At 64.7% G+C, this 57671-nt stretch carries 52 protein-coding genes (2 of these 52 running past the window's edge); 27 read left to right on the forward strand and 25 right to left on the reverse strand.

The annotated features are described in order from the left end of the window. A protein-coding gene (locus tag H292_RS0118880; RefSeq protein WP_020112413.1) for an EAL domain-containing protein crosses the window boundary here: on the forward strand, window positions 1-39 show its 3' end. The gene continues 1236 nt to the left of window position 1, outside the view; the window shows 39 of its 1275 coding nt (coding positions 1237-1275); its start codon lies off the left edge, out of view; it ends in the stop codon at window positions 37-39. Window positions 40-49: 10 nt separating this feature from the next. On the opposite strand, the gene H292_RS27260 is transcribed toward H292_RS0118880, so the two are convergent. After that, window positions 50-856 (reverse strand): GAF and ANTAR domain-containing protein, encoded by an 807-nt coding sequence (locus tag H292_RS27260; protein ID WP_020112414.1) that lies wholly within the window; start codon window positions 854-856, stop codon window positions 50-52. A gap of 20 nt (window positions 857-876) precedes the next feature. Beyond that, entirely contained in the window at window positions 877-1920 is a 1044-nt protein-coding gene (locus H292_RS0118890; RefSeq protein WP_026348104.1) for a zinc-binding metallopeptidase family protein, read from the reverse strand. Window positions 1921-2208: 288 nt separating this feature from the next. Between H292_RS0118890 and nhaA the strand changes: the two genes are divergently transcribed. Continuing rightward, entirely contained in the window at window positions 2209-4104 is a 1896-nt protein-coding gene (gene nhaA, locus H292_RS0118895) for a Na+/H+ antiporter NhaA (protein WP_020112415.1), read from the forward strand. Between the two features lie 11 nt (window positions 4105-4115). Here the strand turns inward: nhaA and H292_RS0118900 are convergent, their stop codons facing one another. Together H292_RS0118900 and H292_RS0118905 are read right to left on the reverse strand one after the other, a co-directional pair. Next, window positions 4116-5195 (reverse strand): DNA polymerase domain-containing protein, encoded by a 1080-nt coding sequence (locus tag H292_RS0118900; protein ID WP_020112416.1) that lies wholly within the window; start codon window positions 5193-5195, stop codon window positions 4116-4118. Window position 5196: 1 nt separating this feature from the next. Further along, entirely contained in the window at window positions 5197-6240 is a 1044-nt protein-coding gene (locus H292_RS0118905; RefSeq protein ID WP_020112417.1) for an ATP-dependent DNA ligase, read from the reverse strand. Between the two features lie 185 nt (window positions 6241-6425). On the opposite strand from H292_RS0118905, the gene lppU reads away from it, so the two are divergent. The 3 genes from lppU to ilvD all read left to right on the forward strand — a co-directional run bounded on the left by lppU (window position 6426) and on the right by ilvD (window position 10514). After that, a complete protein-coding gene (gene lppU / locus H292_RS0118910) occupies window positions 6426-7043 on the forward strand; it encodes an LppU family putative lipoprotein (protein ID WP_019666913.1) in 618 nt (205 codons plus the stop codon). A 48-nt stretch (window positions 7044-7091) separates the two neighbouring features. Further along, window positions 7092-8546 (forward strand): MFS transporter, encoded by a 1455-nt coding sequence (locus H292_RS0118915; protein ID WP_020112418.1) that lies wholly within the window; start codon window positions 7092-7094, stop codon window positions 8544-8546. 261 nt (window positions 8547-8807) lie between these two features. After that, a complete protein-coding gene (ilvD, locus tag H292_RS0118920) occupies window positions 8808-10514 on the forward strand; it encodes a dihydroxy-acid dehydratase (protein WP_019666915.1) in 1707 nt (568 codons plus the stop codon). Window positions 10515-10605: 91 nt separating this feature from the next. Here ilvD and H292_RS0118925 read toward each other — a convergent pair whose 3' ends face one another. The 3 genes from H292_RS0118925 to H292_RS0118935 all read right to left on the reverse strand — a co-directional run bounded on the left by H292_RS0118925 (window position 10606) and on the right by H292_RS0118935 (window position 14392). Then, a complete protein-coding gene (locus tag H292_RS0118925) occupies window positions 10606-12684 on the reverse strand; it encodes an MFS transporter (RefSeq protein ID WP_027498926.1) in 2079 nt (692 codons plus the stop codon). Between the two features lie 213 nt (window positions 12685-12897). Beyond that, on the reverse strand, window positions 12898-13554 hold the full coding sequence (locus H292_RS0118930) for a S1 family peptidase (protein ID WP_019666917.1): 657 nt from the start codon (window positions 13552-13554) through the stop codon (window positions 12898-12900). 88 nt (window positions 13555-13642) lie between these two features. Continuing rightward, entirely contained in the window at window positions 13643-14392 is a 750-nt protein-coding gene (locus tag H292_RS0118935; protein WP_020112420.1) for a DUF6319 family protein, read from the reverse strand. A 72-nt stretch (window positions 14393-14464) separates the two neighbouring features. Here H292_RS0118935 and H292_RS0118940 point away from each other — a divergent pair, with 72 nt between their 5' ends. The 4 genes from H292_RS0118940 to H292_RS0118955 all read left to right on the forward strand — a co-directional run bounded on the left by H292_RS0118940 (window position 14465) and on the right by H292_RS0118955 (window position 20587). Next, window positions 14465-15607, forward strand: coding sequence for an SGNH/GDSL hydrolase family protein (locus tag H292_RS0118940; protein ID WP_020112421.1), 1143 nt, complete (start codon window positions 14465-14467; stop codon window positions 15605-15607). A 189-nt stretch (window positions 15608-15796) separates the two neighbouring features. Continuing rightward, a complete protein-coding gene (locus H292_RS0118945; protein ID WP_020112422.1) occupies window positions 15797-18121 on the forward strand; it encodes a glycerol-3-phosphate 1-O-acyltransferase in 2325 nt (774 codons plus the stop codon). Beyond that, window positions 18121-19551, forward strand: coding sequence for an HAD-IB family hydrolase (locus H292_RS0118950; protein ID WP_020112423.1), 1431 nt, complete (start codon window positions 18121-18123; stop codon window positions 19549-19551). The genes H292_RS0118945 and H292_RS0118950 overlap by 1 nt, the downstream gene beginning before the upstream one ends. Beyond that, window positions 19544-20587, forward strand: a complete 1044-nt coding sequence (locus H292_RS0118955; RefSeq protein WP_019666922.1) for an adenylate/guanylate cyclase domain-containing protein — start codon at window positions 19544-19546, stop codon at window positions 20585-20587. Before H292_RS0118950 ends, H292_RS0118955 begins: the two co-directional genes overlap by 8 nt. Before the next feature lie 2 nt (window positions 20588-20589). Here the strand turns inward: H292_RS0118955 and H292_RS0118960 are convergent, their stop codons facing one another. Genes H292_RS0118960 through H292_RS0118995 form a run of 8 tightly spaced genes read right to left on the reverse strand, consistent with a single transcriptional unit; the run spans window position 20590 to window position 27916 of the window. Continuing rightward, the gene (locus H292_RS0118960) at window positions 20590-21654 is read right to left on the reverse strand and encodes an MSMEG_0565 family glycosyltransferase (RefSeq protein WP_020112424.1); all 1065 of its coding nucleotides are present in this window, start codon (window positions 21652-21654) and stop codon (window positions 20590-20592) included. Continuing rightward, window positions 21651-22505, reverse strand: a complete 855-nt coding sequence (locus H292_RS0118965; protein ID WP_027498927.1) for a carbon-nitrogen hydrolase family protein — start codon at window positions 22503-22505, stop codon at window positions 21651-21653. Before H292_RS0118965 ends, H292_RS0118960 begins: the two co-directional genes overlap by 4 nt. 4 nt (window positions 22506-22509) lie before the next feature. Then, window positions 22510-23766 (reverse strand): MSMEG_0569 family flavin-dependent oxidoreductase, encoded by a 1257-nt coding sequence (locus H292_RS0118970; protein WP_020112426.1) that lies wholly within the window; start codon window positions 23764-23766, stop codon window positions 22510-22512. Beyond that, window positions 23763-24053, reverse strand: coding sequence for an MSMEG_0570 family nitrogen starvation response protein (locus tag H292_RS0118975; RefSeq protein WP_019666928.1), 291 nt, complete (start codon window positions 24051-24053; stop codon window positions 23763-23765). The genes H292_RS0118970 and H292_RS0118975 overlap by 4 nt, the downstream gene beginning before the upstream one ends. Continuing rightward, window positions 24046-24927, reverse strand: a complete 882-nt coding sequence (locus tag H292_RS0118980) for a carbon-nitrogen hydrolase family protein (protein ID WP_019666929.1) — start codon at window positions 24925-24927, stop codon at window positions 24046-24048. Before H292_RS0118980 ends, H292_RS0118975 begins: the two co-directional genes overlap by 8 nt. Then, the gene (locus tag H292_RS0118985; RefSeq protein WP_027498928.1) at window positions 24924-26327 is read right to left on the reverse strand and encodes an MSMEG_0567/sll0787 family protein; all 1404 of its coding nucleotides are present in this window, start codon (window positions 26325-26327) and stop codon (window positions 24924-24926) included. Before H292_RS0118985 ends, H292_RS0118980 begins: the two co-directional genes overlap by 4 nt. After that, window positions 26327-27382: an MSMEG_0568 family radical SAM protein gene (locus H292_RS0118990; RefSeq protein WP_020112428.1), complete on the reverse strand. Its 1056-nt coding sequence runs from the start codon at window positions 27380-27382 to the stop codon at window positions 26327-26329. Before H292_RS0118990 ends, H292_RS0118985 begins: the two co-directional genes overlap by 1 nt. 9 nt (window positions 27383-27391) lie before the next feature. Further along, a complete protein-coding gene (locus H292_RS0118995) occupies window positions 27392-27916 on the reverse strand; it encodes an MSMEG_0572/Sll0783 family nitrogen starvation response protein (RefSeq protein WP_026348108.1) in 525 nt (174 codons plus the stop codon). A 261-nt stretch (window positions 27917-28177) separates the two neighbouring features. Between H292_RS0118995 and H292_RS0119000 the strand changes: the two genes are divergently transcribed. Then, a complete protein-coding gene (locus H292_RS0119000; RefSeq protein ID WP_019666933.1) occupies window positions 28178-28558 on the forward strand; it encodes a hypothetical protein in 381 nt (126 codons plus the stop codon). Beyond that, complete coding sequence (locus tag H292_RS0119005; protein ID WP_019666934.1) at window positions 28551-28985, forward strand: hypothetical protein; 435 nt, start codon at window positions 28551-28553, stop codon at window positions 28983-28985. The genes H292_RS0119000 and H292_RS0119005 overlap by 8 nt, the downstream gene beginning before the upstream one ends. Before the next feature lie 11 nt (window positions 28986-28996). On the opposite strand, the gene H292_RS0119010 is transcribed toward H292_RS0119005, so the two are convergent. Continuing rightward, complete coding sequence (locus tag H292_RS0119010) at window positions 28997-29425, reverse strand: type II toxin-antitoxin system Rv0910 family toxin (RefSeq protein ID WP_026348109.1); 429 nt, start codon at window positions 29423-29425, stop codon at window positions 28997-28999. Window positions 29426-29474: 49 nt separating this feature from the next. On the opposite strand from H292_RS0119010, the gene H292_RS0119015 reads away from it, so the two are divergent. The 3 genes from H292_RS0119015 to H292_RS0119025 all read left to right on the forward strand — a co-directional run bounded on the left by H292_RS0119015 (window position 29475) and on the right by H292_RS0119025 (window position 34274). Next, window positions 29475-31769: an ATP-dependent DNA ligase gene (locus H292_RS0119015; protein ID WP_020112430.1), complete on the forward strand. Its 2295-nt coding sequence runs from the start codon at window positions 29475-29477 to the stop codon at window positions 31767-31769. Between the two features lie 170 nt (window positions 31770-31939). Continuing rightward, window positions 31940-33154, forward strand: a complete 1215-nt coding sequence (locus H292_RS0119020; protein WP_020112431.1) for a lipase family protein — start codon at window positions 31940-31942, stop codon at window positions 33152-33154. 124 nt (window positions 33155-33278) lie between these two features. Continuing rightward, the gene (locus H292_RS0119025; RefSeq protein WP_020112432.1) at window positions 33279-34274 is read left to right on the forward strand and encodes an iron-siderophore ABC transporter substrate-binding protein; all 996 of its coding nucleotides are present in this window, start codon (window positions 33279-33281) and stop codon (window positions 34272-34274) included. Here the strand turns inward: H292_RS0119025 and H292_RS0119030 are convergent, their stop codons facing one another. The 5 genes from H292_RS0119030 to H292_RS0119050 all read right to left on the reverse strand — a co-directional run bounded on the left by H292_RS0119030 (window position 34275) and on the right by H292_RS0119050 (window position 41143). Further along, window positions 34275-36143 carry an ABC transporter ATP-binding protein gene (locus H292_RS0119030; RefSeq protein ID WP_020112433.1) on the reverse strand — a complete coding sequence of 623 codons (1869 nt, stop codon included), beginning with the start codon at window positions 36141-36143 and terminating at the stop codon, window positions 34275-34277. A gap of 51 nt (window positions 36144-36194) precedes the next feature. Further along, on the reverse strand, window positions 36195-38528 hold the full coding sequence (gene lon / locus H292_RS0119035; RefSeq protein WP_020112434.1) for an endopeptidase La: 2334 nt from the start codon (window positions 38526-38528) through the stop codon (window positions 36195-36197). Between the two features lie 91 nt (window positions 38529-38619). Continuing rightward, window positions 38620-39393: a putative protein N(5)-glutamine methyltransferase gene (locus H292_RS0119040; RefSeq protein WP_019666941.1), complete on the reverse strand. Its 774-nt coding sequence runs from the start codon at window positions 39391-39393 to the stop codon at window positions 38620-38622. 11 nt (window positions 39394-39404) lie between these two features. Further along, entirely contained in the window at window positions 39405-40262 is an 858-nt protein-coding gene (locus H292_RS0119045; RefSeq protein WP_019666942.1) for a hypothetical protein, read from the reverse strand. A 527-nt stretch (window positions 40263-40789) separates the two neighbouring features. Next, a complete protein-coding gene (locus H292_RS0119050; RefSeq protein WP_019666943.1) occupies window positions 40790-41143 on the reverse strand; it encodes a hypothetical protein in 354 nt (117 codons plus the stop codon). Window positions 41144-41280: 137 nt separating this feature from the next. Here H292_RS0119050 and H292_RS0119055 point away from each other — a divergent pair, with 137 nt between their 5' ends. Beyond that, window positions 41281-43323: an HNH endonuclease signature motif containing protein gene (locus H292_RS0119055; RefSeq protein ID WP_020112435.1), complete on the forward strand. Its 2043-nt coding sequence runs from the start codon at window positions 41281-41283 to the stop codon at window positions 43321-43323. Window positions 43324-43363: 40 nt separating this feature from the next. On the opposite strand, the gene H292_RS0119060 is transcribed toward H292_RS0119055, so the two are convergent. Next, window positions 43364-43564 (reverse strand): hypothetical protein, encoded by a 201-nt coding sequence (locus tag H292_RS0119060; protein ID WP_020112436.1) that lies wholly within the window; start codon window positions 43562-43564, stop codon window positions 43364-43366. Between the two features lie 34 nt (window positions 43565-43598). Here H292_RS0119060 and H292_RS0119065 point away from each other — a divergent pair, with 34 nt between their 5' ends. Next, window positions 43599-44501 (forward strand): oxidoreductase, encoded by a 903-nt coding sequence (locus H292_RS0119065; RefSeq protein ID WP_019666946.1) that lies wholly within the window; start codon window positions 43599-43601, stop codon window positions 44499-44501. 16 nt (window positions 44502-44517) lie between these two features. Here H292_RS0119065 and H292_RS0119070 read toward each other — a convergent pair whose 3' ends face one another. Together H292_RS0119070 and H292_RS0119075 are read right to left on the reverse strand one after the other, a co-directional pair. Further along, entirely contained in the window at window positions 44518-45588 is a 1071-nt protein-coding gene (locus H292_RS0119070) for a glycerophosphodiester phosphodiesterase family protein (protein WP_020112437.1), read from the reverse strand. A 40-nt stretch (window positions 45589-45628) separates the two neighbouring features. Continuing rightward, window positions 45629-46150 carry a TetR/AcrR family transcriptional regulator gene (locus H292_RS0119075; protein WP_020112438.1) on the reverse strand — a complete coding sequence of 174 codons (522 nt, stop codon included), beginning with the start codon at window positions 46148-46150 and terminating at the stop codon, window positions 45629-45631. 48 nt (window positions 46151-46198) lie between these two features. On the opposite strand from H292_RS0119075, the gene zapE reads away from it, so the two are divergent. From zapE to H292_RS0119095, 4 genes are all read left to right on the forward strand, one after another. Continuing rightward, window positions 46199-47131 (forward strand): cell division protein ZapE, encoded by a 933-nt coding sequence (gene zapE, locus H292_RS0119080; RefSeq protein ID WP_019666949.1) that lies wholly within the window; start codon window positions 46199-46201, stop codon window positions 47129-47131. Between the two features lie 218 nt (window positions 47132-47349). Continuing rightward, entirely contained in the window at window positions 47350-48441 is a 1092-nt protein-coding gene (locus H292_RS0119085; protein ID WP_019666950.1) for an LLM class flavin-dependent oxidoreductase, read from the forward strand. Window positions 48442-48496: 55 nt separating this feature from the next. After that, window positions 48497-48880 (forward strand): MarR family winged helix-turn-helix transcriptional regulator, encoded by a 384-nt coding sequence (locus H292_RS0119090; protein ID WP_371828043.1) that lies wholly within the window; start codon window positions 48497-48499, stop codon window positions 48878-48880. A 13-nt stretch (window positions 48881-48893) separates the two neighbouring features. Further along, window positions 48894-49856 carry a pirin family protein gene (locus H292_RS0119095; protein WP_020112439.1) on the forward strand — a complete coding sequence of 321 codons (963 nt, stop codon included), beginning with the start codon at window positions 48894-48896 and terminating at the stop codon, window positions 49854-49856. Window positions 49857-49888: 32 nt separating this feature from the next. Here the strand turns inward: H292_RS0119095 and H292_RS0119100 are convergent, their stop codons facing one another. Continuing rightward, a complete protein-coding gene (locus H292_RS0119100; RefSeq protein ID WP_020112440.1) occupies window positions 49889-50422 on the reverse strand; it encodes a ribonuclease H family protein in 534 nt (177 codons plus the stop codon). 257 nt (window positions 50423-50679) lie between these two features. Here H292_RS0119100 and H292_RS0119105 point away from each other — a divergent pair, with 257 nt between their 5' ends. The 7 genes from H292_RS0119105 to H292_RS0119135 form a co-directional block, all read left to right on the forward strand. After that, window positions 50680-51717: an acrylyl-CoA reductase family protein gene (locus H292_RS0119105; protein WP_020112441.1), complete on the forward strand. Its 1038-nt coding sequence runs from the start codon at window positions 50680-50682 to the stop codon at window positions 51715-51717. 60 nt (window positions 51718-51777) lie between these two features. Beyond that, complete coding sequence (locus tag H292_RS0119110; RefSeq protein ID WP_371828037.1) at window positions 51778-52734, forward strand: DNA-3-methyladenine glycosylase family protein; 957 nt, start codon at window positions 51778-51780, stop codon at window positions 52732-52734. Window positions 52735-52893: 159 nt separating this feature from the next. After that, on the forward strand, window positions 52894-54501 hold the full coding sequence (locus H292_RS0119115) for an ABC transporter substrate-binding protein (RefSeq protein ID WP_020112443.1): 1608 nt from the start codon (window positions 52894-52896) through the stop codon (window positions 54499-54501). A 72-nt stretch (window positions 54502-54573) separates the two neighbouring features. After that, window positions 54574-55515, forward strand: coding sequence for an aldo/keto reductase (locus H292_RS0119120; protein WP_020112444.1), 942 nt, complete (start codon window positions 54574-54576; stop codon window positions 55513-55515). A 125-nt stretch (window positions 55516-55640) separates the two neighbouring features. Next, a complete protein-coding gene (locus H292_RS27265) occupies window positions 55641-56975 on the forward strand; it encodes a multidrug effflux MFS transporter (RefSeq protein ID WP_020112445.1) in 1335 nt (444 codons plus the stop codon). Between the two features lie 7 nt (window positions 56976-56982). Continuing rightward, window positions 56983-57453 (forward strand): DUF309 domain-containing protein, encoded by a 471-nt coding sequence (locus H292_RS0119130; protein WP_020112446.1) that lies wholly within the window; start codon window positions 56983-56985, stop codon window positions 57451-57453. 95 nt (window positions 57454-57548) lie between these two features. Then, window positions 57549-57671: the 5' end (the start) of a hypothetical protein gene (locus H292_RS0119135; protein WP_020112447.1), read on the forward strand. The gene runs 531 nt beyond the window's last position; the window shows 123 of its 654 coding nt (coding positions 1-123); the start codon lies at window positions 57549-57551; the stop codon falls past the right edge of the window.

A 57671-nucleotide genomic window follows, 5' to 3' on the forward strand; every position in this document is an offset into this window, starting at 1 on the left:
CTGCTGCTGCGGCTTCCGGTGGAACGTACCGGGCTCTGACCGATACCGATCAGCCTTCGGCCTTCTTTTTCGCTCCTGGCTCCACGGCCCTCTTCCTGGTCGTTCCTGCAGGCTCCACTCCTGCGTAGCTCTCGGCGTCGGCGACGACCTTGCCTGCCAGTTCGGCCAGACGCGTGTTGGTCTCCTGCGAGAGCCTGGAGAGCAGCGCGAACGCCTCCTGAGCACCCAACTTGTAGCGCTCCATCAGCATGCCCTTGGCCTGGCCGATGATGTCGCGTGAGGTCAGCGCGGCACGAATCTGCTGTTCCTCCTTGGCGCTGGAGAACGCGATGGCAGCGTGCGCGGCGAACAGCGAGCCGATCGACTCGGCGTCCTCCCCGAACGCGTCGTGACGGGTGGAGTGCAGGTTGAGCGCACCGAAGTTGTAGCCCTCGACGTACAGCTGGAAGCAGATCATGCTGCGCACTCCCAGCGCCGACGCGGCGGCAGCGAACCGTGGCCAGCGTCGGTCGGAATCCATGTCGTCGATCCGGATGGTCCGCTGCTCGACGGCCGACTCCAGGCACGGCCCTTCACCGATCTGCTGCTGAATTGCGTCGCACTGACCGGCGAGGTCACCGGTCAGTGCGGCGCTGTGGACGAATTTGCCGCGGAGCACCGTCGTGATGCTCGCTGCTTCGGCGGCCGGGACGTTCATGACGGCCGATTCGGTGATGGCCGCCAGTGTCCGGTCGGGGTCTCCGTGCTCGCGGCGAAGTTCCCTGGCCACCGCCGCCAGGCGCTGACTCAGATCGAAGTCGGCTCCGGTCGTCGTGGTGACGTCCGCGCCGAGAACCTGCTCACTGATGAGAACCACCTCCGCCGAGATTTTACGACTCAGAGTTCGCTGGGCGCGATGAGCTGGTGCACGTATCGCATTTTGTCCAGCACTGTGGGCGGCAACACGAACGGGTACAGATCCTGGTGGCCCATCGAGCGGTTGATCTGGTTGAGCGCCCAGGACAGCGGTAGCCACCACTCCACGATCTGGTCGAAACCGACGTCGCCCGGTAGTGGGCTGTCCAGCGTCGATCCGGCCGGGGCCATACCGAAGGCTGCCGCGGTGTCGAGCGTGTCACGAATGTGCAGGTAGTGGGCGAACGTCTCGGCCCAGTCCTCCGCCGGGTGCATCGTCGCGTAGGACGAGACGTAATCGTCCTCCCAGTTCTCCGGCGCACCCTCGTTGTAGTGCCGGTCCAGGGCGGCCTGATAGTCGGTGTCCGGGTCGCCGAACAGTTCCTCGAACCGCGGTCGGTGTTCGCCCGTTCCGACGAGGACCATCTGGAAGTAATGGCCGATCTCGTGCCGGAAGTGTCCGACGAGAGTGCGGTACGGCTCGGACATCGACACTCGGAGCTGTTCGCGGTGGACGTCGTCGCCCTCGGCCAGGTCGAGCGTCACCAGTCCGTTGGCGTGGCCGGTCATCACCTGCGTGTTGGCGCTCGACAGCAGGTCGAAGGCGAGACCGGTCTCCGGGTCCTTGTCACGCCCGTCGATCGGGAGACCCAGCTCGGTGAGCTCGAGGATGACCCGACGCTTGTTCGTCTCCGCGTCGGCGTAGGCGACCATCGCGTCGACGTCGTCGTCCGCGGGGCGCGTCCTGGTGAGTCGGCACGAGAAGCAGAGTTCCTCGCCGGTCGAGGTGTCGACGAGCCAGTTGCACCTGGCCGTGCTCAGGTTGGCGCACACCTTCCAGGTGACATCGACATCGCTGCCGGGTGTGGTGATGTCGATCTCGGCGGCGCCGTCACCGTCCGTGTCCGGGAGCGGCAGCAGGGCGCGGGTGGGAAGGTGGAATCCCAGCGCACTGTGGCAGCTGAGGCACAGCGAATTCTCGAACGAGAGTTTCTGACCGCATTTGCGGCAGATCAAAGCACGCATGATCCCGACTTTCATTGCTCAGGTGCCTTGGTCGACTTCAGGCCCACCAATGCTCGACTGCGAATATGACGGTATCCCGTCGGTTTCGGTACGTCGGAGATAACAGAGTAGTCACGATACGGTCACGAGGTGCCGTAACGGTGGAAGCTTTCCTACCGTCGGCGCGTTGCGTGGTGTGCGCAGCGACCGAACACACGCTGCGGAGAGTCAGGTCCACCAGCTGGACCACCGATCGAGGGGATTTCTTCAACCGATGAGCACGCTTGCAATCCCCGGACCCCGCGCCTGATGGCCGACATGACACCGACCGTCTCACCCGTGCGACGGTTGGCCCAGCGCATCACCGACTCCCTCGGCCCGGGACACGGTGCCGCAACTCGCGGTGCAGGCGGTAGTGAGACCCTTGCCGCCGGTTTCCTTCTCGGGGCGACCCTACTCGCACTCCTGTGGGCCAACTCGCCCTTCGGCGACACCTATCAGAGCTTCTGGCACACCGAACTCTCGATCACCGTGGGTGGCCACGGCATCTCGCTCGACCTCGCGCACTGGGTCAACGACGGCTTGATGGCGTTGTTCTTCTTCGTCGTCGGCCTGGAGGTCAAACGCGAATTCGCGATGGGCGAGCTCACCGATCGCTCACGCGCGAGCATCCCGATCGTCGCGGCGCTCGCGGGTCTCGCCATCCCCGCTGTTCTGTTCCTGATCCTCAATCCATCCGGTGAGGCCGCAGGCGCCTGGGGCGTCGTCATCTCCACCGACACCGCGTTCGTTCTCGGCGCACTGGCCGTCATCGGACCGAAGAAGGCCGCCCGCCTACGCATCTTCCTGCTGACGCTCGCCGTCGCCGACGACGTCGGCGCGCTGGCCATCATCGCGTTCTTCTACACCGACAAGGTCGAGATCGTTCCGTTGATTCTGGCGTTCGTCGGTCTGGCCGCGATCGCGCTGCTCCGACGCATGCAGGTGTGGCGCGGGATCGGTTATCTGGTCGTCGCACTGGCCACCTGGGTGGCCTTCCACGAGTCGGGCGTGCACGCCACTCTCGCCGGCGTCATGATCGCACTCATCCTGCCGGTCTACCCGCCGAGGCGCAGCGAAGTGGAACGCGCAGCCGACCTCACCCGAGCGTTCCGCCAGTCACCCAATCCCGAGTACGCCCGCGCCGCGAGGCTGGGCCTGGACCAGGCCGTGTCCGTCAACGAGCGTCTGATGCGGTTGTATCAGCCCTACACCGCGTTCCTGATCGTGCCGATCTTCGCGCTCGCCAATGCGGGCGTCGTCCTCAGCGGCGAGACCCTGCGTGCCGCCGCCACGTCGCCGTTGACGTGGGGCATCGTCGTCGGACTCGTCGTCGGCAAGCTCATCGGAATCACCGGTGCAGCAGCCGTTTTCGCCAGGATGAAACCGTCGGCGCTGGCGCCCGGTCTGACGATCTCGCACATCGCGGGCGGTGCTGCACTGTCCGGAATCGGATTCACGATCTCGCTGTTCATCGTCGACCTCGCCCTCGACGACGAATTCCTCGCCGACCAGGCGCGCGTCGGCGTGCTGGCCGCGTCCGTGGTGGCGGCGCTGCTCGGCTGGCTGCTGTTCCGTATCGACGCGCGCATCCATCCGCCCAAGCAGGAGGTGTCGCATCGGATCCTGCGACCGGTGAACGCCAAGCGCGATCACATCCGTGGTCCCGTCGATGCACCCTTGACCATCGTCGAGTACGGCGATTTCGAATGCCCGTTCTGCAGCAAGGCAACCGGAAGCATCAAGGAGGTCCGAGCCCACTTCGGTGACGACGTCCGATACATCTTCCGGCACTTGCCCCTCGACGATTACCACCCGCACGCGCGCTACGCAGCCCACGCCAGCGAAGCCGCGTCGGCGCAGGGGAAGTTCTGGGAGATGGCGGACGTCCTGTTCGCGAACAGCGACGCACTCACCCCCGACGACATCGACGACTATGCCGAGGATCTCGGTCTCGACATGGACCGGTTCTCCGAGGACCTACGTACCGGCGATTACGTGGTTCGGGTGGAGGACGACGAGCTCGACGCCGCGTCGAGCGACGTCGAGGGCACGCCGACGTTCTATCTCGGCCGCGGGGACACCGACTTGATCCGGCACACCGGGCCCTACGATGCCGCCTCGCTCATCCGGGAACTGACGCAGCTCCGCACCTCCTCGACGTGACGCGGCTCCACTCACAGACGGTTGCCGTCGTCGTCCCAGTGCTCGGCGACTTTTTTCGACGGTTGAACGCGAGGAGGTTCGCCGGGCATCTTGGGGTAGTCGGGCGGGAAGTTGAGTTCGCCGCCCGGCAGGGTGTCCCAGAGTTCCAGCAGCGGGTCCAGCGAGTAGGCCTGCTCGTCCATGTCCGCCCACGGATCGCCGTCGGACAGGTAGTCGGGGATCGTCACCAGGTTGTACTCGCGAGGGTCGGAGATCCCGGCCAGGTGCGCCCACGTCATCGGCGTGCTCACGGGCGCACCGGTCTTCGCCCGTAGGCTCCACGCGCTCGCGATGGTCCGATCCCGGTTGTTCTGGTTGAAGTCCAGGAAGATCCGTTCCCCGCGCTCTTCCTTCCACCAGTTGGTCGTGACCCCGTCGTCGCGGCGCTCCAGCTCACGTCCCAGCCCGATGGCGGCGTGCCGCACCTGCTCGAACGTGTACGACGGCGTGATCCTGACGTAGATGTGGATGCCGCGGTTGCCGCTGGTCTTGGGGTATCCCTTCAGCCCCAACTCCTCCAGCAGTTCACGGGTCACCTCGGCCACGCGCTGCGCGTCGGCGAACGTCGTCCCGGGCTGCGGGTCGAGATCGAGCCGCAACTCGTCGGGATGGTCGACGTCCGGGCGTCGCACCGGCCAGGGATGGAACGTCAACGTGCCCATCTGCGCGGCCCACACTGCGGACGCCGGTTCACCGGGGCACAGTTCCTCCGCGGTCCGGCGGCTGGGGAAGGCGATCTTCACGGTCTCGATCCAGTCGGGAGCGCCCTTGGGCAGCCGCTTCTGATAGAAGCCGTCGCCCTCCTTGTCCTGCGGGCCGAGGGCGAGACGCATCCCGTCGCGGAAACCGTCGGGCCACCGTTCCATCGCGGTCGGTCGAGTGCCGATCGCTCTCAACAGTGGTTCACCGACGGCGGCGAAGTACTCGCACACCTGCAGTTTCGTGATCTCCGGCGTGATGTCCGTTGCCTCGTAGATCACGCGGTCGGGGCTCGAGACTCGTACCTCGCGGTCACCTGCCTGCACGAACGCGGGCGGTGTCTTCGCTGCCATCTTATTTGCCCCCGGCGATCACGTCGGCCACGTCGTAGCTGACGGGCACTTCCAGCTGTTCGTAGGTGCAGGACTTCGGATCCCGGTCCGGTCGCCACCGTAGGAAGCGTGCGGCGTGCCGCAGACGGTCGCCTTCCATCTGGTCGTAGGCGACCTCGATGACCCGCTCGATGCGCAGCGGCACCCAACTGCGGTCCTTGTTCGACGTCCACCGGTTGGCTTCGGCCGATTTCGGTTCTTCCCCGGTGCGCAACGGCTGCAGTTCTTCGAGGATTTCGACGCGCCGCTTGTCGGTGAACGCCGACGCGCCGCCGATCATCCGAAGCTCGCCGTTGTCGTACAGGCCGAGCAGCAACGATCCGATTCCGTTGCCGGATTTGTGCACTCGGTATCCGATCAACGCGCAGTCGGCCGTTCTGGCGTGTTTGATCTTGATCATCTCGCGCTTGTTCGGCAGGTACAGCCCGTCCAGTTTCTTGGCAACGACTCCATCCAGCCCAGCGCCTTCGAAACGCTCGAACCAATCCTGCGCGGTCGCCGCGTCGTCCGTCGTGCTGGTGACCTGGCAGCGATCACCGCCTGCCATCACCTCGAGCAGCTTTGCCCGACGGACGGAGAACGGCTCACCCGTCAGGTCGGTCGAACCGATCGCCAGAAGATCGAACGCGACGAACATCGACGGTGTCTTCTCCGCGAGCATGCGCACTCGCGAATCGGCGGGGTGGATGCGCTCGGACAACGCGTCCCAGTCCAGCCTCGTACGCCCGTCCCGCTCCCGCGGCACGACGATCTCACCGTCGACGACGATCTTGTCCGGCAGTTCCGCCAGGACGGCCGAGACCAGCTCGGGGAAGTAGCGGGCGAGGTCCTTGCCGCCACGCGACCCGAGGATCACCTCGTCGCCGTCGCGGAAGACGATGGCACGGAAGCCGTCCCACTTGGGCTCGTACGACCATGCGGGCTCTTCGCCCTCCGGCTGTGCGGGGACGGTCTTGGCGGCTTTGGCCAGCATCGGTTGCAGCGGCCACGCGATCGGGAGGTCCACGAGAGCAATACTGCCCTAGTGGAACCGCCGAGGAGTACCTTCTTTCGCTGCAGGTAATCGTGAATGTCCGCCTCAGCGTTCACTCGAGCCACACCTGGTCTCACGAAATCGGGACGGACGGGATATTTTTGATCCGATTCTTGTCGTGCTCGGGTCCTCACCTTCATAGAACTAAGGAACGGTCAATGCTCTCCCTCAGTGAGAAGTTTCGCGGCGCAGCGATTGCTGTGCTGGCATGTAGCGCTGTCGTGCTCGCAGGCTGTAGCAGCACCGTCACTCCGCGGGCGATCCCGGCCGCCGACGAACTCGTCACCTCGACCACCCAGACCAGCTCGTCTGCGCCCACGACGGGCGAAGCGCCGGCGCAGGAAGGTGAGGACATGGGCGGTGACGTCGACATCGACGTCGAGATCGGTGAATGCGTCGACCTCGGGGGAACTGTCGACGACGCCACCATCGACAATGCCGCGTGCGGAAGCGCCGACTCGAACTACAAGGTGATCGGCAAGGCTCCCACAAACGCCGAGTGCATCTCCGACGCAGACCAGTACTACTACGAGACGTACGCGGACATCGAGCAGGGCGCACTGTGCCTGGACATCGACTGGGTCATCGGCGGCTGCATGGACATTCCGATGGACGACGATCCCGAGCGTATCGACTGCGGATCGCCCGGGTTCGATTCCGTCCGCGTCGTGGAGATCCTCAGTGGAACCACCGACGTCGACTCCTGCGATCTCCAGGCGACGAGCGGTTTCCGTTATCCGGAACGCAACTTCGTCGTCTGCGTCGAAGATCTGTAGATCGGTGCAAGACTTCCGTCATGACGGTGCTTTCATGACGGTGCTTCCATGACGGGGTCCGATTCGGTCCGATTGAAGACTCCGAGGGGACGCTGGATCGTCGCCGCGACGGTTCTGGGGTCCTCGCTGGCGATGCTCGACGCGACCGTCGTGAACGTGGCGCTGCCCGACATCGGCCGGGATCTCGGATCCGGCGTCTCGGGACTGCAGTGGACCGTCAGCGCCTACACCCTGACGTTGGCGTCGTTCATCCTGCTCGGCGGTGCGCTCGGCGATCGCCTCGGCAGACGGACGGTCTTCGTCTGGGGCACGATCTGGTTCGCCGTCGCCTCGGTCCTGTGCGGTCTGGCGCCGAACATCGAGGTACTCGTCGCCGCGCGATTGCTGCAGGGCGTCGGCGCGGCGTTGCTGACGCCGGGAAGCCTCGCGTTGATCTCTGCGTCCATTCATCCCGACGACCGGGGCGCCGCCATCGGCGTGTGGTCCGGTCTCGGCGGTGTCGCGTCCGCCGTCGGGCCTCTGCTGGGCGGGTGGTTGGTCGACGTGGCCGGGTGGCGATCGGTCTTCCTGCTGAACATTCCGCTGGCTGTCGCCGTCGTCCTGGTGGCCGTCAAGCACGTGCCCGAGAGCCGCGACCCTCACGCGGAGGGGAAACTCGATCTCCCCGGTGCAGGTGTCGTCGCCCTCGCGCTCGGCCTGCTCACCTACGGCTTCATCGACGCATCGTGGTGGGTCGTGGCGGCGGGCGTACTCGCGGTCGGAGCGTTCGTCGTCGTCGAGTTGCGGACATCCAATCCGCTGATTCCGCCGTCGTTGTTCGCGTCCCGTGTCTTCCTGGCGGCCAACCTGGTGACGTTCGCCGTGTACGCGGCGCTCGGCGGAGTGTTCTTCCTGCTGATCCTGCAACTTCAGTTGGCACTCGACTATTCGCCGATCGCCGCAGGTGTGGCGACTCTGCCGATCACCGCTCTGATGCTCGTGCTCTCCGCGCGGGCCGGACGGGTGGCGCAGCGCATCGGGCCCCGTGTGCCGATGACTGTCGGGCCGTTGGTCGCCGCCGCCGGACTGCTGCTGATGCTCCGTATCTCGCCGGCCGCGGCGGGAGTTAGGCCGGCATCGACATACCTCGTCGACGTGCTTCCTGCCGTCGTCGTCTTCGGCCTCGGCTTGTCTATCCTGGTCGCGCCGCTCACCGGCGCCGTCCTGGGAGCCGTGTCCACCGACCGCGCAGGAACAGCATCCGGTGTCAACAATGCCGTCGCCAGAACCAGCCAGCTCCTGGCCGTGGCCGCTCTACCTGGCCTCGTGGGAATCGCGGGCGCCGACTACGACCGGCCCCAGACCTTCTCCGACGGCTTCCACACGGCCATGATCGTCTGCGCCGGCCTGCTCGTCGTGGGTTCCCTCATCGCCGCAGTCATGGTCAGGAGTCCTTCTCGCAAGAACCCCACCTACAGCTGCGACCCGTCGTCCCCGGCGCTGAGCCCGAGGGAGCAGATATAGGAGGGCAGGAGTGGAGCCTGCGGAACGACCCGTTGGAGGCAGGAGTAGAGCCTGCGGAAGGACCCGGGTCAGGGGGGGGGGAGGGGCCTGCGGAAGGACCCGGGTCAGGGCAGGAGTGGAGCCTGCGGAACGACCCGGGTCAGGGCAGGAGTGGAGCCTGCGGAACGACCCGTTGGAGGCAGGAGTGGAGCCTGCGGAACGACCCGGATTAGGCTGACCGTTACGGATACAGCCCATATCCGAGATCAGGTCAGGAGAGCTATGTCGACCGAGAACGATTCGCCGGACGTCAAACCGCGGAGTCGCGACGTGACCGATGGTTTGGAGAAGACCGCTGCGCGAGGAATGTTGCGTGCTGTGGGGATGGGTGACGAGGACTGGGGGAAGTCCCAGATCGGCGTCGCGTCGTCGTGGAACGAGATCACTCCGTGCAACTTGTCCTTGGAGCGCCTCGCGAAGGCGGTCAAGGAGGGGGTCCATACCGCGGGCGGGTATCCGCTCGAGTTCGGCACCATCTCCGTCTCCGACGGTATCTCGATGGGCCACGAGGGAATGCATTTCTCGTTGGTCTCGCGTGAGGTCATTGCCGACAGTGTGGAGACGGTGGTCAGCGCGGAGCGCCTCGACGGCTCGGTGCTTCTGGCCGGGTGTGACAAGTCGCTGCCCGGAATGTTGATGGCCGCAGCGCGATTGAATCTCGCGAGTGTGTTCCTGTACGCCGGTTCTACGCTTCCCGGTTTCGCGACGCTGTCCGACGGTAGTGAGCACCAGGTGACCATCATCGACGCGTTCGAGGCTGTCGGTGCGTGCTCTCGTGGCCTGATGTCGCGCGAGGATGTCGACACGATCGAACGCGCAATCTGTCCGGGCGAAGGCGCCTGCGGCGGCATGTACACGGCCAACACCATGGCCAGTGCCGCTGAGGCTTTGGGAATGTCGTTGCCCGGTAGCGCTTCTCCGCCTGCGCCCGATCGTCGACGCGACGGGTACGCTCGCGCCAGCGGCGAAGCCGTCGTCGAACTTCTCCGACGCGGTATCACTGCGCGAGACATCATGACGAAGAAGGCGTTCGAGAACGCGATCGCCGTCGTCATGGCCTTCGGTGGATCGACCAACGCCGTGCTCCATCTTCTCGCCATCGCCCACGAGGCCGAAGTGGAACTGACGCTCGACGACTTCCGGCGCATCGGCTCCAAGGTGCCGCACCTCGCGGACGTCAAGCCGTTCGGCAAGCACGTCATGACCGATGTCGACGCCATCGGCGGAGTTCCCGTCGTCATGAAGGCGTTGCTCGACGCCGGGCTCATGCACGGCGACTGCCTGACGGTCACCGGAAAGACCGTGGCCGAGAACCTCGCTCACATTGCGCCGCCGGACCCCGACGGCAAGGTCCTGCGTGCGCTGGAAGAGCCGATTCACCCGACCGGCGGCATCACCATCCTCGAAGGTTCGCTGGCCCCGGGCGGCGCCGTCGTCAAGTCGGCAGGTTTCGACTCGGACGTGTTCGTCGGCACTGCACGAGTTTTCGAGCGCGAACGCGCCGCGATGGATGCGTTGGAGGACGGCACGATCTCCGCGGGCGATGTCGTCGTCATCCGATACGAAGGCCCCAAGGGCGGACCGGGAATGCGAGAAATGCTCGCGATCACCGGTGCCATCAAGGGCGCGGGACTCGGTAAGGACGTCCTGTTGCTGACCGACGGCCGATTCTCCGGCGGTACAACGGGACTGTGCGTCGGACATGTCGCGCCGGAAGCCGTCGACGCCGGACCCATCGCCTTCGTTCGCGACGGTGACCGGATTCGCCTCGACGTCGGAAAGGGAACCCTCGACCTCCTCGTCGACGACGCTGAACTCGAATCCCGCAAGGAAGGTTGGGCACCTCTACCGCCCCGCTACACCCGCGGTGTCCTGGCCAAGTACGCCAAGCTCGTCGGTTCCGCATCCGACGGTGCGGTACTGATCTAGCGCGTGACCCCATCGCTCGAATCGTCCGTTCACACGAACAGACAGCGTGTGAGGCGTTTTCGAGCGATGGGGGTGGGACGCAATCCCTGTACTAGAGCGGCATGGACCAGACGGAGCTCGAGCGCTCTTTCAGGTCGGTGCACTTGCGGCGGACGGAGTCGCCGTACTGGTAGAAGTTCAGCTGATCTTCCCGGACGACGGGCTTGGGTGCCCGTTTCATGACCGGAAGTTCCGCGAGGTCCAGCGCCGCGTCCAGTTCTTCTTCTGCGGTTTCGCGGCGCTTGCGAGCGATGTCGGCCAGGGCGAGGTGGTGGATGGTGAGATGGTCCGACGCTGCGAGGGCAGCTTCCTTCTCGGTGGCGGCCTGGACCTCGTAGACCTTGGCGGCGAGCTGGTAGATGCTGGGTCGGGTGAGTTCGTCGTCGACCACTTCGATTGCCACCGGATCCTGCGTCGACGCCTCGGGCGCAACCTCTTTCCGAGGTTTCTTCACCACGGCATCCGGGGCCGACGGTTGCTCGAGGAGATGCTCCAGCTCGGCAACTTCCTTGGCTGCGTCGGGATCGAATGCAGTGCGGACGGTAGGCACGACGCGCGGGGTGCGGCCGGGCAGCAACACGCCGACCACGACGGTCCCGATGGCGAAGACCACGGCTGCGATCAAAGACGTGTGCACGACGGCGTTCGCGAACGAGCTCACCGCGGTGATCACCAGGTTGTCGGCGTATCCGGTGAGAAAGGTGTTCTCGCGCATGATGTCTGCGACGATCACGGCCCCGGCGACCGAGTCGCCGGACGCTTCGATCGCTTGTGCGGCTTGCGCGGTCGGCTGGCCGTCGGGCCCTTTGCCGGGGAAGTCCGCGAGGTAGTCGACGATGCCGCCGCGGTACGTCGTTGCGAGAACCGAACCGAGAACGGCGATTCCGAGAGATCCGCCCAGTTCCAGCGCAGTGTCGTTGAGCCCGCCGGCGACGCCGAGCTTGCTCTCGGGGAATTCGGCCATGATGGCGTCGGTGCACGGCGACACGCTGAGGCCGATGCCGAGGCCCAGTAGCGCCAGAACCGGAACGAAGTCGACATAGGTTGCGGTGGTGTCGATTCCGAGCATCGAGACCACGGCCAGCGTGCCGACGACCATGCCGGCCGTGACGGTGTACTTCATGCCCACTCGCGGCGTCAGCCATTGTGTGATACCCGAGCCGACGAACACGGCGACCGCCAGAGGGAGCAGGTGCACCCCGGTCGAGACCGGGCCCATGTCGAGTACGAACTGAAGATATTGGGCCACATAGTAGATCGCGCCGAAGGTGACGAGGAAGAACAGCAGGACGGCCAGTACGGCACCGCTGAGGATGCGGGACGAGAACGCTCGGACGTCGAGAAGTGGGCTCGGGTGGCGAAGCTCCCAGGCGACGAACGCCGCGGTACTGAGCGCGCCCACCACGGCGAAGTACGTGGGTCCGACGCTCCAACCGAAGTGCATGCCCTCGATGATCGCGTAGACCACCGTGGACACCGCGAGCACGGAGAGCAGCCCTCCGAGCCAGTCGATCCTGCCCGGGTTCACCGCACGCGACGGCGGCACCAAAGCGACGGCGCCTACGATCCCGATGATCGTGAACGGGATGTTGATCAGGAAACTCGAACCCCACCAATAGCTTTCGAGCAGCCAGCCGGCGAGCAGCGGACCCATCGCGATGGCGAGACCCGACGTGGCGGCCCAGATGGTGACGGCCGTAGCCCGTTCGCGTTTGGGGAACGTCGCCACCAGGAGCGACAGCGTGGCAGGCATGACGATGGCAGCGGCGACGCCCATGACGATGCGAGCGAGAATCACGCCCGTCGTGGCGCCGGTCAGCGCGCCGGCGAGAGAACCCGCCGTGAAGATCAGCAAACCGATGATGAGTGCGCCTCTGCGAGAATACCGATCGCCGATGACGCCGAACAGAAGCATCAAGGCCGCGTACGGCACGGTGTATCCGTCGATGACCCACTGAAGGTCGCTGCTCGACAGGTTCAGATCCAGCGTCATCGCAGGCGCCGCCACCAACAGCGACGTGTTCGCCATGACGACGACGAGCAGGCTCAGGCACAGCACCCCCAGCGCTGCCCAACGTTTCGCGTACGGCTTTTCCATCTCCTGAACAGGAGTCATCGCAAGCAATGTCATGTGTGTTCCCCCCTAGGCACCACACGCGACACACCGCGCGCAGTGCTGTGCAGCCTAGGAAGGATGCGTTAGAGTACGCAATTCTTTGTGGCGGCCGTTACACAAGTGACTGGGAGAGATCCCAACGAACGAAAATGCCGCCGTGTCAATCGAACTGACACGGTGGCATGATCTGTAACGCTGATGACCCGATCGGTGACTCGGAGAGTCCGATCAGGGGATGGGGGCGAAACCTGCTCCGACGGCGTTGCCTGCGTCGATGTGGCGCAGAATCGCGTCGATGTTGGTACCTACCTGCGGTCCGAAGCACGCCACACCGAGGTACGCGTTCACCATGCCGACGAGCGTGGTGCCGACGACGACCGGGCTACCGGAGTCACCTTCGACGACGCACAGCTGCGACCAAGTCTCCTGCGACTGCAGGACGTCCCCGTAGGCGACGCCGCACGTGTTACCGGTGGTGCGGCCTTCCTTGCAGACGATGTTGGGGAACGAGGCGGGAGGACCGACCTGCGTGATGGTCACGTTGCCCACCCGGTTGACCGGAACGACCTTGGCGCGATCGAACTCGATCACCGCGTAGTCGTACTCGGGGTTGGAGAACGCGATGCGTCCGACGACGCCTGCCGACGGGTCGTACTCCGGCACGATCGTGGCGCCTGCTCCACCGCAGTGACCGGCGGTGATACCGACGAGGCGGCCTTCGCGGTCGTTGCCGATGGTCGTCAGAGTGCACTCGGCAGCATCGTCGACGATGATTCCGGATCCGCCCCCCAGCACCGCCGGAGCCGCAGCTGACGCAGTTCCGACGCCGAAGCTCGCAGCAACAGCGGCAGCAGCCACGGCGACGAGCATGAACTTCTTCAACATGTATTCCCTCTCCAGCGGTGTCCGCAGAACCCTAGCAATAAGAAGCACCGATGGACGAGTACCTGACGTCAACAAGTACGCACGAGTACTAAAGGTCCGATTCCAGAGCGGCCAGCATGGACCGGGCTTCCTCGAGTTGGCGGCTGAGCTCCTCCACACGCGACGCTGCCTCTTCTCGCGCGTACGAGATCACGGCTTCCACGGCGTCGCGTGCCGAATCGTCGCCCAGTTCGCGTACCGCGCGGGAGACGGACTCGGGGGACACCGACTGCGCTTTTCCTGGCCTGCGGGCACCGTGGGTGACCGTCACGGACCAGTCGTTGTCCGGCCCGGCGTGGATGGTGACGCTGACGCTGTCCGGCCCCTTCTTTCCCTTCCTCGCCGGCGCAGGCTTGGGCGCAGCAGTCTTGGGCGCGGCAGTCTTGGGCGTGGCAGTCTTGGGCGTGGCGGGCGTCGTCACCTCCGACTTCGGAGCTGCGGATTTGGTGGCCGCAGGCTTGGGTGCTGGGGCCGGCTCGGTCCATTCGGCCACCTCGGGCCCCGGCGTCGACGCCGGTTTCGGTGCCGGTTTGGGTGCACCGCCCGGAGGGTTCCGGGTGATCCGGAGTTCCTCCGCTTCGAACGGGAGCTCGTCGTTGACGCCCTTGGGGCTGATGGTGACGGTGTTTCCGTCGATCGAGACGACCCTCGCCGACGTTCCCTCGGGCAGGCCCAGGCTCGGCGTCGGCTCGATGAGGTACACCGTCGCGCGCCGCCCCTCGGAGAGGGCCGTGGCCAGCGTGTCGAGATTCTCCGGCGTCAGGGAACCGGTGGGCGTCGAACGTCTACGCGGTGGCATCGGTGCATACCTCTCTCGAAAGTGTTTGCGAATACTGTCGCATACTTGTCCCCCGGAACGCAGAATCCATGCATGCGATCGACACCCGTCACCTCCGACCTTCTTCTCGGCGCACTCGATGTCGAGGTCACCGAACGAGGCCTGATTCCGCACCGGCTGCCCGCGTGGACTCGCAGCCGGTTTCCCGACGACCGGATCGCCGGGGCCGAGGTGCAACCGGCGGGAGTTCGGCTGGCTTTCCGCACCGATGCGACAGTCGTCGAACTCGACGCCCTTCCGACGCGGCAGGAGTTCGTCGGACTCCCGCCCCGTCCGTCGGGGATGTTCGACATGACGATCGACGGCGAACTCGTGCACAGCGTGGCGTCGGCTGGTGGCAACGTGCTGTCGATCGACATGGTGACCGGCAGTGTCGATCGAACGGACGGCCCGGTGGTTCCGGTGCGATTCGAGATGACACCCGGCGCCAAGGACGTCGAGATATGGCTGCCGCACAATCAGCACGTCGAGTTGATCGCGCTGCGCAGCGACTCTCCGATCGTCGCCGCATCCACCTCCGAGCGGCAGGCGAGGCCGAGGTGGATCCACTACGGCAGTTCCATCAGCCAGGGATCGAACGCGACGAGTCCCAGCACGACCTGGGTGGGACTGAGCTCGTCGGCGATGGGTTTTTCCGTGACGAACCTCGGGTTCTCGGGCAGCGCGATGCTGGATCCGTTCGTCGCCCGGGTCATGCGCGACGAGCCTGCCGAGGTGATCAGCCTCGAGGTCGGCATCAACCTCGTGAACGGTGACGTCATGCGGACGCGCGCGTTCACGCCCGCGGTCCACGGGTTTCTGGACACGATTCGCGACGGGCACCCCAGCACACCGATCGTGGTGGTGTCACCGTTCTACTGCCCGATCCACGAGAACACTCCGGGGCCAGGCGCATTCGACCCCGACGCACTGGCCGAGGGCGCCGTGCGGTTCGTCGCGACAGGTGATCCGGGGCCGGGGAAGCTGACGCTCACCGTGGTCCGGGACGAACTGCGGCGCGTGTTCGACCAGCGCGAGGATCCGAACCTGTATCTCGTCGACGGTCTGGATCTGTACGGTCCGAGCGACTTCGACGAGTTCCCGCTGCCCGACGGATTACACCCGGACGCCCGTGCTCATCGTCGGATTGCCGAACGGTTCGTCGAGGCGTTCCCCGCCGCACAGAATTATGTGTAACTCGAAGTAACAGATAGATTTGGCTTTGTCGGAGCTTCACTCGACGACGTCCTCCAGCCTACTGCGCGGCAGCCCGAGGGGCATGGCGAGAGCATTGTGAGATAGCCGACCCCAAACCCGCATATAGGCCGCTTCGCCCCCGTAGCCTGGCCGAGTACCTGCGTGCGGTACGGGAAACGGGAGGACTCGATGTACCACGTCGAAGCGAGTGATCAGCGAACAACCGAAGGCCGGCAGGTCTATTTGCTCGACGCAGCGGGGGCTCTCGAGATCCAGGCACTCAACTCGTGGATCGACGCGACGACGCCCGACGGTGAAACTCGTCCTCCGTCGATCGCGCTGTCCGGCGACTCGTCGGGGCAGGTGGCCGAGCTGGTACGCGGGATCGGTGACGACCCCCTGCTGATTCCGCTTCGCGTGACCCTGTCGGCCAAGAAGCGACCCGGATTCCTCCGTCGGGCACTCGCACCGCGCGGCAACTCGCTCCCGACGAAGACCTGGCAACGATGGGTCCAAGGCGACGACCCGGACAGGTCCGCCGTCCTGGTCGGCGAACCCGCGACGCTGGGCGATCTGTCGGCCAAGTTCGAGAAGTCGGGCGGAAGGTCGTTGTCCTCGTTCATCGCCCGCCAGGCCACTCTTGCCCTCGACCGGGCCGAGCGAGACGTCATCGGCTCGGAGTACAAGATTCCGCGCTTCGTCGTCGAGGACATGACCGAACAGAAAAAGTTCCACGACGGCATCGCGGAGCTCGCGCAACAGGTCGGCGAGGACGTACCCGAGGTGGAGCGACGGGTACACACCATCCTCGGCGAGATGGTGGCCACCGAGACCAGGCGGGCGGTCGAGATGTGGGGCACCCTGGGCGCCTACTTCTCTCGCGCGTACAAGGTCGACGTGGACCGAGCTCAACTGCAGAAGGTGCGTGAACTCAACAAGAAGCACCCTCTCGTCTTCCTCCCCAACCATCGCTCGTACCTCGATCCTCTGGTCCTGCGGCCCGCACTGCTTGCCGAAGGGCTGCCACTCAACCACGTGATGGGCGGCATCAACGTCGGTTTCTGGCCCATCGGCCCCATCGCGAAACGCAGTGGCGTCGTGTTGATCCAACGCAAGTTCTCCGACGAGATCTACAAGTGGACGCTGCGTCAGTACATGAGCTTCCTGCTGAGCAAGCGCTTCAATCTCGAGTGGTACATCGAAGGCGGACGTAGCCGCACCGGCAAACTCCGTCCGCCGCGCTTCGGCTTGTTGACCTATCTGGTCGACGCCCTCGAGTCCAGCGACGCCGAGGATGTCTATCTGGTGCCGACGGCCATCACGTACGACCGACTCCACGAGGTCGGCGCCATGGCCGCCGAATCCCACGGCGCGCAGAAGCAAGCCGAGGGAATACGGATGGCCATCGGCTACATCCGCGCCCAGGGCAAACTGCGCGGCAACGTGTACCTCAACTTCGCCGAGCCCGTCTCGGTGCGGTCGATACTCAACGACAACGAGGACAAACGCGTTGCGGTGCAGAAGATTGCGCTGACGGTGTCGCACGCGATCAACGACACGACGCCGGTGACCCCTGCCGCGCTGGTGACGATGGCATTGCTCGGTATCGAAGACCGCGCCCTGAACGTGCACGAGATGTGGGCAATCATCTCGCCTCTTGCGAGCTACATCAAGAGACGCGGTCTCCCGACGGCGGGCGGCATCGACATCAGCGAGGTCGACGTGGTGCGATCCGCCGTCATCGCGCAGGTGAATGCGGGCGTCGTCAAGCGCTTCGACGACGGACCCGAGCCGGTGTTCTATCTCGCCCAGGACAAGCACCTGGTTGCGGCGTTCTTCCGCAACAACGCAATTCACTACTTCGTGATGCGCGCCATCGGCGAACTGGTCGTCCTGCCCGACCTGGGCCAGGGCACACCGTCGACGCCCGAATCGTTGTGGAAGTCGGCGCTCGAGCTCCGCGACCTGCTCAAATTCGAGTTCTTCTTCGGCGACAAGAAGGACTTCGGTGATCGCCTCGAAGCCGAAGTGGCACTGATCGATCCGGATTGGCGCGCCAATCTGGACGATCCCGAGTACTCCTCGCGGCAGCTCGAGTCCCAGGACCTGCATCTCGCTCACCGCGTGTTGCAGCCCATCCTGGAGGCCTATCAGGTGGTGGCGGATCAGCTCATGCTGCAGCCCACCGGAGTCGAGTTCGACAAGGCGTCGTTCGTCACGCATTGCCTCGGCGCAGCTCAGGCCCGCAGGCTTCGGCAACAACTCGACCACAGCGAAGCCATCTCGGGTGAACTCTTCGACACTGCACTGCAATTGGCCGACAATCGCAACCTCGTCGATCCGGGCGGGGAAAACCTTGCGCAGCGCCGACGGGACTTCGCCCGCGAGATCAACGAATGGGCACGGAAAGCGAGAATCGTCCGCGACATGGCCCACCGCATGCTCGACGAGGTGGATCCGTTGACCCTTCCGGCCCCTGTCGCGAGCACCGACGAACGTGAGGACGACGCCTGATGACCAGCCCTCTCGACCTCCAGCTGCAGGCCATCGCCGAGGCACCCGAAGGCCCGGACACTGCGGCGTTCTTCGACCTCGACGGCACGCTGATCAACGGCTTCTCCGCGAAAGCCGTGTTCCTGGAACGCCTGAAGACTCTCGATGTCACCGTTCACGAACTGTGGGAGATCTCGAGCGCCGTCGTGGAGATGCGGATGCGCAACTCCCCCGTCGACAATCTGATGGGCAAGGCCGTCAAGGGTCTAGAGGGACGGCGCGAGGAGGACCTCATGGAGCAGGCATACACGCTGTTCCGCAACGAGATCGCACCGATGATCTACCCGCAGGCCCGCAGGCTCGTCGAAGCACACCGACACGCGGGGCACCGGTTGGTGATGGCTACCTCCGCGACCCCGTATCAGGCCATTCCCGTAGAGCAGGACCTGATGTTCGACGAGTTGCTGTGCACCACACCGGTCGTCGTCGACGGCGTCCTCACCGGCGAACTCGTCGGGACGTCGTTGTGGGGGCCGCGCAAAGCGAAGGCCGTCGCGGATTACGCGGACCGGGAGGGCCTCGACCTGGCTCGCTGTTTCGGATACTCCAACGGCGGCGAGGACGTGCCGTTTCTGGCGGAGGTCGGCCGACCCGTCGCACTCAACCCCGACGAGGAGCTCACCCGGCACGCGGACAAGGCCGGCTGGACGTCGTTGAGGCTCGAGAACCCCAAGCGCGGCACCGACCTGGCGTCGGCTGTTCGCAGTACCGCTGCCCTGGGCTCCGTCCTCGCCAGTGCCGGGATCGGGCTCGGTCTCGGCCTGTTGACCCGCAGCAGGCGGACCGGTGCCAACATCACCTCCTCCATCGCCCCGGACATCGCGCTGACGCTCGCGGGCGTGAAGTTGAACGTCGTCGGCACCGAGAACGCGTGGTCCGCTCGGCCTGCGGTGTTCATGTTCAATCACCAGAGCACCGCGGATTCGATCATCGTGGCGTCGATCCTCCGTCGCGACATCACCGCCGTCGCCAAGCGGGAACTCGAACGCGACCCGCGCTTCGCTCTCCTCGGCAAGATCTTCGACGTCGCCTACATCGACCGCGGCGATCCAGCCCAGGCCAGAGAGGCCATGGCCCCGGCCATCGAGAAGTTGCATTCCGGCATTTCCGTGGCGATCGCGCCCGAGGGCACCCGGATGCCGACGTCGCGGCTCGGCCGGTTCAAGAAGGGCGGCTTCCACCTCGCGATGCAGGCCGGCGTACCCATCGTTCCCATCGTCATCCACAACGCAGGCGACGTGATGTGGAAGAAGGATTTCACCGCGCACTCCGGTACGGTCGATGTCACCGTCGGCGAGCCCATCTCCACCGAGGACTGGGTTCCCGAGAAGATCGACAACTACATCGACGACGTCCGGTCCTTTTTCGACAGAACGCTGGGACATGCCTGAAGAACAGATCAACTCGGTCGTGCAGAGAGAAATCGAAAAGAATCTGCTGGGGGGAACACCGAAATACACGCGCACGGATATCGTCGAGAAATCGGGGATACCGCTCGAGCGAGTAATTCAATTGTGGATCGCGATGGGCTTCCCGGTTCACACCGACGCCGATGCCGTCGTGTACACCGACGCGGACCTCGATGCTCTGCGCATGATCACCGGTCTCACCGAGCAGAAGGTCATCCGGCCGGACATGGAGGTCGCCATCGCGCGCACCCTCGGTCAGACGATGTCCAGGCTCACCGAATGGCAAGTGGGCGTTGTGAACAGTCACATACACGACCGCGTCGCCGAGGGACGTGACGCCGAGGGCCGGGACGCGGACGAGCTCGCGAGCCCCGCAGACCTCGACGCCATCCGCCGCGACGCGCGCGAGATCGCGGCGCAGACGGTGCCGACTCTCGAAGCCCTGCAGTCCTACACCTGGCGCAGGCATCTGGCGGCCACCGCCGGCCGCGCCATCGCCGATCCGGGCGAGGAGACCACCAGCCGTACCTTGGCCGTCGGTTTCGCCGACATGGTCGGATACACCAGCCTGACGCGACGCCTCGCCATCGACGAGCTCACCGAACTGCTCGAGCAGTTCGAGTCCGTGGCCACCAACATCATTGCGCGCGGTCGTGGTTCGGTGATCAAGAACGTCGGCGACGAAGTGATGTTCAGTGCGCAGACGCCCGAGGACGCCGCCCACATCGCCCTCGATCTCCAGGATGCGTTCGCGACCTACGAGGACATGCCCGAGCTCCGCGTCGGAATCGCCTGGGGACCGGTGCTTGCCCGTTACGGCGACCTCTACGGTTCGGTCGTCAACATGGCTGCGCGCCTGACCAGCTCGGCGCACCCGGGAACCATCCTGGTGGACACGACGCTGACGGAACTGCTGAGGGAAGATTCCGAGTTCTACCTCAAGTCTCTTCGCTCCCTTCGTGTTCGCGGCTTCCACAAGCTCAAGCCGCACGCACTGCGAAGGAACAGAAGAGACTGACCCTATGTGAGGACCGACCGATAGAAGTCGAGGTGCCTGCGTGCTGCTTCGTCCCACGTCAGGCTGCGCGCAAGGGCGCGACCGACGTCCGGGTCGTGGCCGTGATCGATCGCATCCGCCAGTCCCGACGCCATGTCCTGTGGGCTCGTCGCGTACGTGACGGCGTCCGCGAACACCTCACGCAGTACCGGCAGGTCGCGGGCGACGACGGGTGTGCCTGCCGCGAGCGCTTCCATGGCGGCCAGACCGAAGCCCTCTTTCGTCGAGAAGAACGGAAGAACGCTCGCCTGCGCGACCAGGTGCGGCAGTTCCTCGTCGTCGACGACGCCGAGCACGACCGGTTCGATTCCCAGTTCTGCTGCCCGCGAATCGAATTCATGCCGGTAGTCGCGGTAGTCGAACAGTGTTTCCCCTCCGGCGAACACGAGCGAGAAGTCCGGCCTGTTCAGCAACGAGAAGGCGTCGAGCAGGTCCAGTGACCCTTTTCGAGGCTCGATGCCGCCCACCGCCAGGACGTACTTCCCGAGCTTGTCCCGCCACTGGGTTCCCCTCGACCTCGCTGCGGCGTCGAAGCGCTGCGCATCCACTCCGTTCGGAATCACCGTGGGTGTGAAACCCCAACCGGCTCGTACTTCTTCGGCCACGGCGGCCGATACGCAGATCCGCGCACGAGGCTCCGTGATCGCGCGCTCGTGGCACGCAGCCAGCGCGGGGGTCGTGAACGTGTCGAGGTGGTGGATAGTCCGGATGCACTGCCCCACGGCATTCGCCGAGATGCAGTCCTGCGCGTGGACGATGTCGTACTCCTCGCGCGAGAATGCCTGCCCCAGAACGTCGATCGAACGAAGAATCCTGTCTCCGACGGTTTCGTTCTCGCGGGCCTCGAACGGAACCATTCTGACCGTCACCGACGGATCGACGGGACGGAAGAATGCCGCATCGCCGCCTCGACCCAGCGACCACACGGTGACGTCCTCGCCGGCGCGGGCGAGCGCTTCGGCCAGATGAAGCGTGTGCACCACTCCGCCGCGCGGCTTGGACGAGTACGTCAGGAGTGCCACCTTCAACTTCCTGATCCTTTCTCGTCCAACAGATTCGGGTACGCATCCACTCGCCGCTCTTCCAGGTGGTGCAGACCCCGGCGCGCACGGTCGACTTCGGCGTCGACGTCGATGTCGACGACGGCGAGGCCTCCTTTGTCGCGTGTCTTGACGAGCACGTCGCCGCCGGGACCGACGATCTTGGCCTGTCCGAGGAATCGGAGCGAACCCATCACCCCGGTCTGGTTGGACGAGACCAGGACCACCTGGTTCTCCGCGGCACGTGCTGCGTCGTACAGATCGAACAACCGAGACTGGCGATCGTTGGGCAGACTGGACGCCCGGTCGGTCACACTCGCAGGCCACGCGGACAATGCAGCGATGATGCGAGCACCGTCCAACGCCAGCGTGCGAGCGGATTCCGGGAACGTCTTGTCGTAGTCGATCAGCATGCCCATCCGACCGACAGGAGTGTCGAAGGCCGAGAATGTGTCCCCCGCAGCGTAGGCGAGCGACTCACCCAGCGGCTGATGCACCTTCCGGTGACTACCCAGCACACCATCGCCGGTAAGACACACCGCGGCGTTGTAGCGAAGCCCGCCGGCCAGCTCGGTGTACCCGACGCACACGGTCAGATCCCCGGCGGCGGCCATGATGGCGGCGATCTCCGGTCCGTCGATGTCCAGAGTCGGCGGCAGTTCGGACACGTCGGGATTGCGGAGACTGTCGATGTACCCACCGAGGGAGGCGTCCGGCAGCACGAGAAGATCGAGTCCGTCTCGCTTGGCGCTGTCGACGATCGTGACGATCTTGGACACCGCGCGACCCACGTCTCGACCGAAATGTGCTGCCAGAGCGCCTATCCTGATGGATGTCACGAAGCTAGACCACTACCTTCTCCGGCTGAGCAGCACTGATTTCCAAGCCGATCTGCTCGGCCAGGAACTCGGCGTCGCGGGCTACGGAAGCAAAGCGTCCCGACCCCCAGGTGTGTTGCCACGGCAGCCCGAGGAAGTACAGACCCGACACCGAGGTGACACCGCGGTTGTGCGTCGGGTGGCCCTCGCCGTCGAACGCACCGACCTTCAGCCACCGGTAGTCGGTACGGAAGCCGACGGACCAGACCACTGCCGTGACGTCGCTGTCTGCCAGATCGAGCTCCGTGGTCTCCTGCTCCGGACGCCACACCGGAACGTAGCGCTTCTCGGTGGGTGCATCGATACCCTCACGCTCGATGTAGGCATCGATGTTGTCCTTGATGGACTCGGCGACGGCGTCGGCTGCATCGAGTGACGCTTCGAGCGTCGGCGCGAACCGCAGCACCCCGTCGTCGACGCCGAGAAGCCGGCCGTAGAGCTGCATGCCCTCGGTCGCGAACGCGCGCAGGTCGATGTCACGACCACCGTCGCGTCCCGTCACGTAGTGGTTCGTGTTCTCGCGTTTTCCGACGCCACCGGGCTGATCTTCGATGGACACATCGTAGACGCCCATGTCGTGCAACCAGGCGACACAGTCACGGCCACGATAGAACCGTGCGACGCGCGGAGCGGTCCCCGCGACCAGGTGCACCCTCCTGCCGTCCAGGTGCAGGTCCTCGGCGATCTGCGCACCCGATTGTCCGGTACCCACGACCAGCACGTCACCGTCCGGGAACTGATGAGACCCGCGATACTCCGACGAGTGGATCTGAAGGATGTCGCTCGGCAGCTTCTCGGCGAAACGCGGGATCGTCGGGATGTGATATCCCCCGACCGCAACGACGAGGTGGTCGGCGTGCATCGGCCCGGCTGTGGTCTCGAGATCGAAGCCGCCCTCGGTGCCTTGGAGTGCGTTCACCACCGAGACGTGTTCGCGGACGGGTGCGTCGAAGGTGTCTGCGTACCGCCGGACGAAGTCGTAGACCTCGTCGCGCTTCATGAAGCCGTCGGGATCGTCACCGTCGTAGGAGAATCCGGGCAAGGCGCACTGCCAGTTCGGCGTGACGAGGGTAAAGTTGTCCCAGCGGGAATCCTTCCACTCGTGCGCGACGGTCTCGGCCTCGAGGACGACGTGGTCGATTCCTCGCTGCGTCAGATGCCAGCTGATGGACAGTCCCGCCTGTCCACCGCCGACGACGATCACGGAGTGATGTTCGCTCATAACAATTCAGCTCCCGACATACTCAGGACACGAACTGCGCCCGAGGAGTACCCGGCGCCGACGTCGTGAATTTCTTCCATCTGCTGGGCGGCGGAGGTGCACCGCATTCCGAATTTCGCCAGCACGCGATCGCTGGCCACCGTCAACGCTTCCGAGGTCAGCTTCACGAATTCCTCGACCGAGTACTCCGCTCCGGGCGTCAGGTAATCGTGCATCACCAGAGACGGTGAATAACAGGATTGTTCGCGGCCGTCGGGCCACTGCACGAGAAATCGCATCTCAGGCATGAACTGGCTCTTTCGTGATGGTCTTGTACACCGAGGGCCGACGATCGCGCAGGTTGTACATTCCGCCTCCGCGTGCAGCCGCCATCAACCCTTGGACATCCACCGTCGCCGTCGCCAAACCGGGTTCGACGCCGGTGCCCGCGAGAATCTCGCCACCGGGTCCGACGATCTTGGCGCTGCACACGAACCGCAAGGATCCGAAGGTGCCCGACTGGTTGGCTGCCACCCACACCACCTGGTTCTCCAGTGCGCGGGCGCGGTCGTAGATGTCGAAGCGCTGCTTCCAGCGGTCGTCCTCCATGTTCTCGACTGTCGCGGTACGGGCGGTCGGCCACGCGGAGATGGAGGTGATGATCTCCGCGCCGTCGAGCGCAAGTTCACGTGCGGCTTCAGGGAATCCCTTGTCGTAGCAGATCTGCATACCCATCCGGCCGACCGGAGTATCGAAGGCAGCGTAGCTGTCGCCTGCGTCGTAGCAGAGGTTTTCGCCGAGCGGCTGATGCACCTTGCGGTACGAACCGAGTATTCCGTCGCCGTGCAGCGTGACCGCCGCGTTGTAGCGTGTGCCGCCGTCCTTCTCGCAGAATCCGAGGGTGATCACGGTGTCGCCCGCCATGTCGATGACCCGCTTCAACTCCGGTCCGTCCAGTTCCAAAGCAGGAGGAAGGCTTTCGAGCCTGCGCCGGCGCGCTTCCTCGGATTCGTCACCGCCACCCAACGAAGGGAGGTACCCGCCGAGGCAGGCCTCGGGCAGCACCAGCAGCTGACTTCCGCGGTTGCGCGCCTCTTCGAGCAACGCGGCAATGGTCCGGTATCCCTGTTCCATGTCGCGGCCGAATTCGGCTGCGGCCACGGAGATGGTCGTGTCGTTCATGCTTCTCCCAATCCGGTCACGGTGGACGTGACCGCTGACGTGGTGATTCCGTCGGGCCACCGCAAAGCGACGCCCGGAATGTCGGTGAGCTGGCCGCATCGAGCGGATACTGCTGGTCCCGACGGTGCACACTGCGCATCGGGACGGTCCGCGGTGATCATCGCGAACCCTGGAAAACACGTGACCCACTCGCCCATGGCGGCGGCGTCGGGTTTGGGGATGGAGGCGACGTCGAGAACGGCTCCGGTTCCGCTCGCTTCGGCGAGCATTCCGGTAGTGCCGACGAGGCCGGCCATCGAGACATCCTTCGCGGCTCGGGGCGCCGTCCGAGCGACGAACGACGCCATCTGCGTGAGCTCCTCGGAGTTTCGTCTGGACGACGAATCCCACTGCTGACCTTGATAACCCCGTCGCCAGTTGCCTTCGATGTCCGCGGTGAGAGTCAGGACGTCTCCGGCGGACGCGCCGCCGGCGCGAACGGGGCGCGGGGTACTTCCGAGTGCCGTGACCGACAGCGACGACGGCACCCCGACCTGGGTGTGACCACCGAGGACCGGTACTTGCCAGGCCTGTGACGCGTTGGCCAACCCTCGGACGATGCGCGTGAGCCTCGACTGTGTCGGGGCACCGACCGCGTCGAGCATTCCGACGGCCCGGGCCCCCATTGCCGACAGGTCGTTCAGGTTGACCAGTGCGGCACACCAGCCCGCCCATTCGGGATCGCGGTCGACCATGGAAGGCAGGATGGCGTCGCACGCGGCGATGATGTCGCTCCCCGGAACGGGGACTCCGTCGTCGCCACGGAATCCTTTGGCACCGAGACCGAGTGGCTGAGCACGCAAGGGTGCGAGCACACCCGCGAGCATCGCCTTGGTCGAGACCACGAGCCGCTCGATTCGATCGATCGGCCAGTACATGGCGACGTGTGGCGCGCCGTGCACGTCGACGTCGGCGCGTCTGACCCATCCCAGCCTGGTGAAGAGCGTTTCGTTCTGTTTCTGCACGGTGGCGTCGAAGCGCAGTACGCCGTGACTTTCGGCGTGCGCACACGCGGCCCGCACCAACGCCGGCCCGACCCCGGATGTGCGCGCCGCCGACGAAACCACCAACCGGCTGCCGGCCCACCACCCCAGATCGGTCGATGTGCAGGGAGCCAACCGAACTCCGCCCAGCACGCTGCCGTCGGATGCAGTGGCGACCAGTACTACCGTGCGCGGGTCGTCGTCGACGTCGTCGTGATCGGACCCGGCGAACAGCCCCTGCTCTCGGACGAAGATGTCGCGTCTCAATCGGCGGTAGGTGCCGAGCTGCGAAGCGTTCGAACACGGTTGGATCAAGAAGTGCGAATCGGCTTCGGTAGGTACCGTTCCCGACAGACCGGCCAAGTCACTCGCATACATCAGCCACCCGCATTCTGCAGTACGCTGCACGCTCCGCACGCCGCGCAGCCTGCTTTCTGATCCGAACCGAGCATCGATGCCGCTTGCAATTCCTTGGCTACCCGGCGCGTCACGTCCTCGAGCACGTCTCGGTTCGGAGCGACCGCATGGTCGACGTCGACAGCCAGCGTGCCGCCGAGCGGCCGGAACGGAACGACGAACGGGTAGACACCCATCTCGATGAGTTGAGCTGCACCCGAAACCAATTCGTCCGGATCCTCACCGAGGCCGACGAGTATGTACGTCGAGACCTGGTTGCGCCCGAAGACGCGAACCGCTTCCTTCCACGCTGCTCGGTATTCGTCCATCGACACCGAGGCCTTACCCGGCATCCATTTCCGACGGACATCGTCGTCGAGTGATTCGACGTGAATGCCGATGGATTCGGCACCGGCGTCGTAGAGATCGGTGATGGTCTGAAGGTCGCCGGGTGGTTCGCACTGCACCTGGATCGGCAGATCCGGGACCACGGCCTTGATGGCCTTGACGCACCGTGCGAGGTGCCGCGCTCCGCGATCCTTCGCCGCGGAGGTACCCGTCGTCATGACCATCTGGGTGACACCGTCGAGTCGGACTGCAGCTTCGGCAACCTCGGCGAGCTGCGCCGGAGTCTTGACAGCGATCGTGTCTCCTGCTTCCAGCGACGCCTCGATGGAGCAGAACCGGCAGCGCTGGTCTGCGCCGTACCTGATACACGTCTGCACGACGGTAGTTGCGAGAACACTGGTTCCGTGGAGTTTGGCGATCTTCTCGTAGGCGATTCCGTCGGCAGTCTTCAGGTCGTAGAATTTCGGCCGGTCGATTGCTTGGACGTCGAGACCGATGTCCGATCCGTCGAACAGGATTCGCCCCTCTTCGAGGACATACGGACTCAACGGATTACGAGGGATGGCTGCGCCGAGACCATCGATTCGAACATGCCCGTCGTCGCTGGGCCCGGCGCCGGCCGTTCTGTTGACCGGCGGCGTCCCTCGAACTCCGAGCAACGCCAGGTCTACACGCGCACTGACAGACATGTCAGGCTCCTAGACCATGTAGGTCGAGTTGATGATGGCGCCCTTGCGTGCGTAGTGAATGAGGGCGTCCTGGACGTCGAGGGGATGCGCCGGGATGACGCCCTCGATCAGGTCTTCCTCGCGGCCACCGTGCAGCGCGAGGCCGAAGCGACAGCAGAACACGGTGCCGCCCTCGGCGATGAACGTCGCGAGCGAGTCGTTGATGTTCTGCTCGCCCGGGAACCCTGAGTCGCCGGTCGTCGGGAAGCCGCGCGTGGCAAGGCAATTGATAGCGCCGGGACCGTAGAAGTACATGGCCGACTCGAAGCCCTTGCGCAGTGCCCGCGTTGCCTGCAGCACGGCAACGAAACTGACGGATGATTCGTGGGCGATACCGTGCACGAGCGTGAAGTAGCTCTCGCCGTTCTCGGCCTTGTAGTCGGGGAAGATCTTGGTGGAACCGTAGATGTTGCTGCCCTTGGGGAGCGAGGGGTGCGGGATCTCCGAGAGGGACTTGGCGATGTTCTCGGCGATGGCGTTGTCGATATCGGACACGTAGTGCTCCTGGGATGAGAGGTTGTCGATCAGCGGGTGACTGAGAACCGAGTGGGCAATCGTTGGCCACCGGTGGAGAGAAGAATCGAAGCCGGAGATGCTCTTCGGCCATGAGACAAGTACAAGCCCCATCCATTTCCGAATGGTCACGCGCGGAATAACGCACTGTTTCGAAGGGCTCACATCGAGGCACGTGCGCGGACCGATACTCTTGAGTTCTACTGACCACCCGCACCACTGCCTAGTTCGAACGAGGAAACGATGATCGGCGCCGTCACAGGCTTGCTGTACGTGATGTCCCTGATCGTCGGCGTGTGGGTTCTGGTCAAACTCGTCATGGGGAGCCCGGTACTCCTGAAGTACCGATCCAACCGGGCGCTGTTCTGGACGATCGCCGCGACCGAGGCCGTCGTGCTCGCTCAAGCAGTCATCGGATTCGCCATGATGTTCACCAGCGACCGCGAGATACATCGCCTCACGTTCGGCTCGTACCTCGTGGGGCTCCTGCTGCTGTTGCCGATCGGCACCTGGTGGTCGCTCGGCGATCGCTCACGCGGCGGTACAGCAGTGCTGCTCGTCGCCGTCGTCACCCTCGCAGCCATGGTGTTGCGCCTCAGCCAGATATGGGCCGGATATGCCTGATACCTCGTCACCCCGGGACAACCTGCAGCAGGCGACACGCACCGGATTCGGCCGATTCCTGATCGCCGTCTACGCGGTGTTCGCTGTGGCTGCAACGTCCCGATCGATCGTGCAGCTGACGACGCGGTTCGACGTCGCACCGTTCGCGTACATCCTGTCGGCCGTCGCTGCAGTGGTCTACATCGTCGCGACGGTCGGGCTCGCTCGTGCCACCGAGGCATCACGCAAGGTGGTGACGGTCTCGTGCATCATCGAACTGGTCGGCGTCCTCGCGATCGGCGCCCTCAGCTACATCCAGCCCGACGACTTCCCCGACGCAACGGTCTGGTCTCACTTCGGCCAGGGATACGTCTTCATCCCCGTCGTACTTCCCATCGCCGGACTATGGTGGCTGCGTCGCACCCGGCAGCCGCGCACTCCGCAGTAAACCGGAGTCCTCTACTTCAGCGCCGCGAGGTTGGCGACGGATTTCTTCACATCCGAGTCGAGTGCTCTGGCGACGACTTTTCCGACGGGACCGAAGAGGACGCCGCCGCCGAATTCCGCGTCGAGGGTCAGTTCGGAACCGCCGGGGCTTTCGCGGACGTGGATCGTCAGGGAAATCCTGACGCCGCCTTTTCCGCTGCCGGACATTTCGATGAGCTCGGGTTCCTTGTACTCGGTGAACGTCCATCGGATCGTGTTCTTGAAGCCTTTGACCTTCACGAGGGATTCGACTTCGGTGCCCTTGGACAGCGTTTTCGGCGGCGGGCTGCACCATCCACCGTGGATGGTCATCCACTCGTCGAACCTGTCCAGGGCCGACGCCTTGTCCCACGCGCCCTGCGGGTTCTCGGGCATCTGCACGGTCACACTGATCGTCGCCATACCTTCCATCATGTCCCACGTCGGCGACGGCCAAACTATGGTGGCGATCATGGCGACGCTCGACATCGCAGGTCGGAAGGTCTCGGTGACCAACCTGGACAAAGTGTTGTTCCCGGAGACGGGCACCACCAAGAGTCAGGTCATCGAGTACTACACGACGATTGCGCCTGCGATGCTTCCTCATCTGGCCGGTCGGGCCGTGACTCGGAAGCGGTGGCCGAACGGTGTGGAGCAGTCGTCGTTCTTCGAGAAGAATCTCGCGTCGTCGGCGCCGGAATGGCTGGATCGCCGGGACATGCAGCATTCCGATCGGGTGGTGACGTATCCGTTGTTCTCCACCACGGCGGACTTGGCGTGGCTCGGGCAGCAAGCTGCCATCGAGGCCCATGTCCCGCAGTGGCGGTTCGACGGCAGTCAGCCCGGACCGGCGACGCGCATGGTGTTCGATCTGGATCCGGGGGACGACGTCGACCTGGCCCGTTGCGCCGAGGTGGCCTGCGAGATCCGCGATCTGATCGCCGAGATCGGGTTCACGGCGTTCCCGGTCACGAGCGGGAGCAAAGGCATCCACCTGTACGTGCCGCTGGAGAAGCCGCTCACGACATCGGGGGCGTCGACCGTCGCCAAGCGTGTGGCGACGTTGCTGGAGGAGCGCTCACCGGACCGCATCACGGCGACGATGGCCAAGGCCAAGCGAACCGGACGGGTGTTCGTCGACTGGTCGCAGAACAACGGCAAGAAGACGACCGTCGCGCCGTACTCGCTGCGCGGCAGATCTGAGCCGACCGTCGCCGCACCGCGCTCCTGGGACGAGCTCGAATCACCTGGTCTGCACCAGCTTCGGTTCGAGGAGGTCCTGCGCAGGTACCACGACGACGGCGATCTGCTTGCCGACCTCGATCCGCCGTTGGAGGTCCGCGAGCCGGACAAGCTCACCAAGTACCGCAGCATGCGCAGCGCGTCGAAGACGCCCGAACCCGTGCCCGACGCCGCCGAACCTCGCGGCACTACCCCTGGACACGAACACGAACACGAACACGACGACACGTTCGTCATCCAGGAACACCATGCGAGGCGCCTGCACTACGACTTTCGCCTCGAGCACGACGGTGTCCTGGTCTCGTGGGCCGTGCCCAAGAACATTCCCGACGACCCGGCTCAGAACCGCCTCGCGGTGCACACCGAGGATCACCCACTGGAGTACGCACGCTTCGAGGGCACCATCCCCAAGGGCGAGTACGGGGGCGGCGAGGTGACCATCTGGGATTCGGGCACCTACGAACTCGAGAAGTGGCGTGACGACGAGGTCATCGTCGTTCTGAAAGGCACTCGGGCACAGGGCCGTTTCGCGTTGATCCGCACCAAGGGAAACCAGTGGCTCATGCACCTGATGAAAGAAAAGGATGCACCCGAGCTACCGAAGAGCGTTCAGCCGATGTTGGCGACGGCAGGCGACGTGACCGACCTGCCCGACGGCGAATGGGCGTTCGAGGGCAAGTGGGACGGCTTCAGGGTCGTCGCGCGGATGTCCCACGGGGAGATGAAACTGGAGTCTCGGACCGGCAAGGATCTGACCGAGCGGTTCCGCGCCTTCTCGGCGCTGGCCGCGGATCTTGCCGACCACGAGGCCGTCCTCGACGGCGAGGCCGTGGTGTTCGCTGCCGACGGATCGACGAGTTTCGAACTGCTGCAATCGAGTTCCGGTACCGACGTGAAGTTCATCGCGTTCGATCTACTGCACCTCGACGGCACATCGCTGGTGAAGAAGAAATACTCGGACCGGCGCAAGCTGCTCGAACTCCTCACGACCGGCCTGGAGTCGGTCCTGGTGCCCGAGGCGCTCACGGGCACGGCAGAAGAAGCTCTGGCCACCAGCGTCGAGCGTGGCTGGGAGGGCGTCGTCGCCAAGCGTGTCGACTCCGTGTACCAGCCAGGTCGACGCGCGCACACCTGGATCAAGACGAAGAACTGGCGAACACAAGAAGTCGTCGTCGGCGGGTGGCGACGCGGGAAAGGTAGGCGCGGCGGTGGTCTGGGTTCTCTGCTCGTCGGCATTCCCGGCCCGAACGGACTGAGGTATCTGGGCCGGGTGGGAACGGGGTTCACCGACTCTGCACTCGACACTCTGGCCGCGCTGCTCTCGCCTCTGGAGTCGGACGAGTCGCCGTTCGAGGAACGGCTACCGACCGCCGACCGAAAAGATGCGGTATGGGTCACACCGTCGCTCGTCGGCGAGGTTCGGTTCTACGAATGGACGGACTCCATGCACCTCAGGCACCCGAGTTGGCGTGGCGTTCGTGACGACAAACAGCCGACTGACGTGGTTCTCGAGAACGATCCCTAGCCGACTGGTCAGTTTGTAGCCGCGTGCCATAAAATCTCGGAGTCTTCGGTGATCGCTGCCGGGGGGCGGCGTAACGAGCGGACTGCTTTTCCCTATATCGCATTCGGTGGGGTAGAAGGACAGCAACATTCGCTCGAGTAATCAGAGCTTTCGGGAGGGAACCCAACGTCATGCGCGCACTCAAACTGGTCGGGGCTGCCAGTATCACGGCAGTGGCGATCGCCTGTTCCGCGGTGATATCGACGGGCACCGCAGCGGCCAATCCTCTGGAACCGACGCCGATCTCCGACGTCTTCTATGCGCCTGTGCCGGACCTGGAGGCCAAGAATCCAGGTGACATCATCTCCAGTCGGCCCATGCCGCCTCCCGCCGGTTTCCTCGACACCGACGTGTGGCAGATCCGGTTCCGCTCGACCAACTCTGCCGGCGATCCCATCGCGGCGGTGACGACGGTGTTCTCACCGCGGAACAAGGTTCCGAACGGGCCGTTGCTGTCCTACCAGCACATCATCAACGCACTCGGTCTGCAGTGCGCGCCGTCGCAGGCCTTGTGGACGCAGGACCCCAACCTGATGATCCGTGAGGCTCCTGCACTGAACGTCGCATTGCAGCGTGGCTGGACCATCAACATGGCGGACCATCTGGGACCGAACAGCGCGTACGGCGCGGCCAAGATGGGCGGGCAGATCGTCCTCGACAGCATTCGGGCGACCCAGCGTTTCGATCCGCTGCAGGTTCAGCAGAGCCCGGTTGCACTCGCCGGTTACTCGGGCGGCGGCATGGCCACCGCGTGGGCTGCTGCATTGCAGAACGACTACGCACCCGAGCTGAACATCGTCGGAAGCGCAGCGGGCGGCGCACCGATGAACCTCGAGCGCATGGCACGCGACCTCGGATTCAACCCGCACCCGGTCTTCGGACTCGCATTCGCGGCGGCTCTGGGTCTCGAGCGTGAGTACCCGACGCGCATCCCGATCAGCGAGCAGCTCAACCCGCTCGGTCAGCAGATGGCAGCGCAGCTGCAGAATGCGTGCACCAACGACATCATCGCCGTCGGTGCTGGCAAGAGCGCGATGCAGGTGGCCAACTCCATCGACTTGATCGACAGCCCCGAGATGGTTGCCGCAGTCAACGAGAACAGCGTCGAGCTCTACCCCGGTGTCCCCAAGGCCCCGTACTTCGAGTGGCACAGCCCGACGGATGCGCTCATCCCTGTCTCGGCCATCAGCAACACGGTCGGCCGCTACTGCGCCGCAGGCGTTCCGGTCACCGAAGTGCTCGTTCCCAGCAATGATCACCTCACCGCTGCAGTTCTCGGATTGCCTCAGGCGCTGGAATGGATCGACGCACGCTTCAACGGCGTGCCCGCTCCCAGCAACTGCTGACGGCCGGCCGACCCCGGGCCTTGAACGTTCGATCGGTTCGAGGCCCGGGAGTGGAGCTTGCGGGACGACCATCCGATTTTGTTAGCCTTACCTCGCACAACGTTGTCGATGCGAGGAGTTTTCCGTGCGTTCCAGTGTTCTCAAGCTAGCCGCAGGTGCGGCCGCCATCGCCCTGGCCGCAGGGTGCTCTTCGGACGACAGTTCGTCGTCGTCCGAGTCGGGCGGCGAATCCGGGGCGTTTCCGGTCACCATCGACCACGCGTTCGGCCAGACGACCATCGAGAGCGAACCGTCCAACGTCGTGACGATCGGGTTCAACGAGCAGGACTTCGTTCTCGCGCTCGGCGTGAAGCCCGTTGCTACCCGCGGCAACCTGAGCTACGACTACCGCCAGCGTCCCTGGGCACAGGACGCACTCGGTGGCACCGAGATCCCCGAGGTCGGCAGCACCGACCTCAACCTCGAGCAGATCGCGGCGGCCGGTCCGGATCTGATCCTCGGGCCGTACTCCTTCATCGAGAAGGGCCAGTACGACCAGCTGTCCGAGATGGCTCCGACGATCGCCGACATCGGCGGGTACGAGGACGTACCCGCTGCCACCTGGCAGCAGGAGTTCGAGGTCATCGGAAAGGCCCTCGGCAAGGAGCAGGAAACCGCGGACAAGACCGCCGAACTCGAACAGAAGTTCCAGACGGCGCAGGACGAGAACCCGCAGTTCGCCGCCAAGACGCTCGCACTCACGTTCCTCATGGACGACGGCAGCTACATGATCCTCGGTTCCGACGACATCCGTGCGCTGTTCTTCACCGACCTCGGCTTCCAGGTTCCGGAGAAGACCGAGACCGTCAGCCTGGAGGGACTCACCCAGCTGAACTCCGACGTGATCGTCGTCGCCGGCAAGAGCCGAGAAGAGCTCACCGCCAACCCACTGTTCGCGCAGCTGCCCGCCGTCGCCGAGGACCGCACCGCCTACATCGGTTCGTTCGATCAGGACCTTCCGTCCGCTCTCGGATACTCGAGCCCGCTCTCGCTCGACTACGCGATCGACGGCTTCACCCCGATGCTCGCCGCCGCTGCGGACAACGACCCGGCGACGGTCGTGCCCGCTCCTGCAGGGTGATCACGATCCACTGGTAGCGAATTGAGTTCGATGGAGCTCCTCGTAGCGGCCACCCGCTGCGAGGAGCTCTTCGTGTGTTCCCCGCTCGACAATCGAACCTGCCTCCACCACCAGGATGGCGTCGGCGGCCCGAATCGTCGACAGTCGGTGCGCGATCACAACCGAGGTTCTGCCCGCGAGCGCCTCGGACAGCGCAGCCTGGACCGCTGACTCCGACGTCGAATCCAGCGACGCCGTCGCCTCGTCGAGAATCACGATCCGTGGCCGAGCAATCAGCAGCCGAGCGATGGTCAGTCTCTGCCGCTCACCTCCGGACAACCGATAACCGCGCTCTCCGACGACGGTGTCCAGCCCGTCGGGCAGAGATTTCACCAGATCTTCGAGCCGTGCCCGACGCAACGCGTCCCAGACTTCGTCGTCGGTGGCCGACGGCCGCGGCAGCACAACGTTGGACCTGATCGTGTCGTGGAAGAGATGTCCGTCCTGCGTCACCATCCCGACGGCACCTCTGATCGAATCCGCTTTCAGATCACGGACGTCCTTGCCGCCCAGCAGGATGGATCCACTGTCGACGTCGTACAACCGAGCGATGAGCTGCGCGACGGTGGACTTGCCCGCGCCCGATGTACCGACCAGGGCAATCATCTGCCCAGGTTCGGCGACGAACGAGATGCCGTGCAGCACTTCGTCGCCGCCACGAGAATCCAGCGTCGCCACTTCCTCCAACGAGGCAAGCGACACTTTGTCCGCCGACGGGTAGGCGAACCTGACGTCGCGTAGTTCGACGGCAGCAGGCCCGTCGGGGACGTCCACGGCGTCGGGACTGTCCTCGATGAGCGGTACGAGGTCGAGGACTTCGAAGACACGCTCGAAGCTGACGAGAGCGCTCATCACTTCGACGCGTGCGCTGGCCAGCTCCGTCAGCGGTGAATACAACCGGGTCAACAGAAGAGACAGCGACACAACCGAACCCGGATCCAACTGTCCCTTCAGCGCGTAGAAACCACCGAGACCGTAGACGACGGCGAGCGCGAGGGCCGACACCAACGTCAGCGCAGTCACGAACACCGTCTGCACCATGGCGCTCCGAACGCCGATGTCCCGGACCCGAGCTGCGCGAACCGCGAACTCGCGCGACTCGAAGTCCGGTTGGCCGAACAGCTTGACCAGAGTCGCACCCGGCGCGGAGAACCGCTCCGTCATCTGCGTACTCATCGCGGAATCGTGTTCGGCTGCTTCACGTTGCAGCCTCGCGAGTCGCCTGCCCATCCGGCTGGCCGGTATCACGAAGACCGGAAGGATGATCAACGCGAGCAACGTGATCTGCCAGGAAATCCCGATCATCACGACGAGCGTCAGGATCAGCGTGACGAGGTTGCTCACGACGCCAGAGAGCGTGTCGCTGAAGGCGCGTTGCGCACCGATCACGTCGTTGTTCAACCGGCTCACGAGAGCACCGGTGCGCGTCCGGGTGAAGAACGCGATCGGCATCCGCTGAACGTGGTCGAACACCGCGGTGCGCAGATCCAGAATCAACGCCTCACCCAAGCTCGACGACAGCCACCGGTTCACCAAACCGAACGCCGCGTCGACGACGGCGATCAGTGCGATCGCCACCGACAGCCACAGCACGACATCGAACGAGTCGCCGTCGACGATGGCATTGACGACGCGTCCCGCCAGTACCGGCGTCGCGACCGCCAGAACTGCGAGCACGACGCTCAGAACGACGAACCCGATCAGTTTGTTGCGGTGCGGCTCGGCGAACCTCAGGATCCGCCGAGCCGTGACCGACGAGAACTGCGTGCTCTGCTCGGACGCATGCATCGTCCGATACAGCTGATTCCAGGCCGTGACTTCCATGCTCATACCGGCAACGCTAGAACCTCGATGTAGGTAGAGGTCAAGGAACGCGCCACATCACGCCACTGCGGACACAGCAGCCTCCTCCAGGGCGAGATCCACGATGTCCGCGACGTCGGTCATCGGACGTACGTCGAGGGCGGCGAGCACCTCGGCCGGCACGTCGTCCAGATCCGGTTCGTTCCTCGCGGGAACGAAAACGGTCTTCAGACCTGCCCGTTGCGCGGCCAGCAACTTCTGCTTGACTCCGCCGATCGGCAGGACCCGACCGTTCAGCGTGACCTCGCCGGTCATTCCCACATCCGACCGCACCGGCCGTCCCGTCGCCATCGACACCAGTGCCGTGACCATCGTGACGCCTGCCGACGGACCGTCCTTGGGTACGGCACCTGCCGGTACGTGGACGTGGATGCTGCGGTCCAACACCTGCGGATCGATGCCGAATCGTGCCGCGTGAGATCGCACGTAGGACAGGGCTATCTGCGCCGACTCCTTCATGACGTCACCCAGCTGACCCGTCAGCGCAAGTCCGGGCTTGCCCTCCGTCGAGGACGCCTCGATGAACAGCACGTCGCCTCCGAGTCCTGTCACGGCGAGACCGGTTGCCACACCGGGCACTTCGGTTCTCTCGTGAACGTCGGGAGTGAAACGCGGTCGGCCGAGGTAGTCGACGAGTCCCGCCTCGTCGATACGCACCGTCGCCTTTCCCCCTGCCAGTGCCGTCGCCGACTTCCGCAGAGCCTTGGCGAGCAGACGCTCGAACTGACGCACACCTGGTTCACGGGTGTAGTCGGCGGCGATCTTTCGCAACGCATCGTCGGTGACGTCGACTTCGTCGGACGTGAGCGCAGAACGTTCCAACTGACGCGGCAGCAGATAGTTCCGCGCGATCACGACCTTGTCGTCCTCGGTGTACCCGTCGATGGTGACGAGCTCCATGCGATCGAGCAGAGGTCCCGGAATCTGTTCGACCACATTGGCTGTCGCCAGGAACACGACGTCGGAGAGGTCGAGATCGAGGTCCAGGTAGTGATCCCGAAAAGTGTGATTCTGCGCCGGATCGAGAACCTCGAGCAGAGCGGCACTGGGATCGCCGCGGTAGTCGGAACCGACCTTGTCGATCTCGTCGAGCAGCACCACGGGGTTCATCGAACCCGCCTCACCGATGGCGCGGACGATTCGCCCGGGCAACGCACCCACGTAGGTACGCCGGTGTCCGCGAATCTCCGCTTCGTCGCGAACGCCACCGAGTGCGACACGAACGAACCTGCGGCCCAACGCACGCGCCACGGATTCGCCCAGCGACGTCTTACCGACTCCGGGCGGCCCCGCGAGCACCATGACCGCACCCGATCCGCGTCCACCGACGAGGCCCATGCCGCGCTCTGCTCGACGCGCCCGCACGGCGAGATACTCGACGATACGATCCTTCACGTCGTCCAGACCATGGTGGTCCGCATCGAGAATCGCTCGTGCCGAATCGATGTCGGTCGTGTCGGTCGTGGTGACCGACCACGGCAGGTCCAGGACGGTATCGAGCCACGTCCTGATCCACCCGGACTCGGGACTCTGATCACTCGCCCGCTCGAGCTTTCCGACCTCACGAAGTGCGGTCTCGCGCACCGCATCCGGGAGATCTGCCGATTCGACGCGGCCGCGGTAGTCGTCGGCGCCGCCTGGTTCGTCCTCGCCGAGCTCCTTGCGGATCGCGGCGAGCTGCTGCCGCAGCAGAAACTCTTTCTGGGTCTTCTCCATACCGTCGCGCACGTCGTTGGAGATCTTGTCGTTGACCTCGACCTCCGCGAGATGGGACCGGGTCCACTCGATCAGCAGTGTCAGACGATCGTGCACGGATGGGGTCTCGAGCAGCTGCCTCTTCTGCACATCGGTCAGGTACGACGCGTACCCCGCGGTGTCGGCGATCGCGCCGGGATCGGTGAGCTTGTTGACGGAGTCGATGACCTGCCACGCGTCGCGGCGCTGCAACATCGCGACGACGAGCTGCTTGTACTCGGTGGCCAGCGTTCGGGTGCTCTCGGCAGTTCCACCACTACCGTCGACGGCGGATTCGTCGACGATTTCGGCCTCGACCCACAGGGCAGCACCGGGCCCGCTGACACCGTGACCGATGTGAGCGCGGCGCTCGGCCTTGAGGACTGCGGCAGCCTCCCCGGTCGCGAGCCGTCCCATCTGCACGATGGACGCAACCACGCCGTACGCGGCGTATCGGTCCTCGAGCCGAGGAGCAACGAGCAAGGTTCCGTCGTTGGAAGCCTGTGCTGCGTCCACGGCAGCGCGCGCGGACTCGTCGAGTTCGACGGGGACGACCATCCCGGGCAGAACGACGGGGTCGGTCAGAAAGAGAACAGGTAGGCGGATGGGTTCGGGCATTACAGCACCTCCGGTCGGTTGAGCTATGTGGACTCAACTTCACGTGTGCTCCGGGTGTTCCCCGTGGTGAGCGTGTTCTCCGTGGGCAGAATCAGCGTCCGCGACTACGCCCGACGACTGCCGTCCCGTCCAGTTCCTCGGATCTGACGATCTCCGCTTCGAAACCCGACGCCGCGACGAGCGCCGCGGTGCCCTGCGCTTGCCGAACGCTGGTTTCGACCACGATGCGGCCCGCAGGAGCAAGCCACTCCCCCGCCCCCTCGACCACTCGGCGCTGGAGGTCGAGGCCGTCGACACCTCCGTCGAGAGCGTCTCTCGGCTCATGGTCCCTCGCCTCGGACGGCATGGAACCGATCGCCCCGGTCGGAACGTACGGGGCATTGGCGACCACGACGTCGACGGTTCTCCGAAGACTGTGCGGCAGAGCGCTGTACATGTCACTTCGATAGACATGACCTCCGACGGGCTCCAGATTCCGACGCGCACAGCGGACTGCAGCGGGTGCGATGTCGGAGGCATGCAGCGCCACCCCGGGCCGCTCGTGTGCGATCGCAACGGCGACTGCCCCGGATCCGCAACAGATGTCGAGCACAACCCCGGGCTCCGCGTCGACCGCGGCGTGCACGAGGAGTTCGGTTCTGCGACGGGGGACGAACACTCCGGGCGCGACCGATATCCGCAGACCAGCGAACTCCGCCCACCCGAGAAGTTGTTCCAGTGGAGTGCCGTCGACTCGCTGTGCGACAGCCTTTTTCAGAGCGCTTCCGCCGAACGCCTCCACGAGGAGCCGAGCCTCGATTTCCGCGAACACGCAGCCCGCGGCGCGCAACACCCGGACGATCTCGTCGAAGGAAGGCGCGGACATCGGACTCGAGATCAGCCGAGGGGCGTGAGGCGGTAGTGCAGCCGGACAGCGGTCACGTTCCACAGTTTCAGCACATGATCGGTCCGCAGCACCCCCTCGTCGTCGACGTAGACATGGAAGACCTCGTGGATCGGCGCTCTGGCCGCGTACCAGGCACCTTTGTCCAACACGACCGTGTAGGCGCCGTCCTGCCCGAACCTACCCGACGGGGACGTCAGAACGAGCGAACCTCCTTCGCCCACTGTCGGTTTCAGGAAAACCTGGACGTTGCCGTCCTCCAACGGGAAAGTCACATGGACGCTCGGACCCGACGCCGAGGGAAGCGTCGAAGCGCGGTAGTAACCGCTGTACATGTAGTCGCCGGTCTTCCGCAGAGTTCGCAACCAGGCAGAGCCGGCATGCCGGCCGTCGGCGTCGACGATCTCCGTGACCTCACTGTCCACACCGTGTGCCACCGCCAGAGGCTGCACCGGAAGAGCAAGCTGCTGCACGCGTTTGCCGTACAACGCTTCGATGGCCGCGCCGGGTAGCCCGAAACCCGTCGTCCACTGCGTCCACGCATCCATGCGCCACCGAGCAGTGTGCTCGTAGAATTCGCGAATGCGAGGGTCGATCGCGCTCGGGTCGAACTCCGGACCGGCCAGCGCATCGAAGCTGTGCAGCAAACCGTCCGACGAGGAACCGGGTACGACGCGCCCACCGATGCGCTCCGCCTCCTGCTGCAGCCACCTGTCCCGAACGACGCCCGGACCCGATACCGGCCCCCGCAACCACGACTGGTCGCCGTCGAGGTCGACACGTCTTCCGACCGTCTTCCACCCCAGTCTCGACGCCTTGTCCGCCAGCGACCACGCCCCCACGCTCACCATGCACCCAGCGTCTCACACCGGCTCCTCAGCAGCGAGCACTGCGACAACCCAACCGGAATCGAGTTCCGAGAACGGCCCGAGTGCATCGACCTACTTCGCAGGATCGGGTTCTCCATGAATCCGTACCCACGGCCCCAGAGCTTGTCGTAGGCGAGACCAGCTAGCACCCTCGGAGGAACACCACAGTGACTACACCCAAGACCGCGTCCGTGTGTCGGACTTCGATCATAAGATCTTGCATCGTGGGCACATCGAGTGCTGTCGCCGTCGTCGGCAGGTATCACCGCTGTTGCATCAGCTGACGAAACTCGCCTGGCGAATCCAGAGACAGCAGAGGCACTTCCGGGGTGAAACCGGCCGACGATGGATACCGAACCGATGCCTACACAGGGTCGGGGCAAATACTGGCGACAGCCAGCACTTGCGAACCAAGTCAGCCCGCAGTCGGGACGTTCTACCTTGCGCCCGCATCAGGCTAGGCCGTGATCGCCGGTTCGCGTGGACGCATGTCGGATAATCTCATCCGTCTATTCCTGCAGCCGCGGAGCGGTCCGAAATTCCACCCCCGAATGACGGCGATCGCCTCCGTACTCCCAGCGAATGGTCCGTTCGGGGCCATCTCGACGAGGCCTCACGCTGATTCCGCGATAGTCGTAACCGTCCTGTCTCACCTGTTCCCACTCGAAATCCACGGTCTCCCCGACGACCGCGTCGACACTGGAACCGGTGATATGAATGGACTCATTCTCGCGCGCAGGAGGCAGCGTGATGGCCCACAGCATGCTGACGTGAACCCAGCATCCGCCGGCAGTGTCCAGGGAGTCGAGAACGCCCCATCCTTCGTCGGCATACCACTTCCTGATAACGCCTGTACTGGTCATTGCCTCAGGTTAGCCAGGTTGCGGGAGCCATACCGGAGCAGACGACCCGACCACACCGATGTGGAGCAGAGAAAGAAAATAACGGGAGGCATCGCTCACGGTTGCGTTCGAACGTATGTTCGATTACTCTATGTGACATGGCACAGCCGGGGGGCTCCACGCAGGTTCGATCCGATGCAGACAGTGCGGCATCGCGGTCACTGACGCGCCTGTCGGATGGACGGCGGGCAGAGAACCGAGCGTCGGCAGTGGTGATCCACGAGTTGCAAGATCTCTACGAGATACGGCTGTGCGCAGAGATGGACGTGCATGCACTGGGTGCAGAGCACGGCAGTGAGGAACCGAACGTCGATCGCGCCCGACACACAGTCGAATACGAAGCAGCAGTGTCCATGTCGACAACTCGGACTGTTGCGCGCCAGATGATCGTTGTCGCCAACCATCTGTTCTGGCGTCTGCCGGCAATCGATGCCGCCTTCACGGCCGGGGACCTCGACTACGGCCGTGTCCGAACGGTAGTTCTGACCCTGCTCCGCGCCAGCGACGAGACTGTGTCGGCTCTGGAGGCAGATATTCTCGCCGCGGCACAGCGATGCGCTCCGAAAGCGCTGCGGGAGAACATCTGGCGCCGCTGGTTCCAATACGACCCGGACGAGGCCGCGGCTGCACAGAAAGCTGCGCTCGCCGACGAACGATGCGCCGAGATTCGCCGCAACGACTCCGGCATCGCCACCCTGGTGTCGAAGATGAGCGTGCTCGAGGGCGCTGAATGCGACGCCCTCCTCGACGAGTACGTAGCCACCGTCTGCCCGAAAGATCCACGAACCAAGAAAGAACTACGCGGACATGCCTTACTCGCGTTGATCCACCGAGAAGATGCGCTCCAATGCCGTTGCGGGAGCGAGGAATGCCCGTTTCGCGGAGTCGATGCCAAGAACCCCAACCGGCGACCGTACCTGCTGAACATTCACATCGACATCGAAACCATTCTCGGGCTGAACGAAGAGCCGGCCACACTGTCCGACGGCACAGTTCTCGACGCGGAAACCGTGCGACTCCTCGCCACCGACACCCGCTGGCAGGTCCTGCTCACCGAAACCCTGACCGCCGCACGTGACCGCCGTGGCCTCGACAACGACGAATCGGCCGACGATCTCGACGACGACGGTGCCGGCAACTCGGACGAGGGTTCGGACGGGGGTGACGACGACGATGGCGGCACCAAGGTTACTGACGCACCGAATCCCAGACCACCGGCGCAACATCCAGTACGGCGCGGTCGGCGTAAGGCTGCCCGTGCTCGGCGGGTTGTCGCCCGCGGCCGAACACGGCCTCCAGCGCCTCTGCCGACTACTACGCAGCGGGCCAAGGACAATCCGCGTGCATCGGCGATCGGGGAAGAAGCGGCGCTGTCCGCGGCGATTGCTGCGTTCATGGACGCTGTGGCACTCGACCCGTCGCTCGCCGAGGGCTTGCACCCCGACGGACACGGTGGATTCTGCACGCCTCCGCCCGGAGCCCTCACCTACCGGCCGAGCGCTGCTCTGGTCGCGCTGGTTCGCGCGAGCTATCACACCTGTACGTTCCCGAACTGTGGGGTACCGGCTGCCCGTTGCGACATCGACCACATCGTTCCGTTCGATCATCGAGATCCGATTTCCGGAGGCTGGACCGTTCTCGGAAACCTGCATCCACTGTGCCCGTACCACCATCAGGCCAAGACTCTGCGACTGTGGGCGTGCACCAAGCTCGACGGAGACGGAATCTATTGGCGCTCAGGGGCTGGGCTGCAGCACATAACCCCACCCGCGTTCGGAACAGTCGACATCCCCGGGGATTTCGTCCACGTCCGTCGATTCCGCATGCCGTCCCGACCGACGTCGAGGGGCGCATCCCGTCGATCCGACACCCGCAACAACATCGACCGCCACGACGACTTACCCGACCCGCCGGACGAACTGTACGAACCCACGTGGTGGGAAGCCAACATCACCGACGAGGACTGCCAACTCTGGAGGCTCCTGAATCCGCGCACCGACGGCGGCGCACCAAGTCTGGCGGACATCGCAAGACTCGACGATCCGCAGTGCCGAGCCGACGCGCTATACCTCCGCGAGAAGTTCCTCGAGCATCGCGCCGTGGTCGCCGAACGCGAGAAGTACCGGCCACCACCGTTCTGAGCAGGAGGTTTCAGGAGTGGAGCCTGCGTAATGACTCGTACTAGGGTTCGAGCCCGAGTCCTTCCGCTTCCAAGGCGGCCTTCACGATGCCGAGTGCTTTGGGGCCGACGCCGTGGAGCTGTGCGAGCGCCGATTCCGACTGCCCGGCCAACGCCTCGAGCGATGTGAAGCCGGCGGCGAAGAATGCGCCTGCTGCGGGGCGTCCGGTGCCTGCGGGGAAATGGTCGATCGGCTCACTCATGGCCACATCTTAAACTCGCCGGTAACCTGGTCGGGTGCCTGACAACAAGCAGCGACGCGTCATCCTCACCGGCGGAAACACCGGAATCGGTTACTTCACCGCGCTCCAGTTGGTGAAGCAAGGCGACCACGTGACCTTGGCCTGCCGCAACCTGGACAAGGCCAAGACAGCGGCGGACAAGATTGCCGCAGAAACCAACAGCACCGGCGGCGTCGTGGACACTGCCGAACTCGATCTGGCCGATCTGAGCTCGGTGCGTGATTTCGCGGCATCGGCTCCCGACCGCGTCGACGTCCTCATCAACAACGCAGGCGTCATGATGCCTGCGACGCGGCGCGAGACCGTCGACGGCTTCGAACTTCAATTCGGTACCAATCACCTCGGCCACTTCGCGTTGACCGGCCACTTGCTCCCCAAGCTTCGCGCGTCGGACAAGGCCACCGTCGTCACCGTCTCCTCGGTCGCCCACAAGCAAGCACCGAAACTCGATTTCGACGATCTGCAGGCCACGCGCGGGTACAACCCACAGCGGGGTTACGCCAATTCCAAGTTGTCGAATCTGTTGTTCGCACTGGAACTTCAGCGCCGTCTCGATGCCGCGAAGATCGACATCACGAGCAACGCCGCCCACCCCGGCATCTCGTCGACCGAGTTGTACTCGAGTCCCGACGGCCTGGGGAGTTCCAAGATTGCGTCCCTCGTCGCGGCCGTCGGGCTGCCGATCATCTCGCAGTCCGCGAAAGCCGGCGCACTTCCTACCCTCCACGCACTCGAGAAGGGTGGACCGGGGTCGTACACGGGCCCGAAGTGGTTGTTCGAGTCCCGTGGCGCTCCCGCTCCGGCAAAGCTCTCCGGCAAGGCAAAAGACCGCCAGCTCGCCGAAAAGCTCTGGGAAGCAAGTGAACGACTCACCGGAGTCGTGTACGACCTCGGCTGACGCACCGACATGCGGGTCAGCCGCCTACCGTGACCGAAGCGGGTAGCGGCATACCCCGGTCGCTCAGCACCGCGCGTAGCCGGTCCGGGTAGTCGGTGATGATCCCGTCGACTCCCATGTCCAGCAGGACGTTCATGGTCTCGGGGTCGTCGACTGTCCACGGAATGACCCGAATTCCAGCGGCATGGGCGTCGTCGATCATCTTCTGGGTCACGTACAGCTCGAAGTCCGGGTCACTTACCTTGCCGCTCTGCGGATTTCCCTGAACCGGTGAGAATCCGGATGCGCCGAACGAGCGGATCGCGGCAATCGGGTCACCGTCGAAATCGTCGATGTCCACGCCACCGAGCCATGGCGACCTCCCGGACTGACCGATCTGAAGAAACTCACCGTTCGTCAGCGCGACGGTCGGTAGTGCGGGTTCCACTTCCCGGACCCGCTGCAGCGCACCCCAGTCGAAGCTCTGGATCGTCGCTCTGTCGAGCATCCCAGCGGCACGGATGGTGCCGAGGACGGTGTCGACGAACTGCTCACGAGGTGCCGTCTCCGTCGGGCTTGCCGCTTCGACCTTGGTTTCGACATTCAGCTTGATCCCAGGGGCACTGGCGGCAAGTTCGAGAACGTCGGCCAACGTCGGCATCCGCGCACCCGGCACCGTTCGTTGCTCCGGATAGTCCGCCAGCCGCAACGTCCCACAGTCCAGGGTCCGAATCTGCGCCAGCGTCAACGTGTTCACGTACTTGCCGACGTAGGGGAACTCGGGATCCTGCTCGACGACAGGTGCCGTGTCCAGACATTTCTTCGACGAGACCTGCCGATCATGGGTGACGACGGCAATCCCGTCCTCGGTGATCTGCGTGTCCAGTTCCAGCGTGGTCACGCCGAGCTCCAGTGCAGTGGTGAACGATTCGAGGGTGCTCTCGGAGACGAGGCCGAGTCCACCCCGGTGCGCCTGTAGATCGAACTCGCCGTTCGACGGCTGAGGTCGAGGATCCGGCGACCGGTCCGCTTCGGCCGACGAACATGCAGTGAACGTGACCGCTGCGAGCACGGTCAAGACGAGCGCGGCACCTGGTAGTCGTCGCATGCCGTTCGACGCTAGGGGTGAGAAGCGTCGACTCCGTGAACTAGAGCTTCCCCGCACCCTTCAGATAAGTGACAACAGGCGCTCGGAACATTTCCGTGCGTGCGGCGCGGGCCCCGAGGGCAGAGGTCACCAACCCCTCGCACAACGCGATGTAGCCGGCTCCGACCTCGGCGTCGCCGAACAGTTCGACGGCACCAGGCCCCGAGAACAGGCTGCCCGCCAGCGCGGCGCGGTCGGCGTCGGACACCGTCGGGTCGAGCATCAGCACGTGCCGGGCGCGTAGTTGGGCGGCTCTCTCCGTGACGAGGTGGTCCAGGTACCGCACCGTCACCTCGACCGGATCACCCTCGATGGTCGACAGGTGGGTGAACTCGGCACGCGAAGTCTCGGTGATCCGGGCGATCACGGCGGCGAACAGATCGGCTTTCGATCGGAAGTAGTACGACGTGGAGCCGGCCGGCAGCGTCAGGGCGTCGTCGAGCTTGCGGTGGGTCAGTGCCCGGAGTCCGGAATCGGCGATGACGTCGATCGCCGCGTCCGCGATCGCAGCTCTTCTGTCCATGACGTGGATCGTACGCCAATTTCCTCTACATATGTAGAGTGGGCGCCCATGAGGCCACCAGTACCCCGGAATGCGTTCGCCGCCGATTTCGACCTGGACCCGTCGCAGCACTCCGTCGTCGACCTTCTCACCGAGGCCGACACGCTCGGCCTGTACCTGTGGGGACCCGTCGGGCGAGGCAAGACCTGGTTGATGGACAGATACTTCGGCGCCGCACCGGAGCCCAAGAAACGCCTGCACTTCCACACCTTTTTCCGTGACCTGCACGCGTCGTACTTCGTTCATCGGTTCCAGCTCGAACCGACGCTCGACGCGTTGATCGGCCCCACCCGATTGCTCTGCTTCGACGAATTCCACGTGCACGACATCGGCGACGCACGGCTCATCGCCCGGATGCTCGACGCCCTGTGGGCACGAGGTGTCGCCGTGGTCGCGACGTCCAATTACCCACCCGACGGCTTGCTGCCCAATCCGCTGTTTCACGACGCATTCCTCCCGACCATCGAGGTTCTGAAAGCGAACCTCCGAGTGGTGTGCGTCGACGGACCCGTGGATTACCGCACCCTGGGCGACGCGAACACCGAGAACTCGGGATTCTCCGCGGGAACCTGGTCCACCACCGGAACTGCCGCAGGCGAGTCCTTCGCGGACCTGTGCGAGGCCCCGAGGTCGACGGGCGATTACCTGGCCATCGTCGATCGGCTCGACGCGGGCGCAGAACTGACGATCAGGGAAATACCAGCACTTGCCCAGGCGTCGGACGACGCAGTGCGCAGATTCTCGAATCTCGTGGACATCCTGTACGACGCGGACATCAGGACTCGATTTCACGCACGGGTGCCGTTGGAGGAGTTCGCCGACGGTCACCGGGAAGGCCTCGGCTCGGTCTCGTCGGGAGGAGTCGATCTGAAGAGGACGCTGAGCAGGCTCCATCAGCTTCGGCATTCGCGGGCGTCGACACGTCTCGGAGCCGAGAAGTAAGGGAGACGCCCACAGCTGACGGCGGTCGGGGGCGACAGCAGCCGCGGGCGTCTCATCCATCATTCGCCGCAGGTGAAAGGCTGGATGGGTCCGGATGGAAAGTTTTTCGGAAATTTCTCGGCACCGGCATGGAATACCACCCGGCAAACTCCCGTTAGAGTAGAAGTCAATGCAAACGCATGAAAATGCGTTCGAGGGATTCGGCCAGGGAGCACACCATGCAGTTCGGAATCTTCACCGTCGGCGACGTGACAGTCGACCCCACCACAGGTCGCGCACCCACCGAAAACGAGCGGATCAAGGCAATGGTCACCATCGCCAAGCATGCCGAAGAAGTCGGTCTCGACGTGTTCGCAACCGGTGAGCACCACAACCGGCCGTTCGTGCCGTCGTCACCGACGACGATGCTCGGGTACGTCGCCGCCCAGACCGACAAGCTGATCCTGTCCACGTCGACGACACTCATCACGACCAACGACCCGGTGAAGATCGCCGAGGACTACGCGATGCTCCAGCATCTGTCCGACGGCCGCGTCGACCTCATCATGGGCCGCGGCAACACCGCGCCGGTCTACCCGTGGTTCGGCAAGGACATCCGTCAGGGCATTCCCCTCGCGCTCGAGAACTACCAACTCCTGCGACGCCTGTGGACCGAGGACGTCGTGACGTGGAAGGGCAACTTCCGGACTCCGCTCGACAGCTTCACCTCCACGCCTCGCCCGCTGGACGACATCCCGCCGTTCGTATGGCACGGCTCGATCCGCAGCCCCGAGATCGCAGAGATCGCCGCGTACCACGGTGACGGATTCTTCGCGAACAACATCTTCTGGCCCAAAGAGCACTACATTCAGCTCATCGACCTCTATCGCCAACGCTACGAGCACTACGGGCACGGCCGCGCGGACCAGGCCATCGTCGGCCTCGGCGGTCAGGTGTTCATGCGCAAGAACAGCCAGGACGCAGTGAACGAGTTCCGGCCGTACTTCGACAACGCACCCGTCTACGGACACGGCCCGACGATGGAAGAATTCACCGAGCAGACACCGTTGACCGTCGGCTCACCACAGCAGGTCATCGAGAAGACACTCGCGTTCGCGGACTTCTTCGGCGACTACCAGCGCCAACTGTTCCTGATGGATCACGCCGGTCTCCCGCTGAAGACGGTCCTCGAGCAGCTCGATCTGCTGGGCGAGGAAGTGGTACCGACGCTGCGCGCGGAGTTCGCCGCACGACGCCCGGCCGGGGTTCCCGAGAACCCGCCGACGCACGCGAGCATGCTCGCCGAGAAGGAGACGGCTGTTGCCGTCTAGCACCGAACTGTCGGTTGTCGCCTGGGAGGCGTTGTTTCGCTCCCAGGTGGCGCTGATGCGCAAGTTCACCGCCGACGACATTTGGGGCCCGATCAGTCTGCGCGAGTACGACGTGCTGTTCACACTCGGCAATTGCCCGACGCGAACGTTGCGTCTGCACGACCTCAACGCCGAGATCCTGCTGACCCAGCCCTCGCTCAGTCGACTCTGCGAACGGCTGGAGAAGCTCGGACTGGTCACCCGCACGCCGGACCCGAACGACAAACGCGGAACCGTCGTCGGCCTCACCGACGACGGCCTCGCTGTGCAACGGGAGATCGGACGGAAGCACGCGTCGCGCATCAGGAGATACGTCGGCGACGCGTTGACCGACGAGGAACTGCGAACACTGACGGCACTGTGCACCAAACTGAGGCTCGCGCAGAAGGACATCTCATGACAGGCGGTTTCCCATGAACCTCGAAATCATCACCCCACGCGACGTTCCACTCGGCGGCCCTCGCGCCATGAACGTCCGGCGGACGCTACCGACGAAACAGCGAACCCTGATCGGCGCGTGGTGTTTTGCCGATCACTACGGTCCCGACGACGTATCCGCGTCCGGAGGCATGGACGTCCCGCCGCACCCCCACACCGGGCTGCAGACCGTGAGCTGGCTGTTCACCGGTGAGATCGAACACCGCGACAGCATCGGCTCGCACGCACTTGTCCACCCCGGCGAGCTCAACCTCATGACCGCGGGCCGCGGAATCTCCCACTCGGAAGTCTCGACCGACAACACCCGAATCCTGCACGGCATGCAGCTGTGGGTCGCCCTGCCCGGGTCCGCTCGATTCACTGCGCCGGCCTTTCAGCACTACGTCCCCGACGCCGTGACGACGGGCGGCGCAGAGCTGCGGGTGTTCCTGGGATCTCTCGCGGGCCGGACATCCCCCGTCTCGACTTTCACACCACTCCTCGGCGCCGAGATCGTCCTTCCCGCAGGGAGTGCCGTTCAACTCGACGTCGACGAGGCCTTCGAGCACGGCATCATCGTCGACCAGGGCTCGGTGAACGTCGAGACCCTTCCCCCAGCTGACGACGCCGATCCCGAGGACGCGGAATCCGGCACCCTTGCCCGAGCCGAATTGGGATACCTCCAGCCCGGCAATCGCGCCATCACCCTGCGAAACTCGGGCACCGACGAAGCACGAATGCTGCTGCTCGGCGGGCCACCGTTCGGTGAAGAAGTAGTGATGTGGTGGAACTTCATGGGCCGCACCCACGACGACATCGTGGCCTATCGCGAGGCCTGGGAAGGAGCGGAGCATGCGGAGCGTGACGGGCAGTTCGGCACGGTCGATGGGTACCGGATACCGGGGTTCAGACTTCCTGCGCCCGAACTACCGAACGCTCGCATCGCCCCGAGACACTGAGGTGCGGGCGCTGCGAGGGTTCGGCTCGAGCCTCAGAAAAGAGTAGCGACCTCGTCGAGGGATTCGCTGCGGGAAGGTGCGGCAGCGGCAGGCGTGCCGGCAGCGGTAGCAACAGGTTTGCTGGGGCCCGCTTTGCCCGAGGCGACGGCGCGAGCAGCTTCACCGGCGAGCGCGTCGGCTGCCTCGTTGAAGTGGTTGCCGACATGTCCACGGACCCAGCGGAATCGGACAGGTCCGCTGCGGTCCACGATTGCTCGATCGATGCTCTGCACCAATTCCAGGTTGCGCACCGGCGATCCGCCCGCGGTTTTCCAGCCCTTACGCTTCCACCCCGGCAGCCATTCCGAAGCACACTTGATGGCGTACTGCGAATCCGACTCGATGAGCATCGGCTCGTCACCGGGGTGCGCGAGGATTGCCTCCAAAAGCGCTCGAAGCTCGGCGATCTGGTTGGTTCCCGACGCTTCTCCACCGGAGTTGGACGGCCCCGTGTGGTTGACCCAGGCCCAACCGATGGCGCCACCCGGATTCCGCAGACACGAACCGTCAGTACTCACGATGATCACGGGAAGGACCCTACTTCGCCCCACCGACAAACAACAGGCGCCGCGCAGGAGTGGAGCCTGCGGAACGACCTGATGAGGCAGGAGTGGAGCCTGCGGAACGACCTGATGAGGCAGGAGTGGAGCCTGCGGACCTCTGAATTCGGGGGCCGAGGACCGCTCGAGGCTGTGTGGGTGTCCGAATGGGTAGTGTGGGAAAGCATCCGAGAACGCACCCGACAGGGTCGATCACACATTCGCACTCACCGAGGACTCGAATCGTGACAACTGCAGCGCCAGGAGAATCCATCCCGTCGTCGTTCGAAGCATTGGTGGCGAGGGAGGCCGACGGCATCACGCTCACGCGAGAACGCGTCGACGCGTCGTTTCTGCCGGAGGTGTCGGGTCCGTCGGTGACGATTGCCGTGGAGTATTCGTCGGTCAACTTCAAGGATGCTCTCGCGATCACGCCGAAGGGTGGAGTCGTCCGCGAGTACCCCATCGTCCCTGGCATCGACATCGCGGGAACCGTTGCGGAATCCACATCGCCGGAGTTCGAGGTAGGCCAGCGCGTCGTTGCGCACGGGTACGACATCGGTACTGCGCAGCACGGTGGTTACGCCGAGTTCGCGCGCGTTCCCGCCGAGTGGGTGGTGCCGTTGACCACCCTGTCCACCCGTGAGGCCGCGGCCATCGGCACCGCGGGTTTCACCGCGGCACTGAGCGTGCGTGCGCTGCAGGCGGCAGGCGTGACTCCGTCCGACGGGCCGGTGCTTGTGACGGGTGCCAGCGGCGGAGTGGGGACGGTCAGCGTCGACCTCCTCTCGGCCGCAGGCTACGAAGTGGTCGCATCGTCCGGCAAGCAAGGCGCCACGCAACTGCTGACAGAGTTGGGTGCATCGCGGGTCGTCGGCCGGCTGCCGGAGGATCCCGATGCCAAGCCGCGTCCGCTCGGCAAGGCGGAGTGGGGCGGCGTCGTCGACTGCGTAGGCGGCAAGACGCTGGCACATGCGTTGAGCACGGTCCGGTACGGCGGCGCTGTCGCCGCGAGCGGTCTGACCGGAGGCGCGCAGCTGCCGACGACGGTGCTTCCGTTCATTCTGCGCGGCGTGTCTCTGCTCGGCATCGACTCCGTGTTACTCCCCATCGACAAGCGCCGGGCACTGTGGCAGAAACTCGAAACCGATCTGCGCCCGCAGCGTCTGTCGGCGCTCACCACCGAGGTGCCCGTGGCGGACGTCGCGAGTGCTCTCGACTCGATCTCCGGCGGTGGCGTCACCGGCCGAACGGTCGTCGCCGTCTCCGGAGGCTTCGCGTAGGCCGCGGCGCTCGGATCCAGTTCCGGCGTGTCGGTCGGAGGGGATAAAGTCGGCGGCACGATGTTCCCGAAGACCACGCCAGGCTCTCCATCAGCCGCCGGAGACAGTGATGTCTCGACGGTGTTCGAGTCGGCGTCCCCGCTGGACCCGATGGCGTGCCTTCGGGATCTACGCAGGGGCAAGGGAGACCCCACGTTCGAGCGGGACAGCGCAGGCAGCGTCTGGCGAGCGTCGCGTCTTCCGTCCGGTCCGGTCACATACAGGATCACCCCTATCTCGCGCACCGCCGTCCGGAGCCAGGCGTGGGGTCCCGGTGCCGAGGAGTTCACCGGATTTCTGCCCGCGCTGCTGGGCAGTGAGGACGACTCGTCGGGCTTCGCGCCGGAGCATCCGACCCTGAAGGAAGCTCACCGACAGCATCCGCACCTTCGCCTCGGCAGGACCGGGCTCGTCATGGAAGCCCTGGTGCCCGCGGTACTCGAGCAGCGAGTCCACGGGCTGTCCGCGTTCTCGTCGTGGCGCAGGCTCGTCACGAAATTCGGCGAGCGCGCACCTGGCCCGACTCCGAAGCCGATGTTCGTTCCGCCCCCTCCGGACGTCTGGCGCCGCATTCCCTCGTGGGAGTACCACCTCGCCAACGTCGATCCTGCTCGCTCCAAGACCATCGTGCGATGCGCACAGGTGGCGCACCGTATGGAAGAAGCCGCCTCGATGCCGTTCGCGGATGCGACACGTCGCCTGCGGGCTGTCCCCGGCGTCGGCATCTGGACGGCAGCGGAAGTCGCGCAACGTGCCTTCGGCGATCCCGACGCCTTGTCCGTGGGCGACTACCACTTGGCCGCTGTGGTCGGGTGGTCGCTTCTCGGTCACCCCCTCGACGACGCCGGAATGATCGAGTACATGAAACCGCTTGCACCGCATCGCTTTCGTGCCGTCAAGCTACTTCAAATCAGCGGCCGGGCAATCAAACCGAAATTCGGTCCACGCACACCCCTCGTCGACCACACCTGGCACTGACGCACGAGTACGAGTAGCACCCAATCCACCTGCGGCACAATGATTGTGAGCACGGTGATTTTTTCTCCTCCACGTCCCTGACCTGGCAGTTCGCGAGCGTTTTGCACACCGAATTTCAACTGCTAGTTTTCCGGGACACAAAAGCAGGAGGATGACGTCATGAGTCTCGGCCCACGTCTGCGGGCGGCGGCGGTTGCGATCGCCGCGGCCAGTGCGCTTCTCGCCGGGTGCAGTTCAGGAACCAGCACCAGCACCGACGGGGGCCTGACTCCCCGGTCGGGCGGGGAGATCACCGTGGGGATCATTCCTGCCTGCGGTTGGGACAAAGCACAGACGTCCGGGTGCAACTTCGCCAATGTCGAAATCGTGGACAATCTCACCGAGCAGATCCCCGACACCGGTGAGGTCGTACCCTGGCTCGCGGAATCGTGGAAGATCGGCGACGACGGGACGTCCTACACCTTCGCGCTGAAGGACGGAGTCACGTTCAGCAACGGCGAAGTTCTCGACGCCGAAGCCGTGAAGCTGAACTTCGACAACGTGGTGGAACTCGGCAAGCAGGGGCGCGCATTTCAGTCCTCCGCATACCTTCAGGGTTATCGGGAGTCGGTCGTCGTGGATCCGCTGACGCTCCGAGTCGAGTTCGACGCCCCGAAAGCCGGCTTTCTGCAGGCGTTGTCGGAGAAACCGCTCGGCATCATCGCACCGGAGACCATCACCACCAGGACACCCGAGGAGCGACTGGCGCAGGGCGTCATCGGAAGCGGTCCGTTCGTCATCGAGGAAGTTGTTGCAGACCAGAAGTTCGTCGTGAAGCGCCGCGACGACTACCGATGGTCCTCGCCGAAGAACGCACACGAGGGACCCGCTTACCTGGACCGCGTGACGTTCCAGATACTCCCGGAAGACCTCGTCCGAACCGGAGCGTTGCTCAGCGGTCAGATCCAGGTCTCGACGACCGTACCGAGCAACGACGTCGACTCCATTCGGGCACAGGGCTTCGACATCGTCTCCCGCTCCTCGGCGGGCGTCGTCTACACCTATTACCCGAACGTGACGGACCCGATCCTCGCCGACGAATCCGTCCGAAAAGCGTTGCAGCTGGGCATCGATCGCCATGAAATTCACGACACGGTGTTCAACGAGTTCCAGACGGTTCCCACGAGCGTGCTGTCCTCGACGCACCCCGACTACACGGATCTGTCCGAGGCCCTAAAAGCCGACCAGGACGAGGCGCGTCGAATCCTCGACGACGCGGGGTGGACCGAAGGCCCCGACGGCATTCGCGAGAAGGACGGCCGGAAGCTGAGCGTCGCAATTCAATTCAGCGCGAACGGCGACAAGCCGATCCACGAGCTCACACAGCAGCAGCTGAGAGAGATCGGCATCGACTTCCAGCTCGAGCAGCTCACCGCCGCCGAGGTGACCGCCAACCGTTCGTCGGGTCGATGGCAGCTCCAGTACGGCAACCTGACTCGGCCCGATGCCGACGTGCTGGTGTCCGCGTTCGACCCGACGTACAGCAACTACTTCAAGTCCTCCTACGACCCCGAGCTCGAACACCTCCTCGGCGAGCAGGCGTCCGAGCTCGACGATGTCACCCGCCGTGAGCTCGCCAACCGCATTCAGGACACGATCGTCGACCGCGGTTACGCATTCCCGATCACCGAAGGGAGCCAGACCCAAGCCGCCCCGTCGACCGTGCACGGGCTGAGCTTCCAGGCACCGTGGTGGCCGTCGTTCGTGGATACGTGGATCGAGGAATGACACTCGCGGGAACAATCCGGCGACCTCCCCGCGTTGCCACACAGGAATAGTTCGCCTAGATAAGGAGTCATCTTGGTTGCCATCGGAAACTCGAACCTCGACATCTTCCCCCTCGCTCTCGGCGGAAACACGTTCGGTTGGACGAGCGACGAGAAAGCGTCGTTCGAGATCCTCGATGCGTTCACGGCAGGTGAAGGCAACTTCATCGACACCGCCGATTCCTATTCCGCCTTCGCCGACGGTAATTCGGGCGGCGAATCCGAGACCATCATCGGTAAGTGGACTGCCGCACGCGGCAACCGCGACGACGTCGTGATCGCCACCAAGGTGAGCCAGCACCCCGAGTTCAAGGGCCTCGCCCCGAAGAACATCGCCGCTGCAGCCGAGGCCTCGCTGAAGCGACTCCAGAGCGACCACATCGACGTCTATTACGCCCACTACGACGACGAGTCCACCCCGCTCGTCGAGTCCCTCGCCGCGTTCGACCAACTCGTCAAAGACGGGAAGGTGCGGTACGTCGCCATCTCGAACTACTCCGCCGACCGCATCCGCGAGTGGGTGTCGCTCGCCGACGAGCACGGTTTCGCCAAGCCGATCGCGCTGCAGCCGCACTACAACCTCGTCACGCGCCGCGAGTACGAGAGCGAACTCGCACCACTCGCCACCGACAACAACCTGGGCGTCTTCCCGTACTTCTCGCTCGCAGCGGGCTTCCTGACAGGCAAGTACCGCACTCGCGAAGACCTGGAAGGACAGGCACGCGAGCGGCTCGCCACGGGATACTTCACCGACAAAGGCCTCGACGTCGTGACCGCGCTCGACGAGATCGCCGATGCTCACGACGCGGAGATCTCCACCGTCGCACTCGCCTGGCTTCTCGCACAGCCGACGGTCACCGCACCGATCGCCAGCGCCAGCAAGATCTCTCAACTACCCGCACTGCTCGACGCACCACGCCTGTCGCTCGCCTCCGACGAAATCGCACGACTCACCGAGGTATCCGGACGAATCTGAGCCGGGCTCCGCTCCCGGCCTTCTCGGCTACGTAACCTCTGCCACACCGGGAACTTTTCCGCAGAGTCGGGAACAACGCGCCGGCATCGGTTGCTGACGGTTGGGTGACGCAAGCAACCGATGCCATGTCGGCATCCACAGAACCGACCTCTGCCGAGCGCCTGCGAATCATTCTGGTGCTCGGCGCGTTGATCGCTCTCGGTCCATTGACGATCGACATGTACCTTCCCGCTCTGCCGTCCATCGTCGACGATCTGAACTCGTCGGCAGCCGCCGTGCAGTTCACGCTCACCGGAACGTTGATCGGGCTCGCGCTCGGTCAGCTCGTCATCGGACCTCTGTCCGACATCGTGGGTCGGCGCCTTCCGCTGATCGTCGGCACCGCGGTGCACATCGGCGCATCCCTTCTCTGTGTCATCGCTCCCAACGTCCCGGTCCTCGGACTGTTCCGTGGCCTGCAAGGACTCGGTGCGGCAGCGGCGGCGGTCGTCGCCATGGCAGTCGTTCGTGACCTCTTCACCGGTCGGGCGGCGGCAACCGTCCTGTCTCGTCTGATGCTGGTCATGGGCGTCGCACCCGTACTTGCACCGTCGATCGGCGGCGGCATCCTCATCGTCGGAACGTGGCGGTGGGTGTTCGGTGTCCTCGCCGTACTCGGCGTTGCCTTGCTGATTCTCGCTGTCTTCGCTCTGCGCGAGAGCCTGCCGCCCGAGCGTCGTCGCAGCCGAGGCGTCATGCCCGTCGTGCGCACGTACGGCGGCCTCCTGCGCGACGGGCAATTCGTCGTACTCGTCCTCGTCGCCGCCCTCGCGATGTCGGCCATGTTCGCGTACATCGCCGGATCGTCCTTCGTGCTGCAGGACGAGTTCGGTCTCAGCGAGCAGCAGTTCGCGATCGTGTTCGCGCTCGGAGCGATCGCGCTGATCGGCGCCTCGCAGTTGAACGTCGTGCTGCTCGGACGCTTCACTCCCGTACGCATCGTGATCAGCGCACTGTCGGCAGCTGTGGTGGCGGCTCTCGTCATGACGATCCTGGCGGTTGCAGGGATCGGCGGGATCTTCGGCTTCCTCGTCCCACTGTGGTTCGTGCTCGGTGCCGTCGGCTTCGTGATGCCCAACGCGCCTGCCCTCGCGCTGTCGCGACACGGCGAAGCAGCCGGAACGGCAGCCGCACTCCTCGGCGCCGCACAGTTCGGTTCCGGTGCGATCATCGCTCCCGTCGTGGGTGCGCTCGGCAACGACAACGTGGCAGTATCGCTGACGATGGTTGCCGTGTCGGCCATCGCCCTGCTGGCTCTGATCGGCGTGACGGTCACCTCCGCACGACAGTCCGGACGCCGGTCCGAGCCGGAGGCCCAGGCAAGTCGGACGATCCACGCGAGCGAGGACCGAAAGTCTCCTGAGGCGGCAGCCCAGACGACACGAGCGAAGTCCGTGGAAACGTCTACCAGCGAGGTGTGAGAGTCGAGTGCCGGACCGTGAACGCGACGCCACCGGCAAACCGCTCAACGGGCGCCCCCGTGACGGCCTGGGAAGGCCGCTCGCGCGGGGCGCCGTCGGCGTCGAACGCATTCCCGACGATCTGAGGTTGCCTCCCGACGAGGCCATCACGAGAGCGCAGAAGCTGCTCGACGCGTCGATGCCGTTCCACGCTCACGAAATCCTCGAAGGCACGTGGAAGGACGCGCCCGAGCCGGAACGCAGACTCTGGCAGGGCCTCGCCCAGCTCGCCGTCGGACTGACTCACGTGCTCCGCGGTAACGTCGTCGGCGCGAAGTCCCTGCTGAGACAGGGGCACGACCGGATCCGCGACTACGAACTCGACCCACCATACGGGCTCGACATCTCGGGGCTGCTCAGCTGGTCGGAAGGCATACAGGACCAGCTCGACGCCGGCGCTCTTCCGCCTGATCCCACCGTTCCTCGTCTACTCTCCTGAGCCCGCGTTTGGCGATGCCCGCCGCTTTGGCTACAGTGGCGCAAGGTTAGGTAAGGCTTGCGACAGTTAGACGAGAACTTCGAGGTGGTGTCGGCATGCTCGGGCAATCTGCAGTGGAGGCTCCGTACTGGGTCGCCGTCCTCACGCCCGAGGAACGCACCTTCGGCAGCAGGCGTACCGACGAACGAATCGACACCGTCTTCTCGTCCGTCGTCACC

Origin of the sequence: Rhodococcus sp. 114MFTsu3.1, from assembly GCF_000383555.1 — a bacterium.
GTDB classification, from domain to species: domain Bacteria; phylum Actinomycetota; class Actinomycetes; order Mycobacteriales; family Mycobacteriaceae; genus Rhodococcoides; species Rhodococcoides fascians_E.

Excerpts from the sequence above, each read along its gene's own strand:
- H292_RS0118890 (WP_026348104.1), bottom strand. The coding sequence starts at position 1,920 with ATGCGTGCTTTGATCTGCCGCAAATGCGGTCAGAAACTCTCGTTCGAG.
- nhaA (WP_020112415.1), top strand. The coding sequence starts at position 2,209 with ATGGCCGACATGACACCGACCGTCTCACCCGTGCGACGGTTGGCCCAG.
- H292_RS0118900 (WP_020112416.1), bottom strand. The coding sequence starts at position 5,195 with ATGGCAGCGAAGACACCGCCCGCGTTCGTGCAGGCAGGTGACCGCGAG.
- lppU (WP_019666913.1), top strand. The coding sequence starts at position 6,426 with ATGCTCTCCCTCAGTGAGAAGTTTCGCGGCGCAGCGATTGCTGTGCTG.
- H292_RS0118915 (WP_020112418.1), top strand. The coding sequence starts at position 7,092 with ATGACGGGGTCCGATTCGGTCCGATTGAAGACTCCGAGGGGACGCTGG.
- ilvD (WP_019666915.1), top strand. The coding sequence starts at position 8,808 with ATGTCGACCGAGAACGATTCGCCGGACGTCAAACCGCGGAGTCGCGAC.
- H292_RS0118925 (WP_027498926.1), bottom strand. The coding sequence starts at position 12,684 with ATGACATTGCTTGCGATGACTCCTGTTCAGGAGATGGAAAAGCCGTAC.
- H292_RS0118930 (WP_019666917.1), bottom strand. The coding sequence starts at position 13,554 with ATGTTGAAGAAGTTCATGCTCGTCGCCGTGGCTGCTGCCGCTGTTGCT.
- H292_RS0118935 (WP_020112420.1), bottom strand. The coding sequence starts at position 14,392 with ATGCCACCGCGTAGACGTTCGACGCCCACCGGTTCCCTGACGCCGGAG.
- H292_RS0118940 (WP_020112421.1), top strand. The coding sequence starts at position 14,465 with ATGCGATCGACACCCGTCACCTCCGACCTTCTTCTCGGCGCACTCGAT.
- H292_RS0118945 (WP_020112422.1), top strand. The coding sequence starts at position 15,797 with ATGTACCACGTCGAAGCGAGTGATCAGCGAACAACCGAAGGCCGGCAG.
- H292_RS0118950 (WP_020112423.1), top strand. The coding sequence starts at position 18,121 with ATGACCAGCCCTCTCGACCTCCAGCTGCAGGCCATCGCCGAGGCACCC.
- H292_RS0118955 (WP_019666922.1), top strand. The coding sequence starts at position 19,544 with ATGCCTGAAGAACAGATCAACTCGGTCGTGCAGAGAGAAATCGAAAAG.
- H292_RS0118970 (WP_020112426.1), bottom strand. The coding sequence starts at position 23,766 with ATGAGCGAACATCACTCCGTGATCGTCGTCGGCGGTGGACAGGCGGGA.
- H292_RS0118975 (WP_019666928.1), bottom strand. The coding sequence starts at position 24,053 with ATGCCTGAGATGCGATTTCTCGTGCAGTGGCCCGACGGCCGCGAACAA.
- H292_RS0118980 (WP_019666929.1), bottom strand. The coding sequence starts at position 24,927 with ATGAACGACACGACCATCTCCGTGGCCGCAGCCGAATTCGGCCGCGAC.
- H292_RS0118985 (WP_027498928.1), bottom strand. The coding sequence starts at position 26,327 with ATGTATGCGAGTGACTTGGCCGGTCTGTCGGGAACGGTACCTACCGAA.
- H292_RS0118990 (WP_020112428.1), bottom strand. The coding sequence starts at position 27,382 with ATGTCTGTCAGTGCGCGTGTAGACCTGGCGTTGCTCGGAGTTCGAGGG.
- H292_RS0119000 (WP_019666933.1), top strand. The coding sequence starts at position 28,178 with ATGATCGGCGCCGTCACAGGCTTGCTGTACGTGATGTCCCTGATCGTC.
- H292_RS0119005 (WP_019666934.1), top strand. The coding sequence starts at position 28,551 with ATGCCTGATACCTCGTCACCCCGGGACAACCTGCAGCAGGCGACACGC.
- H292_RS0119010 (WP_026348109.1), bottom strand. The coding sequence starts at position 29,425 with ATGGCGACGATCAGTGTGACCGTGCAGATGCCCGAGAACCCGCAGGGC.
- H292_RS0119015 (WP_020112430.1), top strand. The coding sequence starts at position 29,475 with ATGGCGACGCTCGACATCGCAGGTCGGAAGGTCTCGGTGACCAACCTG.
- H292_RS0119020 (WP_020112431.1), top strand. The coding sequence starts at position 31,940 with ATGCGCGCACTCAAACTGGTCGGGGCTGCCAGTATCACGGCAGTGGCG.
- H292_RS0119030 (WP_020112433.1), bottom strand. The coding sequence starts at position 36,143 with ATGAGCATGGAAGTCACGGCCTGGAATCAGCTGTATCGGACGATGCAT.
- lon (WP_020112434.1), bottom strand. The coding sequence starts at position 38,528 with ATGCCCGAACCCATCCGCCTACCTGTTCTCTTTCTGACCGACCCCGTC.
- H292_RS0119040 (WP_019666941.1), bottom strand. The coding sequence starts at position 39,393 with ATGTCCGCGCCTTCCTTCGACGAGATCGTCCGGGTGTTGCGCGCCGCG.
- H292_RS0119045 (WP_019666942.1), bottom strand. The coding sequence starts at position 40,262 with ATGGTGAGCGTGGGGGCGTGGTCGCTGGCGGACAAGGCGTCGAGACTG.
- H292_RS0119050 (WP_019666943.1), bottom strand. The coding sequence starts at position 41,143 with ATGACCAGTACAGGCGTTATCAGGAAGTGGTATGCCGACGAAGGATGG.
- H292_RS0119055 (WP_020112435.1), top strand. The coding sequence starts at position 41,281 with ATGGCACAGCCGGGGGGCTCCACGCAGGTTCGATCCGATGCAGACAGT.
- H292_RS0119060 (WP_020112436.1), bottom strand. The coding sequence starts at position 43,564 with ATGAGTGAGCCGATCGACCATTTCCCCGCAGGCACCGGACGCCCCGCA.
- H292_RS0119070 (WP_020112437.1), bottom strand. The coding sequence starts at position 45,588 with ATGCGACGACTACCAGGTGCCGCGCTCGTCTTGACCGTGCTCGCAGCG.
- H292_RS0119075 (WP_020112438.1), bottom strand. The coding sequence starts at position 46,150 with ATGGACAGAAGAGCTGCGATCGCGGACGCGGCGATCGACGTCATCGCC.
- zapE (WP_019666949.1), top strand. The coding sequence starts at position 46,199 with ATGAGGCCACCAGTACCCCGGAATGCGTTCGCCGCCGATTTCGACCTG.
- H292_RS0119085 (WP_019666950.1), top strand. The coding sequence starts at position 47,350 with ATGCAGTTCGGAATCTTCACCGTCGGCGACGTGACAGTCGACCCCACC.
- H292_RS0119090 (WP_371828043.1), top strand. The coding sequence starts at position 48,497 with ATGCGCAAGTTCACCGCCGACGACATTTGGGGCCCGATCAGTCTGCGC.
- H292_RS0119095 (WP_020112439.1), top strand. The coding sequence starts at position 48,894 with ATGAACCTCGAAATCATCACCCCACGCGACGTTCCACTCGGCGGCCCT.
- H292_RS0119110 (WP_371828037.1), top strand. The coding sequence starts at position 51,778 with ATGTTCCCGAAGACCACGCCAGGCTCTCCATCAGCCGCCGGAGACAGT.
- H292_RS0119115 (WP_020112443.1), top strand. The coding sequence starts at position 52,894 with ATGAGTCTCGGCCCACGTCTGCGGGCGGCGGCGGTTGCGATCGCCGCG.
- H292_RS27265 (WP_020112445.1), top strand. The coding sequence starts at position 55,641 with ATGTCGGCATCCACAGAACCGACCTCTGCCGAGCGCCTGCGAATCATT.